Source organism: Paenibacillus flagellatus (assembly GCF_003217775.1).
In the GTDB taxonomy this organism is placed as follows: domain Bacteria; phylum Bacillota; class Bacilli; order Paenibacillales; family NBRC-103111; genus Paenibacillus_AB; species Paenibacillus_AB flagellatus.
Map to the genome: position 1 here is coordinate 1 of NZ_QJVJ01000023.1, position 45,300 is coordinate 45,300.

Below are 45,300 nucleotides of genomic sequence, written 5' to 3' on the forward strand. Positions count from 1 at the left end.
GGAGTTATCCCCATGTGGATATTGGTTTCAAAATTTCGCTGGTCCCACTCCCACTTATTCACAGTTGTTGATCCGCTCCTGGATGATCGCCACCGCATTCTTATGCGCTTTCGAAATTCAGGATAAATCTTTCCAGGAGGCTCATTATGAAAAAAGTGTCAATGCTCCTGATGTCCATCCTGATGGTACTTGTCTTCGCTTCATCGGCAATGGCGACCCCAGTAAAGAACACCCCAGCCCAAGATAAGCATAACGCCGCAATCGACGCCAAAAAGGAGAAAATCAGGGCTAAGTTTGAGGAGCTCGGTGAGTATCGGGCGAACAAGCTGCTTCAAGCCGCAAAGAACGGTACAGATGTTGATCCGCAGCAACTGGATAGCACCGAGGTTCAACTGGAATCAGATCTTCAGGCATTGGGTGTGAACGCCATTACGCCTGCGCAGGCTCAAGCCATCGCGAATGGAGGCAGCGATGTTAGCATCCAAGTGACGGTTCCTCCGTCTAACTCGAACGTTAAATGGTATGATATCCGTTATACTTATTACACTGGCGGTACGACGTATGCCGTTCAGGAATTGTATGCCCAAGGGCTTGCAGGAGGCACAAACCTCGCTGCAGGGCAAAACGGTGTGACCCTATACACCAACAAGCAAATTCTCGTTAAAAATGTGACTTATATCGCGCAGATGTATGCTCAAAAGGCGATTGGTACAATCCCGATCGTACAATGGCTACCGTATGAGATGCTGTTCTCCGATAACAGCCAAGTAACCAATAACAGCCATGTTATTACGCACCGTAGCTTGTCTACTGTCTGCTTCTCATATGTAAAGCTGGACGGCCAATCGGACAACTATCAAAGCCTTTCCTATGTATCGAACATGGTTAGTGTGGCATCTTCACATACCCTTGCAGGATACAACAACGGATCTCCTTATTCGAAAACGACAGACAAATCGAATACGGATTACGCTACTAACTACGCCAGCCCCACGAGCGCGGTAAATGCGTACAAGGATCCGTACGCACCGAGGCAATCGTTTATCAGCTTCTATCGTTTCTACAACAACGACCAAACAGCGAGCCTGACGCAGTACATCATTAACCCGAGCTTCCCGGCACAAATCACGCAGTAATAATTTCGATGCTGGCCAGAAAGAAAGTAATGGATTGGCGAAAAACAGAATAAGAAGGAATCGAGCCGGGTGGGTTAAGCCGGCTCTTTTCTTTTTACAAAATTACCGTGCACAACACGTAACTGAATGATCACTTCTTTGCCCGTCGCCTAATCATGTTTGTTTAGCGGGTCATCGTCAAAGGGCGGCGCTGCCGTCGTCGTCCCAATGCCCCATATACCTGCCGGGAAAAGTCATCGGCTGTTCTCGCGGCTCCGTTCCCGCTTTTTGCGCCATTCCTCCAGCAACTTCAATATGGTCTGTTCCATTTGCTGGGCCGTATAGTCCTTCGGAAAATACTCCTTGATACTTTCCTTTTGCAGCTTGATTTGCTCCCGTTGATTCGGTTTATCCTCGGTCATGATTTTGAAAATCGCGTCCATGTCGAGCAGGCCATCCGCGCTCAGTTTTTTCATGCGCTGGGCTTGGGAAAGAGAAGGGGTGCGGTCCTCGCTGTTCATCGTTTCCAGCAAGGCTTCCTGTTCTTTTTCGGTCAGGTGAGACAGCTCCACAGCAGGGCTGAACGCCACCTTGCCGCTATCCACCATTTCAAGAATCGGCGGAATCAATTCGTTCAACCGGATATAGCGCTGCACCTGTGTGGCGCTCGTCCCGACATCAACGGCAACGCGCTCCCGCGACTTCTGTCCGAGTTGGTCAGATGTTCCCGTTTTGACTAGATCGTTGCGCTGTCCTTGCCGTTTGATGGCATCCAGCTTCAGTTTATAGGCGCGCGCTTTCTCTGACGGCAACACTTGCTCCCGGTGCAGATTGCTGTCAACCAGGGCGATAATAGCAGCGTTTCTATCCATTTCGCGTACAAAGGCAGGGACCGCAGCGATCCCCGCCTTTTTGCAAGCCTCCCTCCGGCGATGTCCTGATATGATTTCGTAGCCGCCCTCGTCTCTTGGACGGACAACCAGCGGCGTAATGACACCATACATTCGGATACTTTCGATGATGCTCTGCAATTCCTCATTATCCGTCACCTGATAGGGATTGTCTGGGAACGGATGAAGCTGGTCTATCGGAATGGTAATAACTGATTCGTTCATTTGGGAATCCGCCTCCTTTTCTCGGCGGGTTCTTTAGGGCAACACGAGACTACTGTCTCGTGTTGTAGCAAGCACTGAATTTGGATATCCAAATTCGCTTGTTAGGGGCTTCGCCCCTAAGACCCCGCCTGCATACAGCCACGATAACTTTCACGGAACTTTGTACGAGCATGGGACCATCTATATAAAAAGCGCCGGAACGGTGTCGACTCGCCGTTCTGACGCTTGGATTTTCTAAGCAAAGAAAAAAGGACGCCATTGAATTGCAGCGACCTTTTCAGAATGTCATTTGGCTGGTTCCGGTTTTCCCTGCGAATTAGCGAGCATCTGCACAGCCAGCATAAAACCACATTGCAAACCAATTTCCATATACACATCTTCGCAGGTGCCCGCATAGTCATAGACCTTGGTAGTTACTTCCTCGAATTCAGCCATGTCAGGAAACTTATCCTCAATAAGCTCGATAACAGACGTATGCACTTCGTCTATCCGTTCCTTATAGCTCTTCGGATTGATGTCGGTGCCTGCCACACCGCGTAGCAAAAATTCACGAATACACTGAATGTGGGCTCTCTAAAAGATTTCTGACATATGGTTCATTTCTCCATCACCCCCTGTTGATTCGTATTGCAATAAAATCAACAACACTTTAATCCCGTGACTTTTTGTAGACAAAGCTATAAGGCTTCGCGACAGCCGCGGTACGTAAGGATGGGGGATTGGGGGGCGCAGCCCACAACAAGCGAATTTGGGAGACCAAATTCAGTGCTTGCTGCAACACGAGACATTCGTCTCGCTTTGCCTTTAAAGCACCTGCCAGGAAAAGGGAGAGAGAAGCATTTACACACGATATCCGCCTTGTCTGCCATGTGGTTGTTCCTGCTATGGAACTTTCCGTTCTCGGTTTATACGATTTTCCTTACCTTCATAAATCAAGAAGAGCACCTCCCAGATTTTTCTTGGGGTGCTCCTCTTGACGCTCTACCTGTTAATCCAACCACGTTATTTTTACGGTTGAATCTCAATCTGTCGGGTGAAAATGTCAAAAACCTTCTTCGTTCTTCCCGTAATTAATTATCCCAATGCGGTTATAACGGTTTGCCGGTTGTTTTATCCACTTATCCCTCTGCTCTTTTCAATAGAATCAACTGCCGTTCCAAATCCAACTTTTGAATGTCGTAACCTGCATTAAAGATGACGCAGCCTAACGGACGGTTTTTTTGCGGATACCAGTACGTCCTGTACTTATATGCGGTTGCCGTTAACTTGCTCCCGATGATTCTCTCTATACCCGAAATGGTCAGGCGAATCGTAGAAGCACTCTGCTGTTCCAGATATTGCTTAAAAGGAGCGTAAGCTTTCATTGCCTTTTTTGAAACAGATTTTTGCAAGGCACTGCTATCAGGGTCGACGTTATTTTTCTCTCCCGGCAACTCCACCAATCCCACAAAGTTAAAATAAATATCCACCTTCTGCGTGGTCGTATAGCGACTGCCTTTTACCCGCTCATGAACAACTACCTTTTCCACAAATTCATTGAGCATGGGCGTAGTAAGTTCCTCAAAATCGGTGTAGCGGTCAACCAAGTCGAGAAATCGATCTGCATTGACCGTCTGCTTCTCCAAGTTGTCAATCTCGCTCTGTATGCGCTCTATAGTCTGCTCCAGTTCTTCCTGCTCCCGCTCATAATCGCCGGACAGCTTCTCAAAGCGCTTGTCCGACAGCTTTCCGCTCAAATTGTCCTCATAGAGCTTGCGGATGATCGTATCAAGTTCATTACTGCGCTTCCGATAAGCGGTCAGCTTCTTCCGCTGCTGTTTTGCCGTTTTGTCCTGCCGCATGGAAGTGCTGTCCGTTACCAGACGAATAAATTCCTGCTTGTTTGCCCGCGCAAAAGCGCTAACTTCCCGTAGCGCATTCAGAATAAGTGTCTCAACAACAGGAACGCGGATAAAGTGCATTGTACAGCTACGGGTTTGTGTGCGGTAGCTGGAACAGTAGTATTCGTTCTTGGCACTTCTGCCCGGCCGCTTGTCAATGGAGCGGTCATGCGTCATTTTCGCGCCGCAATCGGCGCAGTACAGCAGCCCGGTCAGTCTGCTAGGCTTCTCTTGCTTAGCAGGCTTACGCACCGTTCGGCGCAGCCGCTGGGCGTTACGCCACGTTTCAGGGTCTATGATGGGCTCATGCGTGTTTTCAAAGATTACCCGTTCTTCCGGCGCTGTCGCCTTGGAGCGTTTGTCTTTGTAGGATGCGGTATGGGTCTTGAAGGCCACGGTATGGCCCATGTATTCCATGCGTTCAAGGATTTTTGCCACCACGCCGCCGCGCCAGCGGTATGGATCTTGATAATGCTTGTGCCTTTGATTATCTGCCCCGATGCGTTCCCAATGAACGGAAGGAATAAGCACCTTGTCAGCGGTCAATATATCAGAGATTTGGTAGACGCCATACCCTTCGATTACAAGCCGGAAAATGCGCTGCACAACCTCCGCAGCTTCCACGTCCACAATCCATTTTTGCTTGTCCTGCGGATCGCGCAGATAGCCATAAGGCGTTGATGGCGATATGCGCTTGCCCTCCATAGCCCTAGCTCGGAAAACAGCTCGAATTTTACGGCTGGTGTCCCGCGCCGTCCATTCATTCATGATGTTGCGAAAGGGGGTAAAGTCGTTGTCCCCATTGTCGCTGTCCACATTGTCATTGACCGCAATAAAGCGGATACCGGCTTTGAAAAACTCCTCCGTATACATGCCGACGCGCAAGTAATCCCGCCCGACTCTCGACATGTCTTTGACAATAATTGTACTCACCTTGCCCTGTTCCATTTCCGCCATAAGCCGCTTCCAGCCAGGTCTTTCAAAGTTCGTGCCTGAAAAGCCGTCGTCTGTGAAATGAACAAGGTTTTTAAAGCCGTTGTTCCTCGCGTAATCCTCCAGCATCTTCTTCTGATTGACGATACTGTTGCTGTCCCCCTGCAATTCATCATCACGCGAAAGGCGTTCATACAGGGCGGTGATTTTCTCATTTGACTGTCTAAGCATAATGGCTCCTTTCAGACAGTCAACTCATTTGTGGCTGGTGTCATTTTATCATGCTTTCGGCAATTGCCTCCATTGTGCCGTTTACTCCAACTGGCGGCGTTGCAGATCGTTGCGGACAAGACGCAGTATCTTGTCATTCATATTCTCCTTGCTGGTCTTGCTGAAATGAATCGTCACATCGTAGGTCGTTGAGCCAATTTTGCAGGATATTCTGCGCGCGGCGACGGGTAAATCGGGTTGCGGCGGCACGGCATCCGGATTTTGATTTTCGGTCATGTAGCGGCTCCTTTCATTCCTAATACGCTGCATGCGCTTAACACAGCCTACAGCCCCATTTCAGAGCTACAAGGCACACAAAAAGGCTGAACAAGTCAGATCGCCACGCTTGCGCCATTGGCAATCTTCTTTTTCAGCCTGTATGATAAAAGTTATTCTCTTCGCGCAGGGATATCGGTATATCCATACTTGCAAGCTTCCACCAATTTAACTGTGCACTTGCGAATTTTTTTTCGTCAGCCAATCCATTTTGCCACAAATGAGTTGACCATCAGCTAGATTTGGGTTTTACCCTCCATCAAAGCTTACACCTTCCGGCGCAAGCTCTATCGCGGTTACGGTTTCGCCAAATGTCGAAGCCCAAGCGTCAAAATGTTGCAATCCCTGCCGCTTGAGCCGCTCGTATTGCAAGTAACGCTGCATCGTATACATCTCAGTAATGGAATTGGAGATCGGCGTACCCGTCGCAAAGATGATGCCCCGGCCTCCGGTCAGTTCGTCCAAATAGCGGCATTTGGCAAACATATCCGACGACTTTTGCGCTTCGGTTTGCGACAGTCCGGCCACATTGCGCATTTTTGTATAAAGAAACAGGTTTTTGTACGAATCGGCTTCATCCACGAATAGCCGATCTACGCCCAGTTCCTCGAAGGTCACGACATCATCCTTGCGGCTGGTATCGTTCAGCTTCTCCAGCTTGATTTGCAGCGTCTTTTTCGTTTTTTCAAGCTGCTTGATCGCATAGCGTTCGCCTCTGGCTTCCTTGAGTTCCCGGATGCCGCTTGTAATTTCCGAAATCTGCTCGTACAGTTGCTGCCGCTGCCGTTCCATAGAAATCGGAATTTTTTCAAACTGCGAATGGCCGATGATGATCGCATCATAATCACCTGTAGCGATCCGCGCGCAAAACGTTTTGCGGTTTTTCGTTTCAAAGTCCTTTTTGGTCGCCACCAGAATATTCGCCGACGGATATAGCTGCAAAAACTCCGCCGCCCACTGTTCGGTCAGATGGTTCGGAACGACCAGCATACTCTTGTTGCACAGTCCCAAATGCTTGCTCTCCATCGCTGCGGCGGTCATCGCGAACGTTTTTCCTGCGCCGACACAATGAGCGAAAAGGGAGTTGCCGCCGTACAGCGCCCGGGCAACCGCATTGACCTGGTGCTGGCGCAGCCGGATTTCCGGGTTCATCCCGGTGAATCGGATATGACTGCCGTCGTACTCGCGAGGACGGATGGCATTGAACCGATCATTGTACAGCCGTGTCAGCCGTTCGCGCCGCTGCGGGTCTTTCCATATCCAGTCGCGGAACGCTTCTTTCATCATCTCCTGCTTTTGCTGGGCGATGGCCGTTTCCTGTTTGTTCAGCACACGCTTTTCCACGCCGTCCTCATACACGGTGTCAAATACGCGCACGTCCCGCAAATTCAGCGTATCTTCAAGAATTTTATACGCATTAACGCGGTTGGTGCCGTACGTGACGTTCGCCTTGATATTGTTGCTGCGGTCATCGCTTTTGCCTTTGACGTTCCAGGCAGCCGTATATTCGGAATACATGACATTGATGTAGGTCTGGTACATCGGCGGCGTGTCCACCAGCTCAAACAGAAATTGCCGAATGTCTTCCGGCGGCAGCCAGGTTGCGCCCAAACGGACATCAATTTCGGAGGCGTCCAGGTCTTTCGGCTGCACCGCTTCAAGCGCTTTGACGTTTTCGCCGTAACGTTCGGCATCGTATGCGGCAAATTGTCTGGCCACACGCAGCTTCTCCCGCACATGGCCGGACAGGTACGCATCCGCGGTTTCATAGATCGGCTTACCTTCCTCGTTCAGATTTTCGGGATTGGGGAAGATGACGCCGCGCAGCTCTTTTATCAGTTGTTCTTCCGTCCAACCGGTTAGCTGCGCCATATACGGCAGATCGACACGGGCTTTTGCGCCGATGGAAACCGCAAGCGCCTCCGAAGCGGTATCTACTTGTTCAACGTGGATTCTCTGACGGATGGTGCGTTTGGTGAACATATCCGCCTTGCGCAGCAGCCGTCCTTCCTCGTCAATGATTTCCAGCGAGCAAAGAAGAAAGTAAGAACTGTCATCCGAAAAGGCAAGGCTGTTGGCGCGGCTGTTGATCAGGCCGTATTGCGCCGTAAACCGGTCATACTGCGCATTCAGCTTTCGCTGTTGCTGCTCTATCATCTCATCGCTATAGTCTTCGGTTTGGTACTCGATCAGTTCGCGTACGGTGTCCCGCAGCTGAATCATCCCTTTGATGCGGCCTGCCGCCGTCGCCGAGGTGTCCACGCGCCGCATCCGGCTGTTCTCCCGATAGTAGATTTGTCCATCCACCAGCGCAAAGCTGAAATTGCGGACAGACGGATCGGCAGGGAGGGAAGGGTCTTCTTCCTCCGGCTGGTCTTCCCGTTCCAGCTCCACCCATTCGGCATGGATGCCCGACAACGCTTCGCGCAGCAGCTCATCCAGATTGGCGTCCGGGAATGGCTTGCAGGACGTTTCCTGGCGGTTGCCGTACATCCGGTCGTCAAAAACCATGGTGCCCAGCACCATATCGGGATGTTCCGCGAAATAACGATTCACCGGCACACCGTCCGCTGTCTCGGACAGGGATAGCCATGCTTCGGTTTGCTCGCTGACGGCGACCATGCGATCCCGTTTCTGTAAAAAGATGATGTCGGCGGTTACTTCGGTTCCGGCATTGGCCAGAAACGCATTGCTCGGCAGACGCACCGCTCCGAGCAGTTCGGCGCGTTCCGCCATATATTTGCGAACCGCCGGGTTCTGCTTGTCCATCGTTCCTTTGGACGTAATAAAGGCGATGATGCCGCCCGGACGCACTTTGTCCAGTGTCTTGGCGAAAAAGTAATCATGGATGAGAAACTTGTGCTTGTCGTAACGTTTATCCGCCACGCCATAACCGCCGAACGGCACGTTCCCGATGGCGAGATCGAAGAAGCTGTCCGGCAAATTTGTCTGTTCGTAGCCGCTGACCGCAATCGACGCCTGCGGGTATAGCTGCCTGGCAATCCGGCCGGTAATGCTGTCCAGTTCCACGCCAAACAGCCGCGAGCCTTGGAACGACTCCGGCACCAGTCCGAAGAAATTGCCGATGCCGCAGGACGGCTCCAAAATATTGCCGCTGCGAAAGCCCATCGATTCCAGACAGTCGTACATCGCCTTGATGACGGTCACAGACGTATAATGGGCATTCAGCGTCGACGCGCGGGCGGATGCATAATCATCCGGCTCCAGCACATTTTTCAGTTCCGCATATTCGGCTGCCCACTGCGTGTTCGCTTCGTCAAATGCCTGCGGGATGCCGCCCCATCCGACATAGCGGGCCAGCACCGCCTGCTCGTCCGCTGTCGCTTGCCGCTGCTCCTGCTCCAGCTTGTTCAGCAGCCGAATCGCTTCCATGTTCCATTTGAACTTCGTTTTTGCACCGCCATGCCCCAGTTCATCATCCGTAATCCGGTAGTTGACAGCCGGGACAGACGAACGGGCTGGAGCGGTGCGGCCGGCAGCACTCTCAGAGGAAAGGGAAGTGTCCGGCTGCGATACGGTCTCTGGTTCCTCCGTCACCGGCTCTTCCGGTGAAACCGCATCTTCCGTCGTTTCCCATGCCGTTTCGTCAGTCCATTCCGATTCCTGCTCCCCGGTAATCAGATGATCGTTCAGCGGGTTTTCGCGCAGCATTCGCTCAAAATCCCGGCGATTCAACTCTTTGATGAAAAGCGGGAACTGACGGTCTTGCAGCACCACTGTTCGTTGCTCCAATTGCACAATTTCATATTCGTCCGCACCGATCCAGACCGTGCTGCCCGTGTCATAACCGTAGCGCGCCCGTTCCCGATTCACCGGCGTGTGTTCCGGTTCCGCTTGCGCGTCCGGTCGGGAAAGCCCCGACGATGCATCCGGCTGCGGCGCATCGGGCCTGACCATTTCCGCCGCTTGCAGCCGCCGCTTTTCCTCCTGTTCTTCCGCAAAGGCGGGCAATCGCTCGGCTTCCTGCCGGTTCAAGTAACGACCCGCTGCCAGCAGTTCGCCGATACGTTTCTGCACGTTCATCCACGGCAGCACCATCTGCGTATCCGGGTTCATGATCGAGCCGCGGGTCAGCGTGATGCCTTTGCTGTCATAATTCATGTGAATATCCGTGCCGATCAGCGCGGGAAGACGCCCGCCGGTCCCGTATTCCCGTTTCAGGAAATCGGCGTTCTCCTGTGCGGACAGCGACTGCTGGAAATGCAGCGCAATGCGAAACTTGCCGTTCTCAAAACCGCTGCCGTTTTGCAAAATGGCGTCAATGACCGCTTGCGGCATGAAAAAAGCGGAGGCTTTTGCGTCCTCCGCTTGTTCCATCCACAGCGTCTGTTGCTCGATGGATGGTTCTGACTTTCGCGACAAGTCAAATTCGTTTAACAGTATCATGCTGGCGATATGCCCGGCGATGACGCCCCAATCGTAAAAGCCTTGTGCCGTTCTTTGCTCCGCTGTACCTGTCCAAAGATGAAGCACATTGCTGTACGGCTCAAATCCGGCCTGCACCCCTTCATCAAGCGTCAGTTCGGTGATGCCTGCCGGAAACAAACCGCGCACATACAACATGCGCTCGCGCTCATCCTCGTGAGCAAGGAAAAATGCTGTGATGTCCGACTTGCTCTCCCGCAGCGGCGCGGCTCGGAGCAAGTCATTGATGATGGCATGGTCGTGAAAAAACGGAAGACTTCGGTCCTCCGTTTCCCGGTCGTACCATTTTAATGATAAATCAGTTCCGCGAGAATCAGTTCCTCCGCCTGCTGCTTCAGGTTGTTCATATGTCCCGTCCAGCCCAGCGGATCGCTCGCCTTGTCCGGTGCCGGGTGAGACGTGAGCATCTCCTGTATCGTCCGGTCGATCTGCTCCCGCGCCGTCCGGTCGATGTCCGCCAGATGTTGGTTCAACTGCTCCGACAACATCAGATGGGCGTACATGCCCTTCCGCTCGGTTTTCAGAAACGTCTTGCGCATCATCCCGTACTTCCCGATGGTCGTCTCCGCTTCGCTCAGCGTCAGGTTGGGCAGCAGATAATCCCCTTGCGGCGTGTACGTCAGTTCCATGTTCATCCTTCCTTTCTTGCAGGGTAGCTTCATTGTGCGGCAAGGAATCGGGTCTTGCAAGGGTATGAAACGATTGCCCCTCATTTGCACGTTGTGCATCCCGGCGCAGCGCCCGGACGGTCGATTCAATTTCCCGCAGCATCATCTCGGACACATCGCTGATCGCTGCGCCCAAGTGGGACAGCACAGGAAGCGTGTTGAAATACCCGATGCCGGACAAATCCTCGATGCTGATGTAATGTGCGGGATCGAGCCCGCAACGGGTCATCGCCATGTAAGCGACAGCCTTTTCGGCAGCTTGCTTGAACAACAGCTCCACATGCGAAATATCCAGGTCTTCCAGCAAACTGTGTTCCCGCTCTTTCATCAACTCCGCCACATAATCGGCGCTGTTGTCATCCACTGCATTCCGCGCAGCAGTGAGGAGCGCAGCAGGCAGCTCCGCACGTGGTTCAATCTCATCCGGCGCGCCGAACGCATTTTCCAGCGTTTCAATCACATGAGCCGTATCGCTGTCCTGCAATCGCCAAAGCGACACCTGCGGCTGGCGTCTGCTCTGGGTATCCGATACGTCAAACACATGGCGCAGGCCCAGGTGGTTGCCCCGATCCTCGATCAGGACAATCCCTTTCGCGCCGCGCTTTACCCAGCGATCCAGCCGCTTGTTCCATACTTCAATCGGCGCGCAGGCCGTTGCGTCCGGACGTTGTGCGTAGATCAACAGTTGATCCTGAAACGGATATTTATAGTTCCAGGCCGCCGTCCGCAAAAAATCCGCCCAGCGGTCAGGCTGATTCGTCACCGTGCGAGCCGTGCTGGCAGCCAGTTCGACGATGCGCTGCAACTTGGCTGTCATGAGAGCACCTCCCTTACCGAAACGTGATTTGATTGGTCAGGCGAATGCCTTCCTCGGAATAACGAGCCGTAATCCGAATGAGTCCAATAAGTTGCAGGCGATGCAGATTTCGGCGGACAGTGGAAGGAGAGAGACCCACCTCCAAAGCCAGCTTTTTGCCGGACAACAAGACGCAGCCATGCCGTCCGCCCGCGCGGTCCATCAGGTAGCTGTACAATAGCTTTGCTGCAGGAGGGACCTTCGCTCCGGCCAGCAGTTTATACCGTGTGAGATCGTTCATAAACTTCCTCCTCGGCAGACGCTATCGCTCCGGCGACCGTTCCGACAAACGATCCGGCCGGATGTAGCAGTACAGATAGAAATTGTAGTCTCCCGCATGCGGGAAACAACGCAGGTAGTACCGATGGCGCTCTGTTTGAAAACAAAAGCCGTATACGCCGGAATGCCACGCCCCCGATAATCGGGCCTCCGGATGCGACAGGCAAAAACGGTGCATCTGGCTGCGGCTTTGAAGAAGTCCCTGCTCCGTCAATGCCCGCACAACCGCATCCAGTTCCGCCCGGAAAGCCGGCGTTTTTAGCGCTGGCAAATGCTCGAACCAGTTTGCCCAGAATGTCTCGCCGCTGCTGCCAAAATAACCGCGCAGGTGCCCGATGCATCCGCGTTTCGTATCCTTCTCTATGGAAGCGGAATAAAAATAGGCCGCATCTTCCGACACGGCCGTTTGCAGTCTTTCCAGCATATTCTTTTCCTCCCGGCTGGTAGGTGTTCGCTCTAGGTTGCGACACACATAGAAGGGGAAAGTCCGATATCTGCCACAAGCCGACGGGAGGAAAGCCACACGGGGTTGTTTTTTCCGCCCGCCAAATCCGGTAAATAGCAGTACACCAGCTTGGCCGCAAGCGAAAGCGAGGCTCCGTCCAGCAGCCGATAACAAGTGAGATCGTTCATTGCGTCCTCCTATCGTTGCGTTTCCGTTTTTTTCTTCTGTGCGGCAGGCGTGGAAGGCGCTTGCTGTTGCTGCTCCACCAAGCGCTCCGGCCGGGCATAGCAGTACAAGTAAAAGTTGTAATCCCCGGCAAAGGGAAAGCAGCGCAAATAGTAGCGGTGATCCTGCGTTTGCATGCAAAACCCGTATACATCCGTGCTCCAAGCACCGCCGATGCGCGCCTCCGGATGCTCGCTGCAAAATCGTAACATATGCTGGCGGCTTTTCAGCACCTTCTGATCGCCGATAGCTTGAAAGACCTTACCCAATTCTTCTTTAAAAGCAGTCGTTTCAAAGGGAGAGCGCCGGGGAAACCAGGTTACCCAGAACTCCTCGCCCGACCGCCCAAAATCGCCGCGCAGGTGGCCGATGCAGCCACGTTCGATCTCCTCTGCGGCAGAAGCGGAATAAAAATAAGCCGTATCCTCTGGCGCGGCACTTTGCAGCTTTTCCAACATGTTTATCCCTCCCGTCTGGTGAATTTAATGGGTGCCTCCCGACCCAAAGTCGTCGTAGCTGGACAAATTGGCATGATAAAAGACGACGTCGCCGTCCAGCAGGGAGAACGTTGCCCCGTATGGATCGACGAAGCTGGGCTGAAACCCTTCCATCCGCCACTGATTGTCAAGCGGCGCGTTTTTGTATTGCAGATGCGGATGGTTCAAGTCTTGATTGCGGATCGTTTCGATGTTGAAATTGACGATGATGTACCCATCCTTCAGAAATACGGGCGCATGATCGTCCAGCCGGTGCGTGCGGCCGTACTCGGCCAGATTGAAGCCTTTCGGCACCACGTACGGCGCGGCGGGCAAACTGTAGTCCCCCCTCCACCGCTGCACCGAAGCGTTGGCGCGGGCCGCATCGATGCCGGAGGGCACCTGCATACTGCCAACAAACGTCCGAAGCTGAGGCGGCAGCAGCATGATATCGTAGCCGCCCACATAGGTCGGCTTCTGCGCATCCTTTACAAATTGATCGATAAACGTCTGCCTCGCTCCGGGCGAACCGTTCAGCGACCAAAGCGTTGCGGCGGTGTCGGTCAACTCCTGCTTCGACACATTGCGCAGGCGAGCGTCGAGCGTCACATACCGTTTCTCCACATCGTCGCTGGAGCCAATACGAATAAACCGCTGACTGCCTGAATGATAGTAAAGATCGACTTCCTGCCTGTTCTTCCCCTTGCTGTCCACAAAATAAAACGTCGGTGTAATGAGGATGCCGTTTCCCGAGCCGAACATGTTGCCTTTCGTCATGACTTCGAATTTGACATGGTAACCCGTTTTGACCGCTACGTTTTTCTTGCCGCTCTCCGGGTGACTGCCTTGCCGTACCGGCAGCACGTAAGGAGGGGTGTTTCCGCGCGGTGCGCCGTCAATGCCTTTCGTGCCGACCCAATAGGCGTTTCCTGTCGGCGTCGCGCTGCCCTTTTGGGTGCGAAGCACCGATTCCCAGGCAAAATCGGCAATGTCGGTGATGCGGAAATCATAGAGGCGGCCGATCACTTCCACTGGAACCGCCTGCGCAGCCACATGGTTGGACAAGTCCAGATTGGCATTCATCTGGGACGTAAAGGAGGCCGGACTATTCTCGGCAAACGTTCGGAATAACACGTCGTAATGGCCCTCGTCCACCCAAACGGGTAAATAGAAGGTCGTCTGTATCTGGCCGACCGGGATGGATACCCACGTTTCCTTGGGGACGAGCGTTGTGCGATCCGCTTTGTACACATCGAACGGAAAGCGTACCTGCTTGTCCCTCATATACTTGGCATAATCCCGATTGCCGTAGCCCTTGATGTCCTTGTGCGGGCCGCTTGTCGGAATCGTCACGGTAAAGGGCCGGTCCAGAATAAGCGCGGATCTTCCCGCTGTCGGTGTTGTCTTCTGGTTGTGGTCCTGATCGTCCGACACCGAGGCGTAGTTCACCACCGGCGTATGCACGGTCACCGGATTGATGCCGCCGATCGGAAAGCTCTTGTTTTCTCCGCCGCCAATGCCCTTGACCAGCGTATAAAAGATGGTGCCGGTACTCGGCTGATTCGCTTTGTTCGTTTTGGAAGCGTCAATGAGATAACCTTTGCCGTACAGCACATCTTGCCCAATCATCGGCGGTTCCGGTATCGCCCCCGGCGTCGGCGCTTTTTCTTCAACGATTCGATTGTCCATAATCGTATTTCCGTTAAAAACGAACGAGTCGTTTTTCACCTTAATCTTGCCGATGGCGCTTTCTGCAGTTGACTTCCAGTCCTCGTTCGGTACGGAAGGCCGGCTGGAACCGCCGGAAATCGTTTGTCCGGGCAGCGTCACATTCGAATAAACCGGATCGGTAATATGCGCGCTGAGCGACGCATCATGCGCGGCGGAAACGGTTGGCGGCGTATAGCCATTCGGCTCCAGTGTAACCGTCCCCGAAGGAAGCGCATAATTGGAGACCGTCGCCTTTTGAATGCTGTACACTTCGAGATTTTGAATCGTCCAGAAGCTGTACTTGCGTTCAATCAAATAGTTTTTGGTGACCGTCTGTGTATCTGAACGCGGAACGGTAATGGTCGTCGGATTCCCGTCCGCATCGGGCGGGCCGGATCGCGTCTCCGTCCAGGTAAGGGTATATGTTTTACTCACCTGAATCGGGTATTGCTTCGTGCCGGTCGTTTCCGTGAACGTGTTTCGGTACAAGTACGATTTGGCCAAAGCGTTCACATACAGGCTCTCTGAAGTCGGAATGCCTTGCAGCACATCAAATATTTCTGAGCCGCGCGCATCCGCCTGAATGACGGCAGAAACGTTCGGCTCCATCGCTTCGGCCTGCTGGGAATCGCCAGGTTGAGGTTCTCCGCCCCCGTCGCCTTTACGCACCGAATGGTCCGATGTCGAATCCCCCGTATTGCCGTCCACATCCTTCACGACGACGGTGATTTGCACGCTCACTTTGTCTCCGGACGTGAACGGGATTTTGATCGGAATCGTTTTACTCGTTGACGTGCCGGAGAGGGTTCCGGTTTTGTCGCCCGTTTGAACGAGCCTGGCATTTCGAATATCCGTGATCTCGTATGACTTCAAATTCTTTAGCGACTCGACTTCAAAAACAAAATCCCCGTCCACTTCGGTCACGTTTTGGTCGACCGTTTCCGGCGCTTCAATCCGGGACGTGACCGTTACCGAGGAGGGAATTTTGTAAATGCCGATAAAGTTGGAGCCGCCCGATCCCACCAGAATGGAGCGCTCTTTGAGGTTGGGGTCGCCTTTTTCCTGAATGAACAGCTTCTCGTCGGGTTTGGTATTATTTGTAATATAAGATCGGATGATCTCATACGTTTGACCGCCATATGTGACTTGCTCTTCGAACGTATGATTCGCCTCATCCCCGGTAGCGAAAACGCCTTTGTCCACTTCTTTGAGTTTGGTGCCGTCTTCTTTTTGATAGATGGCTTTCACCGGATTGTTCTCCGCATATTCGGCAACCGCGTCCGTTCCGCCCAGATGCACCGTAAAGCTTCGCGTTCGCACCTTCGGATTCGTTTCGGGATTTTCTTGCAGCCAGTCTTTCCGCGCCGGGTCCTGCTTAGGCGATAAATAGGAACGAACGATCGTATATTTTTTCCCGTTGTCCTCAATGGTTTCGGGAAATTCATGATCGATTGTTTCCCCGACTTTGTACTTGCCCTTGAAGAATGTAACTTCAGGTTTTTGAATGATTTTGCCGCCTACTGTTTTCGCAATGACATCGACCGGAAAATCCGCGCTGCGGTAGGGTACATGTATGCCGAAATAATCGTCCAAGTCGTCGGGGTGCGCCCAAGGTTCGGCTCGCTTGATCTCATCCAGCGTATAGAACGGCCCTTTGCGCACGTTGCCGTTCCCGTCGATGGACACCATAATGGCATACAGATAGAGGTCGTCGTTGTCTTTGATGTTGCCCATTCCCGCCTTCCACATGCCTTCCGTGACTAGCGCCTCGCTGACTTCGTAAAAAGTCGTAACGGGCTGGCCGGGAACCGGCGGATTCGGGTATTGATCGACTTGTCGCACCTGTTGGTCCAAAAATGAAACATGCTGGCCGCTTCTTGGATTGCCGCATTGTTTGGGCGTCGAATTCGTGCATAATTGGTCCCGACGGATCGTCCAGCCTACGGTTCTGTATTTGATGGACGACGTTGCGGCCGTGCTGGTGATCTTAAACTTTATGGTGCCATCTTCAATTTTGACATCAGGGGCTCCCGCAAAAACAGAGATTGGAATGGAAAGAAATAAAAATAAGCATGCCAGCAGCATGCTTAATAATCGAATATTCAATTTGTTCATTTCTCTACTCCATCCTTTTAATCGTATGGTTGTAGAACAAACTGGCGCTCGGACTTACTTTCAGCGTAGGACCCCAATCGCCTCCAACATTCGTTGATAAGGGGATATCGGTAAAGCCTTCATACCAAATCCCTTTTTCAAAAATTTGTTTGCTGGGGAACCATTCATCGTATAGTAGATCTTTACTTTCCTTAAACGAAACAAATTTAATCCTGAATTTGGAGCGAATGAAATTGTCGCCAAATCCGTCTTTATAAATCATGGACGGTTCGGGATCGAGGTATCCCTCGATTTGAATCTTGTTTTCTTTGACCCAATCCACATAACGACGTATATATTTCAATTCCGCATTGGAGCTTTGCACTTTCGTGGCAAATACCGCTTGCGCCCATGTATCATCGATCGTTTTGTAATCCACGTTCAGCCACAACGCGCCGAACGTTTTTAACCATTTCATCCACATATCCACATTTTTCTTGTTGAATTCTGGTATGGTCGAGTATAAAACGGATGAAACCTTACTATTCGTAGGGTGAGAATGGGGATAGGCCATTTCATACATCTCGTTCGGCACATCGGCCAGAATATACGGATAGTCTTTCGCGTTCGTCGGCAAATTGGTTGTGCGAATCAGTCGGCCCCATTCATCGTACTTCGTGTTGGCGTCTTCCTTTGTGGAAATAAAAACAGTCGATGTCGGGTTATCCCATTTCACTTCCGCACCCAGCGCTTCGCTGACAAAACGCAGCGGGACAAACGTTCGTCCGCCGCTGGTGATCGCCTTCGTATCGAAAACCATTTCCTGGCCGTTAACGAGCGCCTTGCTTTCACCGATCGTTAGCACAATATGCAAGTCGTCTCGCTCGATCGGTACGGTCATCGTTTCAGGTTCCCAGCCTACTTTCGCGCCCATCTTTTCCGCGATGAATCGAACCGGCACGAGTGTCCGATTGTTCTCATCGACAAACGCCTGCGCATCGGGAAACCAGATTTTTTGTCCGTCCATGACGACGTCGACGTAGGACGGCAGGTTGCTCGACGCGCTTACCGCCGTCCCGAACAAGCTACACATCATCGCTGCAACTAGCCCTGACAATACCCATTTCCTCACGCGTTACACTCCTCTCGAAAAAGATCACAATGTAATTGGAAAGTTTCAACGATTATTTTTATCATAGAGCCGATTTTGCGGCGTGTCCACCTTCCGAAACAGCCTCTCATTACGATCATGGAAAAGAACAGCTCAGCGGCATATATCCTTTTTGCGCAGCCGCTTTTTCGCTGGAAAACGTTTCTTCCACCGGATAGGAAAAGCCGCATGTACTGCGGTAATACACCTTCACATTTCCTTTTCTCGCGCCGACAATCTCTGGTTTCTTGAGTACGCGGCTACCGCCGAGGGCGTAATTGTTATAAAATTTGCCTCCCATCGGAATCCCCTGGATGAAAGCAATCACCCCGACATCATCCACGGTATTGTGCCACTCCTCCTGTGAAATCGTTGGCAACGTGAACGTGTAGGAGAGACCAAACCGGGAAACCCATTCATTGTGTTTGTTGATCCGGTAGGCCAATTCGTCCTCGATTGCATGGACTATGGTGCTTCGGCGCACCTTTTCAAACCGCTCAGCGTCCTTTAACAGTGCGATGTTTGTCTGCTGTCCAACGTCGCCCCGCAAACCCTCGAACCAGCTGCGACTTCCCGCATCGTAAGCGAGGACGAATTCATCCAGCGTAAACGAAAGGCTGTTTCCCGATGAATCGGCGTAGGCATACGGCTTTTTTGCTCCCCAAACCGGTTTCCGTTCCGTGTTTCCGTCGGCTCCTGTCCATTCCTCCTCGGCATAGACGTAAAAACCGTCGTACCCGATGACCACAACGGCCGGGATATACCGGCGTAATACGCCTTGTGCAACGGGATCGTCGACAATGCCGAAGTTGATATATAGCGTCCGATAAAAAGCGGCAATCGCTTCATCTTTGTTCAGCACTACCCGCTTGGCCGATTCATATTGTGTCTCCCGTTGCTGATTGGCATTAACGGTCAACATGCGCGCCGCATCATCTACAGCGGCATCCAGCGAGGTGTTATACCGCAGCTCGGTAAGCATCGCCTTTCGCTGCATGTCGACCTCGATCCGGTTGATCGTCGCAAACGGCAGGAAAATGAGCGCCCCGACAATGGCCCATTCAATCCATTTCATTGCGCACCACCCCGCCGTAAGGAATAAATATTATTTCGTTCGAACTGATGGCCTGGTTTAGAAAATCGAATAGGATGGTGCCGGGAGTCCGGTTCGTATTTTTGACCGTAACCGCAAACGTATCGCCAACGTGCAGCTTATAGCGTCGCGTCGGATCATCTTTGGCGGCCGCGCTGATCGGGAACAGAACAGGCAAAATTTGCGCGTTGTAAAACATGTCGTAGTGCACTTCGTAGCTGCCGCGAAACGTCTCCGGCCTTGTCGGGTCGTCGTAGACCGGAACGTACTTTTTGCTGCCGTGTTCCATCTGCACATCGAAGGAGTTGCCTGTTGCCGCAATCGCCTCCATAAAGTCCGTATACATGCTCGGCGACACAAAGCCCTTGTCCCGCACTGCATCCACAAACGTTGTCGTCGCTTTCAGGACGACCAGTTCCGAAATATCGTCCTGCTGGTCGAAGGCTGCGGAAATGGGGTAGAGGTAGAGCAAAAGAACGGCAATGAGCGCCGCGAAAACTTTCGAGATACTGTTCATGGCATTCTCCTTAGCGTAAAGCGAAAATGAGACGCACCAGTTGTCCGGACGCATCTCGCTGGGCGACTGCCGTATACCGGGCATTCAGGCGAATGCCGGCGGGGACGAACTGGTCCCGATCGAGCGGCGGCACGTATCGAACGCCGTCCACCACAATTTCCGCGTCTCCCGTCTCCAGCCGGGCAATGGATTGCGCTACCTCTGCGCCGGATACGGTGCCGTCGCCGGAAAGCGGTGAAACCGTCATCTGCATGTTGCGATCCAGCGACTTTCCCGACACATAGGCGGTGGCGTTCAGCGCGGCCCCGGTTTGAAAGAGTAGCAGTCCGCTTGTTACGGCCATCAGAAAGAGAAGACAGGCCACGCTCATTTCCAGCATCGTTCTGGGGGCATGTTCCATCGGCTTCCTCCTTGGAAAAACTGGGCGTCCGTCTATACCCGAAAGGACGCCCCATCAGCGTTGTGATGTCTGTAAGGACGCTTACTGCTGCCGAAACACAATGCCGCGAATGACGTTGCTGCTGTCATGCACCAGTTGCGCCCGAAATTTGCCGCTCGGATTGACGTAGTTGATATTCGCTTCATCGAGCGCATGGCTCAGTTGCCCCGGCGCTTCACCAACCACTGAGCCGTAGGTCACGCTGTCGATCGGAACACCCGTGTTGATCACCTTGCCATACCACTGACCCGCCGGATTTTTCCCGGTGACAATCTGGATGCCGAACTGGTCCTGATCGCTGAACTTGCGCAGCGCGTTGACCACCTGACTGCCCGACAACGTCGTGTTGTCGTACACCGTAAACGCCGTTTGCGACAGCTCCGTCTGGATATTGCTGAAATTGCTTTGCGCCGCCTTGGTGGAGTCTTGCGCGGAAATAAACAATACGACGGCAAGGGTAATGAGCGCGATGGCAAGAAAAATGCCTGCCGCCATCACAAGTGCTTTTTGCGCGTTGGACATGAACCGATCTCTCCTTCAAATGAAATTCGAAATAAAAAAGACGCTTCCCGTTTGGAAAGCGCCGCAACATGTCCGCTTACTGAATGCGCTGAAGCTGTTCGTAGTAAACGGACATCTGGTGCAAGCTGACGATGACGAGCGGAATGACCAGATAGCCGAAAATGAGGGCCATCATTGGCGCAAATCCGATCCATTTTCCCCAGCCTGCCTTTTGCTCAATCAATTGCTCGTACTCCTGTTTGCGCTGCTCCTGCGCGTAAGCCTGTTCCGACTCCAGGTCGTCGAACGCTTCCCGAATCGGCAAACTTTGCACCGCCAGTTCCAGCTTTTCGACCGTGCGGACGAACGGCACAAACGGCGCATCCTCTTTCAGCTGCGCCAGCGCCTGATCTGCGCCCTGTTCGAAATGGAGCAAGCACGTTTGCAGCGGTTCCTTGAACACGCGGGCAAACTGTTCCATCCAGATGAGCAGATGCTCGACCGACATCCGGTCCAGATCCGCCAGCATGGCGATGACGGCATGCAGTTGGTCCACTTCATGCTTCATCTCCATCTGCCGCATGCGCCGCTGGAACAACCGAACGCCGACCGGCATGGCGTAGCCGCCCCATCCCGCGAGAGCGGCGAGGAGCGCTTCCCACCACTTCACATACTGATTGTCCAGCTTCGTGAGCTTGCCCATAATGCGCCGAGCCGCGGCGCGAAGCTGATCGTCCTTGTTTGTTGCTGGCGATTCGCTGCGGAGCAGGGCCATCACCGTTTCTTCGGTGCGATGCTTCACCTCCTTTACGCGATCGATGATGCGGCGATCGAGCGCCGCCGCCTCGCGCGCCTTGGCTTCCTCTTCCGGCGAAAGTTGACCGAACAGGATGCCCTGCTTTACCGGCGCATACAAGATTTGATGCCGGCTTGCGGCATGAAGCGCCATAAACATCCCGAGCACAGCCAGAAAAGCCATGCCCCCCGCCACGATGCGCTGCACATAGAGCCATTCCAGCCGAAGCGGCGACGCGGTGTCTTTAAGCAGCTTGACCATGCGGTCAGCTTCACGGGAACCGGGGGCGGGACCGAAACGATGCACAAGCCAGCGCATCCACGGCCATTCGTAAACCCGTTTCTCCCATCTTTTTCGGCCGGTTGGTTTTGGACTCACGTCCAGCTCCTGAATGTTCCGCAGCAGAACGTAGGACAGCCATACGACCGCCATCAGGCCGATTTTCACGATCCAGCCGGTCGTGCTCGCATAAAAGGCGTCCATGGCCGGAAAGTAATGGCTGGCCCAAGCTTCGATCGGCCGGGTAAACAGCAGTGGCAACAGCGCGATGGCGGTCAGTCCTTGCAACAGGAAACTGAGGCGCTCGCGGCGCAGCAGTTCCAGATTCAGTTCGGTCGCAAGCTTCCCAAGCGCCTTCAAGTACACGGAACCGGTTGCGGTTCGTTTGTCGCCGTATTCCTTCACCAGATGCGACAGCCCGGCCAAGCCCTGCAAATAGCGGTTCGGCGCGCTCTCGATATACTGCGCCAGCCGCTGCTCGGCGTCGCTTGCCGTGAGCACTTCGTATATTTCGTGTCCGTGCAGCGCCATCTCATACGACGCGCCGTCCGCCGCTTCATAAACGGCTTCTTCCACCATGCCGTGCCGATGATAATGATGGCGCACATCCGAAAAGAAATGCCGGAGTTGCCGAAGCAGTCGCGTCTCCAGCCGATGCACCAGATTGTCCGAAAGGATTCCGTGGCCAACCCAGAAGCCGATGCCAATCATGCCGAGCGTGGCCGGGTCGCGCACGCCGATCGCCAGCGGAACAGCCGCCGCGAGCAGCACGCCCCAAATGAGGAGCGCCGTCCTCATCGTTTCCAGCCGCAGCTTCCATTCGTCGCCAAGCTGGAGAATGGTCATTCGTTTGCGAAGTTGGTACAAATAAGCGCGTAGAATCGGTACGCGTTCGCATAGTCGATACAACTGCTGCAACACGCTGTGCAGCGCTTGCTTCTTGCGGGCTTTGCCCGGTTTGCGCAGCGCTTCATACTGCCGAACGGCCTCCACGTCCGAACCGTGACGGGATACCCATTGAAACGCCGCCACCATCGCGAGAAACAATAACGTCGAGGCGCCCAGCAACAGGGACAGCCATTCAATTTTCATCGCTATCCCCCCAGTGAACCGCCAAAAACGCCTCGAACGCCGCCTGGTCCGGCCCGGCGAGGCATGCAGCGATTTCCTTGCGGCTTCGCTCGGACAACGGATGAACGGCGACATAGCGTCCGTCCCGGTATTCGATGACGTTCCGCGCGACGTAAAGCGGTCGGTCCGTCGATCGGCGGAAATATTCCAGCATCGTCTCCATGAACGCCGTCATTTTCTCCTCGGTCGTCGTTTTGTGGCGGAACGTCTCCGGGTAGCCCTCTTCCTGCTCCACCGGGACGCATTCGGTAATTCGTTCAATGTAGCGATGTCCGTCCGCGTCCCGCCTGAGGTGAATGTCGAAGTTGATGACGCTGACGACCTGCTGCTCGGCCACTTTTTCGTTCGTAAACACCCCTGTCTTCAGCAGCGAGTTGCGCAGCGAATAGACGAGATCGCGGAATGTTTTGGCATGATGCGTAAACAAGGTGAACAGCGAAGCGACCTGCGCCATCTGCACCATCCAGGCGGCAACCGGGTCGGTCGCCACTTCTCCCAAAATATTGACCGAGCCGTCCGTTTTTTTCTGGATGTCCAGCCCGTCCTGCCCGGAGATCGTTTCCGTTTCCCGCAGGCTTAAAATGTTGCGATCCCGGTATATTTTCCGAAGCTGAAGCTCAAAGCTCATTTCCTGCACCCGAATCGGCAAGATGGCCGGAATGTAGCGCACCATCGCCATCAAGAGCGTCGTTTTGCCGCTGCCCTGCGCACCGGTGATGGCCGTAATGCGCTCGCCCATGACCAGATATCGGATCAGTCCGATGGGCAGCTCGGCGTTGTCGTCCTGAATCAATTGTTCCAGCGCGGCGTTTTGCACATCGAATTTGCGCACAAAAAAAGCCCACGATTCGCTGAACCGGGGGCGCAGCACGACGACGCGGGAGCCGTCGGCCATTTCGTTCACCTTAAAGCCGTTCGCCTCGGACAATTGGCCGGGAAAATTATGTTTGTACACGTTCTGGCACACGCGCCTCAGTTCTTGCTCCGAGCCGAAGGACAGGAAGCTCAAATGAATGGATTTCCCTTTATAAAACAGCCACACGCTGTCATGCGACCTTGGCACCTCGCGCAGCAGCGCTTCTTCCTCCAGGCTCCATTCGCCTTCCCACATCGCCGGGGGGATGCCGGATACGCCGCCCGATACGCCGTCGATTTTCATGTCGCGGATTTCGTCGATGACGCTAAACCCTTTGTAATGCTGGTATATCCGCTGCACGACGATCTGCGTTTTGTCCTCGGCAGACAGCTTGCGCGTTTCCTGCTTGTAGATGTCGCGGATTTCGTCGGCGGTAATCCGATATGACTCGGTTTCTTCGTCTTCCATACTCCGTTTGGGGCGATCCAATTCGTATTTTTGAATCAGTTCGTCCAGTGCTCTCAACCGATGTTGTTTCTTAAACAGATAGAGCAGGATGTCAAACTGATCTTGCGATGTGAGCGCCTGCGGGTCGTCAAACGGCAGGAGGCGATTCAGGTTATTGTCGTCCAGATGGTAGCGCTGCTCGAGCAAATCGGCGATGACCTGCTTCACATACGCCTTGTCCCGCAAATCTCCGGACGTGCAGCCCCGCAGCGCTTTTTTCAGTTCTGCGCGCTTGTTTTTGCGGCGGCGGTATTCTTCTTCCGACAAGCCGAAGTCGATCAGGTTGCTGCTCGTCATCTCGTGCAGCGCCTCTTTCACAAACGCGGTCATCGCTTCCAGTGTATAGACCGGTTTTTCGTCCGGCTGCTCCGGCAAGCGGCGGCTCATGCGCAAATAGAGCAAGACGCCAATCGCGATGAGGATGCCCGCCAGAAGCAAAGCGTTCAGCGCGAACATCATCGGTCATCGTCCTCCTTCCCGCCGAAAAGAGGCTTGCTTAATCCGGCGCGCTGGACGATCGCTTGTGCCAATGCCCGCACCTGTTGCATAAAGGGATCGTTTTCATGATCGCGCGGCACCTGTCGATTGCGAAATAGAAAACGGACGGCTTCTCCTTGTTGGGTCGCATCCAGCCAGCCCGTATTATGGACAATCGGGTACGCAGGCTCCCGCCGATGAAACTGGCGCATGACGTTTTTGACGCTCAACGCCGACCCTTGGTCATATTGTCCGAATACAAGCAAATGCTTCCGGTTGGACTGAAGCTGCGCCTCCACCAGCGGAAAAACCTGCTCCAGCTTGAGCGCGTTTTGCGGCAGACAGACGACCAGCAAATCCGCCTGACGCAGCAGCGCCTTTGTCCACGCCGACAAATTGCCGCTTCCGCCGTCCAGCAATACCAGATCGTAAGCGCGCCTTGTCAGTTCCAAAAGGGGCGCAAGCCATTCCTGTGCGGAGGAAACAAACGATGCATCCGGCTTGTTCGATCCCGGAAGGATATCGAGTCGGTCGGCGAGCAGCGGCAGCGTGTAATCCCGCAACCTGTTCGGTTCGAGCTTGCGGTTTTGCAAAAGCCTGAGCAGCGCGTCGATGCCCGCGTCAGGCGGGGCGTCCGCTTTGCTCATCCAGGTCCGTCTCGGGTAAAAGCTGCGTTCGATGGCCGCGTATTCGCTTTGCAAATGCCCAAGCAGCAAAAGGCGCGAGGAATATTCGAGTCCGAGCAGCGCGGCAGAGGCAATCAGGTTGCTCGTCGTACCGGCCTGTCCCGAAACCGGACTCCAAAACACCACGGTAAAGCCCATTGCTTCATCTCCTTTCGTGCAACATTACCGGATTTATGCGCGCCTTCGGGAGCGCGCCCATGCACGCCGGGCGGTTTTGGCATCGCAATCAAACAACTGTTGCAGTATGTCCAGCACGTTCCGGCGATACGCCCCGGACAGCCGCCTGATGTCGATGCGCCCATGATGCTGGTTGCCCAGTTCGACCGACATATCCCGTTCGTCCAGCGGAAAGCGGAACACGGTGTCCTCCCAGCGTATAAACTGCTGCGGCAGCAGCGAATCGATATAGGTCTCGGGTATGGCGGTCGGCAGGGTAGGGGTTATCAGTTTGTAAAACGATAGCGGCTGCCCTTCTGCTTCGTGAAGGCACAGCCGCTGCATCAGCTCCGCGTTTTTATGCATGCTGAGCCGGCTCCAATTGCTGCACCAAACCCGCTTGTCATAACCCGGCAACTCTCGTCCTTTCACAAATTCGGTGTGATCGGTGTCGAGCAGCATGACATCGTATGCCGCTTCGCCTTCGGCTTGAAGCAGGGAACGTTCCAATTGCGCTGGCGTGATGAGCCCGGTCGCCACATCGATGCCTTCAAATTCCCGCAGCGAATAGCCGAAATCCGCTTGCGGCAAATAGCCTTGCATGGACTGGGCAAGGGTGGAATCCACGATCAGCACCTTTCGCTCCATCGCCGTGAGCAGCTTGCCTAGCACGAGAAGCAGATGGCTTTTGTCCGGCGCGCCGAAAAACACGACTTTTTTCATGACAGCCTCCTTCACTGATTAAAAATTTGCTTCAATTTATCCGTGCTGGCAGGCGCTTCCGACGGCGATGCTGGCGTTGATGGCGCTGGCTCCGCGGACGCTTCCGGTTGATCTTCATTCGTCGTTGTCGGAGCGGAAGGGGAAGGCAGCGGTTGCGCGGCTGGCGGTTCGTGATCGACCTTAGCCGTTGCGCCTGCCGGTTGCGGCGATGGAACCGCTTCTTGCATGGCATTGCCTTGCCGCGTGACGATCCGCTCGTTTTGCAGTTGCTGCTGAACCGTCACGCTGCCGCTCGTTACGCGCAGTTTGTCCGACTCGCTCATCGCCTTGAGATTGTCATCAAGTTTCAGGCGAAGCTGGCGGGCAAGCTCGGTTGTCGCTTTTTCGAGCAGGTTCGGATCATGTTCCATCAAATCAAGCACTTTCGGATTTGCGGGATAATTGACCACAGCTGCTTCCTGCAATCCCGGCTCGATATACGGCAGGGCATACAGCCGTGCGCCTTGCAAGTAGGCATCGATAATCGCGCTTGACGTTTGCAAAATATCCTTCTCGTTCATTTCGAGCCAGATGACCGTTCCTGACAACTCCCGCGCTTTCTTCTTCGCTAACAGGACATAATCTTCTCCTGTCGGGAAGTTGATTCGCACGTCGATGTACTGTCCCTTTTGCAGATTGGAGGGAAGCTGAATGACATGAAACTCCTGCACCCGCACATCCTTCGGGATCGGCGTGCTCTCGTACAGCATGGACGGCATCAGCGGTGTTCCGGGCTGCAATTCGATTTTGGCGCTTTTGCCGATGGCCGCTTCCCGTTCAGTAATCATCCCGGATGGCACCAGACTCGCGGGCATCGGGACGGACTGGAGATCCTCCGCCGTGACGGTGCCTCCGGCCGGAATGGTTCGTGCCACGGTCCAGACGTTCCTGCGCGATTGTTCCTCTATCGTTTTCAGTTCCTTGATCTGCCTTTCGTAGTGTTCCTTCATTTGCTGCTGATTCTGCTCTTGCTCCGATTGCTTTTTCAGAGAATATATGACCGCAGCCACGAGTAAACAAACGCTTATAGCGATCGCGGTGATAATTAGTGCCTTGCGGTGCCGATACGTCCACGACATCGCTCACGTCTCCTCTCAATCAATCTTAAACTGCTATCGAAACTTTTACCGGGCATCGTCACGGAGCTTCTGCTTTTGCTGGGTCGCAGCCTGATGCTGCTCCAGCTTTTCTTGCGCCCATGCGGGCATATGCTCCGGTTTTATCAGACCCATAAAATCCTCTCGATTCCAGCGAGCCTCTTCACCGGTATATAGATTTAACACGTAGACGGCGCGACCTCGGGAATTGGCAGAGGTGCCAAAGCCGCTTAGCGCCAGCACAAGCTGGTTAACAGCGGTGCGATATTCAGGTCGCAACCGTTCCGGCCGGATGACGACAACCTGGTTGTCAATGCGCATGTCTTCGCGAATCGGCTGGCATTGGGCTTGCGTAAGAGGAGATAGGGGAACCTTGACACTGGCCCTTTCTTCTTTGAGATCCTCCAGTTCCCATTGCACGCGGGAAATAAAGTCATGCACGGCTTCAAGATATTCCGCGCCGGCCGCAATCGCGTAAAATTGCTCGACACCCAACGAATTGTTTCGGGTGCAGGTACAAACCATGTACGGACGTTCGGCATTGGATTCGTCTATGCCAAGCAGTACTTCCACCTTCCCGATGGAGATGGCCTGAACGACTTCATAGTTGTCCACCATTCGCTTCATTTTTTCCATTGTCCGTCCTCTTTTCCTGGAAAATTGCGGTCATTCTTCGTTCCCCGGTTTTGCTTTGATTGGCCGACATTACGAGATTTCTTGTCTCGCGTGTGCGGCTGCTCGATCTCATCCTCCAAAACTTCAAAGCGGTTGAAACCCGGCTTTTCTTGCATCAGGCGCTCATATTGACGACGCCTCCCTTTTGTGAAATACATCATGAATCGCCTCCCCAAAAATGGGCATAAAAAAAGCTCTCCGTCTAGGGGAGAGTGCTTGCCGAACTGGATTCAGGTTAACGTTCCAGTTCCCGTTGCCGTTTTTTATACCAGCTTTCCAACAGTTGTACGATCAGGTCTTCCTTTTGCTTTTCGGTAAAGTCCTTCGGGAAGAAACGGTCGATCCGCTCGCGCCGAATGATCATCTTTTCTTTCTGGTTCGGCTTCTCCTCTGTGAGAATCGAGAAGATGACATCCACGTTAAGCCGTCCGTCCTGGCTCAGTTTTTTCATGCGCTGCGCCTGTGCCAGCGAAGGTGTGCAGTCCTCGGATTGCATCGTTTCGTACAGGGCATGCTGTTCTTCTTCGGCCAAGTAAGATATCTCTACGGCGGGATTGAAGGCGATTCGTTTATCATCCACCATTTCGAGAATGGAGGGGGTCAGTTCGGTAAGGCGGATATAGCGCTGGATTTGATTACGGCTTTCGCCTGCCTGATCTGCCAAAATTTCAACTGAATATTTTCCTCGTAAATCCTGCCCAACTTGGGTAGAATTTTCTTTACTCGGTCTGCCCGCCTGTCTCTTCATTGCCTCCAGCTTCATCTTATAGGCAAATGCTTTCTCACTTGGCGAAATGTTTTCCCGTTGCAAGTTGCTGTCAACCATAATAATGATCGCCTGGTCATCGTCCAGTTCTCGAACGATGCAGGGCATCGTTTCTTTGCCTGCCAGTTCGCTCGCTTTTTTTCGTCGATGCCCGGCTACCATTTCGTAGCCGCCATCCGCCTTCGGACGTACCAGGCCGGGAACAAGAACGCCGTATTGCTTCACGCTGTCCGCCATTTCCAGCATCGCTTCATCCGCCTTCACCTTGAACGGATGGCCGGGAAAGTCGCTGATTTCCGACAGGGGAATATCCATCACCTTCTCCCGCTTTTCATCGGCGCGGCTCTCCTCCGTGGAGAATAAATCAGCGACTGTGGTCAGCTTGATGCTGGCGCGCATGTCGTCTTTCTCTGCCAATACTCTGCACCTCCTTCGTAAAGGCGGCATAAGCCTCCGCAGCTTTCCCATCCGGATCATGGTCGTAAATGCTTTTCCCCTTGGCGCTTGTTTCCGCCGCGCGAACGGATAAGGGGATTTCTGTGTTGAACACACGCAGCTTGTCACCGTAGTCGCGTCGAAGAATGAATGAAATATCCTTGGCGAATTTCGTCCGGCTATCGACCATTGTGAGCAGCACGCCGTCCAAAACCAACTTCGGATTGATCTGCCTGCGAACACGGGCAATGGTCTGCAACAGTTGGGTCATTCCTTTGGCGGGCAAATAATGTGCCTGAACGGGAATAATCACGCTGTCCGCCGCGGCAAGCGCATTAATGGTCAACATGCCCAAACTCGGCATGCAGTCGATCAGCACGTAGTCGTAATCGGCTTTAACAGAGTCGATGTACGAATGCAAAATCGTTTCTCTGCTCATCGTGTTGACGAGCGATACCTCAACAGCGGACAATTCAATATTGCCTGGCATCAGGTCAACGCCTTCATGGTGATGCAAAATACCTTCCCGCGCTTCATAGGATTCTTCCAGCATCGTTTTCGTCAGCAATGTGGCCAAAGATACCGACAGATTATCCGGTTCGTGGAACCCTAACGAATCCGTCAGGTTACCTTGCGCGTCCGCATCGACCAGCAAAACCTTTTTCCCATCCCCAGCCAAACCGATCCCCAGGTTGACCGCCGTTGTGGTTTTGCCCACGCCGCCTTTCTGATTGGCGAGGGCGATCACCTTGGTCATCCTTACACTTCTCCTTTCACGCAAAAAGCCGGCTGCGCTGAACTTGTCAGAGTAACCGGCTTTTTGAATTGTATCTATATAAAAAGAGAACGCCCCCGATAGTGGAAGACGTACTCTTGAGCATTTCTTAATTTAAGCAATTTGCATATAATAGATCGCGAACCTACGGAAATTTTAATTATCTATTCTCAACCGGATTGTATTGAGTGCTCTATATCTGTTTAAAGCTTCAATTTCGCTGTAGACATCTAACGAACCGCTGACATCCTCAATAGTAACAACAAGGGCATAGGGAACATCATCATTTTTATCCTCCCAACGCGAAAACAGTTCAAGCCAGACCTGCCAGTCGCCAGCATTAAATCTAGAAAAGGTTTTACTGAACTGTTGACAAACATCCCATTTTTGTCGTCCTTCTTTGAAGTCTTGTTGAACAGGCTGCAATGTCACTCCGTCCACATGACTTTTCTTTAATGATGCCCGTATATAAGCCCCTAAATATTCTGTTCCCTTTGTTCTATCCACCGATGGCCTAGACACACATGTTACAGAAACCTTTGCAACATTACGTCCAACCTGGGCTGCCAAAATTTGCGGCATAAATATGGTTACTCTTTCCTTAGTAGTTCTGTTCAAAGTGCCTGTCCTAACAAAAGTTACTTTTGACGGAGAGGAATATTTGCTGTCGACTACATTGGAAATTCCCCTTCCATACAGATTATGCGCTAGAGTCAGTTCCTCTTCCTCCATCCCATCAACGTCCCACAAAGCAACTGCATTATGATAAAGCAACGCTTTCGATAATAGCGTATCTCGATCCGGAATCGTATTTAGTATTTCTGCGTAATCACCTGCTACAATAGGAGCAGAAAAGCTAGTGCCCGCATCAGGTATTAACCTTCCATCTTTTGAAATAACCATTGAAAATGGATCATTAGGTACGGATGCATCACTACCATCCAGAATAATCGTTCCTGCATATGCGCTTAAATCCGGTTTAGAGAATCCTTGAAAACCTGGTCCGCGTCGACTATAAGGTGCAATTTGGTTTCTCTGAGAAAGACTATTTTGGTGGTCTGCACCGATAATTGATCCAACCACTACCGACAGCATCGAATCTGCCGGTGCGGATATTCTTGAATCATCATCATCCAAAATATCTTCCAGACCAAATTCCGTTTGCCAAAGCTTATGATTACCCGCCGATACAAAAAACTGTACGCCTGTTCTTGATTGTAAAGCGTCTAGTTCATACCCAATAATACTCATTTCATCTCCTTCTATAGGGGAGGAAGCGTTGGCAGATAAATTATAGATTTTAACAATATCCGAATGAGCACTTACCGCAGCCTGTATTCGCTGAATAAAGATATTTACCGGCACGTTACCATCGAGTATGTTGCAGTCAAGAATTCTAGTACGAGGGGTAATTATTGATGATGATAGCTGTTGATTAATATATTTAAAGGCCACTCGGCTTGCAACCTTAGTTCCATGATCGCTATCTCCTCCACTAGAGTCTGGAGCAACCCAATTCTTTATGATTAACGATGATAATGACTCAGGGAACATTACACCGGAGTCCAAGACAGCGACAATCGGAAGCTCTTCTAAATTAACGCTAGGATCAAGCTCAAGTTCCCCCATATCAACAGAGGCCTCTTGAGTAGTCTCTACATTAAAAAAATCTGTTTTCTCGATTCTATAAATTGCAGAATCGTTCTCGAAACGAGTCAATGCATTTGATGGGATTATGGCACGGACAACTGGCGTGTTATCCGATAAATAATAGGGTGATTCCTGGACATGCCCTCGCGTTTCATTTATTTTTTCAATTAGATGCGTCAGAGCAGAATGATACAAATGGTTTTCCAAATTTGGTATCAGCATAAGTTGAATATCTAAGGTAACAGGCACCTGTGCAGAAGCGGTTAATTTTCGCAATTCACTTGAATTCTTTTCGGAACCAATGTATGGTTTGAAATCTTCAATAAAATCAAAATAAGTTCTTCCACTGCCATTACGTGTATAAGCGTCAACCCGATTTCTTAACGTTTGGAACTGACTGCTTGTTGAAGTCACGATAGCACTCCGTACATTTTTAACAGCTCTTACCTTCATACCATTAGAATCAAATAAACTCTGCTTGTCTTGAATCTTCTCCCCCTGAGGCAACTCGATATTAAATACAAGCAAATCCGAATCTGCTAAAGAATTGTCTGAAGCTACTGCTTCCAATGTTTGCTTTATTGCCTGCAAGCTGTGACTCAGTTTGGAACCATGCTCTGAAAAGGAAACATTCCTTTTTGTTGGCAACGCTCTTAAGGTTTTATCAACTCGTTGAACTTCCTCATCTGGAATCCAAAAATGACTTTTCTGCTCATCACTCATCGCTCTTTTCCTCCTTATTGAACCGATAACTCAAAGTAGATTTAGAAATCCCTGTGATTTCTTCAAGTGTACGCATCGAAATGCCACTTTTATTTAACTTATATAGGGCACGAGTATAAGCATCACTGTCTTCGCTAATCAAAAGAGAGGACTGCTTAACCCATACATTCGCAATATCTTCTTTTGTGACAATTTTAGTTTTGTGTTGCATAATACAATATTTGGCTAGAGCCTGTAAGAAAGTACCAACTTGAGCTCCGCTCATTCCTTCTGTTAAGGTCGTAAGGATCTTAATGTCCATTTCGTAAAGCTCAAGTGTCTCGTTAATAAATTTAGTGATAATGCTTTCACGTTGCTGTGCATTCGGTAGTTCTAATAAAATTGAAGTATCAAATCTTCTCCAGATTGCTGGATCAAGAAGGTGATGATGATTGGTTGCCGCAACTAAAAACACGTTAACAGGCATCGAGTCCAAATTTTGAAGCAGTGTTGTCACTACCCTCTTTAATTCCCCTAATTCGTGCGCATCATCCCTTTTTTTAGCTATGGCATCGAATTCATCAAGAAACAACACAATTCGTTTGTTCTTAACAAACTCAAAAATTTTTCTTATATTTGTTCCCGTCTGACCAAGATACGACGAGACAAGACCATCTAGCCTTACATAAGCGACTGGAATATCAATTTCTCCTGCAATTGCATTAGCTGTTAATGTCTTGCCGCAACCGGGAGGTCCACAAAGTAATATCCGATTCGTTGGAGAAACACCCTTAGTTAACAATTCCTCCGCTTGCTTTTGCTCCTCAATAATTTGAAGCAAAGCTTCTTTCGTTTTCTCTGGCAATGCTACATCAGACAATTTGACTTTGGGCTGCAATACTTCAATCAATTCTAAAGCGCTATCCTTATCTTTAGGAGTGGGTAATGCGCTTTGCACAGAAAACGACATTTCGGACAGTGGACTCGAGTTAAACGAGACATTGCTTTTTTTATCGTAAGAATAGGCGCTCATAAGAGCATTAGATAATGAAGAATTTCCTTTTCGTTCTTCATCACTTGCCAGATTCTCAAGAGCTTTCTTAAACGCATCCTCATTTCCTGAACAATGCGCCTCAATTAATTTAATTATTAAACCCGACTTCATTTGTTCCCCTCAATTCATAGCTAATTATGTAATACATTATAATTCACAACCACACTTAAGTCAAAATGAATATTGGACACGATTGGACAAGCCAAAATTAAATCAAGTTAAATCGCATGTAATATCAGTATTTGCATTCATTAAACAGAAAATTAAATTGGACATTGTTGAACTTTCTTAGTATATAAAAAGAGAACGCCTTCGATGATGAAGTAACGTTCTCTTGGGTATTCCACGATTATACAGTTCTCGAAACTATTCTCCTGCATTAAACATGTCTACACACCCGACGTCCAAATCCAGATCCAAAACGACCGAAACCTCAATTTTGTCTTTGAGCACCTTATTTTTGAAGTCGTTGCCGTCCGCCGTGAAAGTCATAAAACGCGCAAAGTGTTGAAAATAAAGGATTTCTACGTATCGATTCGTTGCATTCCTATTACGCACTCCACATGCGCCGTCCAAGGGAACATATCGACCGGCTGCGCCTCGACGGTGCGGAACCCGCCGTCCTCGAGCACGCGCAGGTCGCGCGCCAGCGTCGACGGGTTGCACGACACGTACACGACGCGCGCGGGGCGCATCGCGACGATCGTGTCGAGCAGCGCGGCGTCGCAGCCTTTGCGCGGCGGGTCGACGACGATGACGTCGGCGCGGATGCCGCGCTCCTGCCACGCGGGCAGCACCTCCTCGGCGCGGCCCGCCTCGAATACGGCGTTGTCGATGCCGTTCAGCTCCGCGTTCCGCTGCGCGTCGCGGACCGCCTCCGGCACGAGCTCGACGCCGTACACCCGCTTGGCGCGCCGCGCGAGGAAGAGCGAGATCGTGCCGACGCCGCAGTACGCGTCGATCACGGTCTCCTCGCCGGTCAACCCGGCGTACTCGAGCGCGGCGCCGTACAGCGCCTCGGTCTGCACCGGGTTGACCTGGTAAAACGAATGCGCGGAGATCGCGAACCGGACGTCGCCGATGGCGTCGTAAATCCGGTCGCGGCCCCACAGCACCTTCGTCTCCGGCCCCATGACGGCGCCCGGCGACCCGTCGCTCACGTTGTGGCAGACGCTCTCGACGCCGGGGATCGCCTCCGCGATCTTCGCCGCGAAGCGCTCCGCCTGGGGCAGCTCCGGCCCCGCCGTGACGAGCACGACCATCGTCTCGCCCGTGCGGTAGCCGGTCTTCACGACGACGTGCCGCAGCGCCCCGAGCCCGGTGTCCGCATCGTACGCCGGGACGCCCAACTCGCGCGCGATCGCCTTGACGACGCGGACGGCGTCGTCGGCCTCCTCGCTCGCGATCAGGCACCGGTCGGCGTCGACGATGCGCCGGCTGCCCGCGGCGTAGAAGCCGCCGACGAGGCCGCCTTCGCGCTCGCCGATCGGCACCTGGATCTTGTTGCGGTACCGCCACGGATCCTTCATCCCGATCGTCGGGCGGACGATCACCGCTCCCTCGCCAGCGGCGCTATCCGCTCCCTCGCCCGCTACGCGCAGCTTGCCGATCCGCTGCAGGCTGTCGGCGACTATGCGCCGCTTCGCTGCCAGCTGCGCCTCGTAGCCGAGATGCTGGAGCTGGCAGCCTCCGCACTCGTCGTAGACGGGGCACGGCGGCACGAGGCGGTCCGCGCTCGCCTCCAGCACCTCGACCAGCTCGGCGTAGCCGAACTGCTTCTTCAGGCCGGTGACGCGCGCCCGTACCCGCTCGCCCGGCAGCGCCCCGCGAATAAAGAGGGTAAAGCCGTTTGCGCGGCCTACCCCCTCTCCCTCGTGCCCGATGCCGATCACTTCGGCGGTCACCGTCTCGCCTATCGCTACCGGCTTGGGCGCGGACGACGGCGACTCGCCGCGTCCGCCCTGTGCCCCGCCTCGACCGCCGCCCGGCCGTCCGGCAGCCGTTCCGCTCCGTTGGGTACGGCCGCCCCGGCCGTTTCGTTGTGCCACGATGTCGTTCGCTCCGTTCGTTATTTATAGGTGGACGTGCCGGATTCGTCGACGAATATCGGCAAATGCTCCGGAAGCACGGAAAACGTGCAGGGCAGCGTCCCGCCGAATTCCCCGTCGAGATTGATCTGCACGTAGTCCGGGGACGTAATCTGCAAGCTTTGCGTCTTGAAATGAATAATGTGCGGATCGTTCAAATGCTCGCCGCGAAGCGCCGCCGATACGATGCGGATGAATTCCGCCAAGTTGCATTTCCTAAGAATGAAGACGTCGAGGAGCCCATCGTTCAAGCTCGCGTCCGGCGCCAGCTTCTCGAAGCCGCCGACCGAATTGCTGTTGCAGATCAGGAACATCATCACTTCCTCGTGGATGTCCTGCTCCTTCGACCGGATGTTCAGCTCGATCGGCCGAAGCCGCGGCAGCTTCTCGAGCCCCTTCATGTAATACGCGAGCTGGCCGATCACCGTCTTCAGCTTGCTCGGCACCTCGTACGTCAGCTCCGTCAGCGAGCCGCCGCCGGCGATATTGATGAAATACCGCTGGTTCACCTTGCCGACGTCGATCGTCCGCGTATGCTGCTGCAAAATAAGATCGACCGCGAATTCCCAATGCTTCGGAATGCCGAGCGCCCGGGCGAAGTCGTTCGTTGTGCCGAGCGGCAATATGCCGAGCGGAGGCCGGTGGCTCTTCTCCGCCATGCCGTTGATCACTTCATACAGCGTCCCGTCGCCGCCGGCGGCGATGACGACGTCGAACCCCCGCTCCACCGCCTCGGCCGCCGCCAGCGTAGCGTCGCCTTCGCCGGACGTCGCGTGCGTCGACGTCTCCAGCCCGCCCCGCTCCAACCGCTGCAGGATCTCGGGCAGCCTCCGCTTCATCTCTTCCCGACCGGACGTCGGATTGTAGATCAATCTGGCCCGTTTCGCCATCGACCCATTCCCCCATCTATCTGAACTGTCGATCCGGACAGCCGGCGAAGCGCTTCGCCCGCCGTCCGTTCCATCCACCGGGACACGGACGGGTGCGGCAGCAGCGCGGCGCCGTCGTACCGGTAGCGGAATCCTTCCAACCGCTGCGGGATCACTTGTTCCGTAAAATAACCCGTACTCAAAAACAGCGGAGCGACCAAAATGTCGCCGTCCGGGTCGTCCGCCAGCCAGTCGCGCATCGCGTCCCGCGTCTCGTCCGGCAGCAGCAGCGCCGTCCGAACGTCCGCGAAGCCGCCCGCCTCGCGCAATCTGTCCGCGACGCCGCCCATACCGCGCTTCCAGCGCGCGTAAAATTCCGGCAGCTCGCTGCCGTGGCCGACGAGCAGCACCCTCTCCCGATCGGGCCGCGAAGACAAGCCGCGCAGACGCTCCAGCACCATGTCCGCCACGATCGGGTCGTCGTCGAGCGGCTCGCACATGTGGACCCGCGCCATCACGCGAAACGGCTCCAAATCCGTCTCCGTCGACGGCGCCGGCAAGTCGCCGAGCGCATACCGGATTTCGTCCACGTGCGTGCTCCCCTTCGAGACGAACAGCGGGACGACGATCAGATCGGTCACGCCCTCCGCTTCGAGCGCGTCGATGCCGTCCTGTATGAGCCGGCCTTCGACGATTTCGAGGAACGAGGAGACGACCGGCACCGGCTCGTCCAGCCGAACGTCCGCCACCGCCCCGTCGACGAGCTTGACCCATTCCGTGCTTCGGGATCCGTGGCTGATGACGAGAACGCCTGCTTTGCCCATGCGCGACACCCTTTCCGCCTGCAATCATTACCATGCTATCGAAACCGGTTGCGAAAGTCAATTCGCCTCCCCCGTCCCGCTCGCGAACGCAAAAAATCCCGCTCCCGGAGGAGAAGGATTCGAGCGAATCGGTTATGGGACGCGGAAAGCGCCCGACCGTCTCGAGTATGGAGGATGGTTAGCGGCCGAGCCGCTCCAGCGCCATCTTGTAGCCGTCGTTGCCGTAATTCAAGCAGCGCTTTACGCGCGAGATGGTCGCCGTGCTCGCTCCCGTCTCGGCTTCGATCTGATTGTACGTGCTCCCTTTGCCAAGCATGCGAGCCACTTCAAGCCGCTGCGACAGCGATTGGATCTCGTTCACCGTGCACAGGTCGTCGAAAAAAATGTAGCACTCTTCGACCGATTTCAACGTCAACACCGCTTCGAACAATTGGTCGATCGATTTATCGTTCAGTTTTTTCAACTGCATTTTTCCCTCAACCCCTATTTCCTGTCTTGCTTTACCTGTTTCGACATGCGGAGCCGGTTTCCTTCCTTTACGTTGGCAAAACGTTAAAATTTCTATGCGTTACCCGGCTAAATCAACTCCCGCCATCTCCCGCCGAACGGCCTCCCGCGCCGTTTTTGACCGCTATTCGGGGAGAGAAAAAAAGGGCGCAGCGCTCGCCCATTTCCCCTCGAAACCGGGCCGATTCCCGAACTCGGCGCGGCAAACCGGGCATTCGTCCAATCCAAACATTCGCCTACCACATAAAGTAACATATCACTATACTCCCATAAAAGGAATGTGAACCGAGTGAATCGACAACAATGGCCAGTTTGGCAGGACCATCGGGATTCCCGGAACATGGGCGCCTACCCGGGGGCCGGACCGGGCGCCTATCCGACGGAATCGTTCGGCTACTCCCCTCAGCCGTACGGGCAGCAGCTCCCCGCCGTTCAAGAAACCTTGCCGACCGCGGGGGGCGGCGGTGGCGGCGGTGGTGGCGGCGGTGGCGGTCTGCTCTCCAACTTCAACTTCAAAGACATCAAGTCGGTCATCGACCGGATGGGCGGCATCGACGGCGTCATAGCGACCGTAGGCAAGGTGCAAAAAATCGTCAGCAGCATCCAGCAAATGCAGCCGATGCTCAAGCTGCTCATGACGATGCTGCCGGGCAAATCGAAGGCAAGCGACACCGCCGACGACGGCGAATGGAAACGCCCGCGACGGCGCAAACGCCGCAAGCGGAAAGGGAGGAAAAAAGCGCACACCCGCTCTTTGGTCTACAAGCAGAGAAGGCGAACGGCTCGCCGATACCGGTAATCGCTCGAACAACCGGCCGTCCCGGCGGCCGGACGAATAGCCCGTTCCGATCGTAGACGACGATCGGGACGGGCTATTCTCGGCGTTATGCGCCTTGCGTTCGTTATACCCAGCCGCGAAGACGGCTCGCTTCGGCGTACTTTTGCACGCCGACCATATAGGCGGCGAGGCGAGGCGTGATCGAGCGGCTTTTGGCCATATTCAGCACTTTGTGCACCGCTTCGACCATCTTGTCTTCGAGCTTCCGGTTCACTTCTTCTTCCGTCCAATAATAGCCCTGGTTGTTCTGAACCCATTCGAAGTACGATACGGTGACGCCGCCCGCATTGGCCAGCACGTCCGGCACGACGAGCACGCCGCGTTCGTGCAGCTTCTCGGACGCCTCCAGGGAGGTCGGGCCGTTCGCCGCTTCGACGATCATCTTCGCCCGAATGTCGCCGACGTTTTCGTTCGTGATCTGGTTTTCGAGCGCCGCCGGGACAAGCACGTCGCACGGCTGCATCAGAAACTCGGCGTTCGACAGACGCTTGCTGAACAGGTTCGTCACGCTGCCGAACGAATCGCGGCGGTCCAGCAAATACGGGACGTCGAGCCCTTTCTCGTCGAAAATGCCGCCGTGGACATCGCTGATGCCGACGATGGTCGCTCCCCATTGATCGAGAATTTCGGCCAAATGACTGCCGACGTTGCCGAAGCCTTGGATGCAAACCTTCAAGCCTTGAATGTTCAGCCCTTGAAGCTTGGCCGCCTCCCGGATCGATATCGCCACGCCGAACGACGTCGCTTTCTCGCGTCCTTGCGACCCGCCGAGCACGAGCGGCTTGCCGGTGATGAATCCGGGCGAATCGTACTCGCGGATGCGGCTGTATTCGTCAAGCATCCAGGCCATGATTTGCGCGTTCGTATACACGTCGGGAGCCGGAATGTCTTTGTTCGGGCCGACGATTTGGCTGATCGCCCGCACGTACCCGCGTGCGAGCCTCTCCACTTCGCCGAGCGACATCGTGCGCGGATCGCAAATAATGCCGCCTTTGCCGCCGCCGTACGGCAGGTCGAAAATACCGCACTTGAGCGTCATCCATAACGAAAGCGCCGACACTTCCTCCGCCGTCACGCTCGGATGGAAGCGGATGCCGCCCTTCGTCGGGCCGACGGCGTCCGTATGCTGCGCCCGGTAGCCGGTAAATACTTTGACCTGACCGTCGTCCATCCGTACCGGAATGCGGACGGTCAACAGCCGAAGCGGTTCCTTGAGCAGCTCGAAGTAGCCTTCGCCGTAGCCGAGACGCTCCAGCGCCTCGTGCACCACCTTCTGCGTCGATTCCAATACCCCTTCGCTGAGAGGCGGTTGATTGGCCCCCATCAAAATGCGTTTGTTTGCGCTCATCGTTTCACCTTGTTTCACTAGTGATGGTATGAAGCCTCTATCCTATGTTCAGTTAACGATACTTAACACGACATGTCAAGTACCAAACGCCATCTTCTCAGGCCGTTCCGGGCCGAAAAATGGCCTTGAGCGCCTCGTCCGCGGTTTCGTACCGAAAACGGAAGCCGTGCTCGAGCGCAGCCTTCGGCAGCACGCGCTGTCCGGTAAGCAGTAGGTCCGCCATCTCCCCGAACGCAAGCCGGAAGGCGAAGCCGGGCACCGGCAGCCAGTGCGGCCGGTGCAAGGCGGCGGCGAGCGCCCGCCCGAACGCGTCGTTCGTGACCGGGTTCGGTGCCGTCGCGTTGACGGGGCCCGCGATATCGTCCCGCTCGATGCAATGACGGATCAACCGGACGATGTCGTCGATATGAATCCAGCTTACCCACTGCCGCCCGGTGCCGACGCGTCCGCCGACGCCGAGCTTGTAGGGCAGCGCCATTAGCGGCAGCGCGCCTCCGTCGTCGCCCAGTACGAGACCGACGCGAAGCTTCACGAGCCGTGGGGCCGGGATCGCGTCCGCCGCCCGTTCCCATTCGACGACGACGCCGGACAAAAAATCGACGACGCGGGGAGGGCTCGTCTCGTCATAAACGTCCGTCTCCGACGTCCCGTATACGGACATGCCCGAGCCGTTCACGACGACCTTCGGCTTGTTCTCGAGCGCGCCGACAAGCTCCGCCAGCTTCGCGGCCGTTTCAAGCCGGGATTGCAGTACGCGGCGCTTCGCCTTGTCCGTCCATCGCTGATTAATCGATTCTCCCGACAAATTGACGATCGCGTCCAACCCTTCGAGATGGTCCCGGTTGGCGGTCAGCTCGTCCCATGCGATCGTGCGCCGCTCGCCGCGGATGCCCCCCGACGTCTTGCGGGAGATCAGGATCGTCTCGTCCCCGCACGATTCCAAATAACGGACGAGCCGCCGGCCGATAAACCCGGTCCCCCCGCCTATGGCGATTTTCATGTACCGCACCGTCCTTTGCCCGTGATACCTTATTTTACCATAGGTTTCGGACGACAACACGTTCTATAAAACAAAGAAGGCCCCGTAAGGAGCCTTCGGCGGCACACAACGACAGCGGCGTGTTTTCGGTCGGTTTCCGGCGAGTCCGTCTCTTCAACGCACGGTTAGCGAATGCCCGAATCGCGGATTACAGCAGCCATTGCAGGAGATCGATCAAAGCCGACAAGCCTCCGCCGATCGCGACGCCGATTACGTGCTGCATAAATCGAACAGCCTCCTCTCGTTGCAACGGTTTGTCGCTAGTATGCCCGATTAAAGCTAAACATACACGGCCGCTTATATGAGATCATCGCCTTCATAAGGGTACGCGTACATAATATAACGTTCGGGAGCATCCCCCACGTAGCGAAACGGATAGCAAGTCGTCACAACTAACACTTCCGTTCCCATGGGGCCAATTACCGTCGTATCGTCTTTATCCACGATGTCCGTGCTTTTGATTTCGTACTCGAACGTACCGTATGGCAGCTTGACGATAAATCGGTCTCCGACCGCCAGCTTGTCGAAGTTTCGAAAAACGATATCCCGATGCCCGGACAGCACGATTTGTTCGCCATCCGAAGGAAATACGCTTGCGCTGTAGTGGCCGACTCCTTTGTCAAGCATCTCCTCGTCCGTACCTTCAATGATCGGAAGATCGGCTTTCAGCTTGGGGATTTGCAGGATCCCGATCACATCGTTCGGCTTAGGGTCGAACGCCTTTCGGTCGGCAAGCGGCGCTGATTCGGGTGCGGATTCAGCCTTACCTGCTAGAGACACTTGCTCTTCCTCTACGTAAAGGTCCCCTTCGCGCGACATATCAATCAAAACGTTCGCTTGCGCCATCGCTTTGTTGATGCTCGTTCGATGCTCCGCATATTGGAATATGGCTAGAGACAGGATAATCGTACCCGATATCGCCAGAATGGCGCCAAGAATCTTTCGCATATGATCCCTTCCGTTTCCATAAAGGAAAAGCAAACACATCGCTCCGAGGAGAACGTGCTTGCTTTTCCGTTAGCAATCAAGCTTTGCGATTTCTTCTCAGAAGAACCAAGCCCGTGAACAAAGCGGTCAATCCTGCAATGCCCAAGTTGTAAACGTTGGAGGCCGTGTTCGGCAATCGATTCAGCGGCTTTTCCTGATCCGGGGTCTTGGTTGATGTTTCAACGCCGCGCCAAGCGGAAGGCGTATCCGTCTCCGTATTTGTCCGCGTCGTACCGCTTCCGACATCCGTCGAAGGCGTTCCGTCTTCTACGCCTGTCGAAGGCGCTCCGGTTCCTCCGCCTGCCGATGGCGCTCCGGTTCCTCCGCCTGTCGAAGGCGTTCCGGTTCCTCCCCCTGTCGAAGGCGTTCCGGTTCCTCCCCCTGTCGAAGGCGTTCCGGTTCCTCCCCCTGTCGAAGGCGTTCCGGTTCCTCCGCCTGTCGATGGCGTTCCGGTTCCTCCCCCTGTCGAAGGCGTTCCGGTTCCTCCCCCTGTCGATGGTTGATTTGGCGTTACGGGGTCAGGGTTCGTACCCGGATCGGGATCATTTCCCGGATCAGTTCCCGAGTCCGTACCTGGGTCCGTCACATTGATCGTGACTTTCGTCGTGATCGTACCGCCCTTCCCGTCACTCACCGTTACCGTAAAGCTGTCCGGGCCGACATAGCCCGAATTCGGCACATACGTCCAAGTACCGTCCGGGCTCACCGTCACGGTGCCGTGTTGCGGATTGCTTCCTTTCGTGTACGTCAGCGGATCACCGTCCGGATCCGTGCCGTACACGCTTCCCGTTACCGACGTATCTTTCGGTGTCGTTATGTTCTCATCCCGCGCGGTAGGCGGTTTGTTCGGCTTCTCCGTAACGTTTACCGTCACTGTCGATGTCACCGTACCGCCTCTTCCATCGCTTACGGTTACCGTAAAGCTATCCGGACCGACATAGCCTGAATTCGGCGCGTACGTCCACGTGCCGTCCGGATATACCGTCACCGTTCCATGCTGCGGGTCGCTTCCTTTCACGTATGTCAGCGTATCCCCATCCGGGTCGGCTCCAAGCACACTGCCGCTTACAGGTATGTCATTCGGCGTCGTGACATTGTAATTCGGTACCGTCGGCGACTCGTTCGGCTTGTCCGTCATATGAACCGTCACTGCCGATGTCGCGATTCCGCCCTTCTCATCGTTAACCGTCACTGTGAATATATCCGGACCGACATAGCCCGGATTCGGCACGTACGTCCACGAGCCGTCCGGATTCAGAACGACAATCCCATTTTGGGGATTGCTTTCGATCGCATACGTTAACGGGTTACCGTCCGGATCGGTTCCATATACGCTGCCGGTTACCGATGTGTCTCGCTGCGTCGTTACGTTATAATTCGGCACGGTCGGCGGCTGGTTCGGCGGTTCCGTAACATTGACCGTCACCGTCGACGTCGTCGTTCCGCCCTTCCCGTCGCTTACCGTTATCATGAAGCTGTCCGGGCCCGTATAATCGGGATTCGGTACATACGTCCATGTGCCGTCCGAGTTCACCGTCACCGTCCCATACTGCGGATCGCTTCCTTTCGAAAAGGTTAGCTGATCACCATCCGAATCGACACCATAAACACTTCCGGTCACCGCGGTATTCTTCCATGTCGATTCCTCGAAGTCCGGTGCGATCGGCGTTTGATTAGTCGGATATACCTTCACTACTTCTTCCGGCTTGTCCGGGGTGACGATATTGCCGCCATTCACCGTGGCTACGTTTCGAATGTCGTTGCCGGCTTGACCGGCATCGATTGTCGCTAGAAATTGAACCGTATGCCATATGGTATCTGTAATATCGCCGATCTGTCCGACAACTTGACCTGCGGAAAAATACCCTTTATCGTCCCCTTCCGCATCGGTGGCGGATACGCCGTCGACTTTCAAACTGCCGGTCACATAAATAAGCCCTCCCGGAAGGGTGTCGGAGATGACTAAGTTTTTCACCAGGCTGCCTTCTACCGTATTTCTAGTCTTGATGGTATAAAGGAGCGTGTCGCCGACTTCCGGATGCCCCGCATCCGTGTTACCGATTGCTTTTTGTTGAATGATTGCCATTTTATTTGATTCAAGTGACGGGGAATTAAGTTCGACGCGAACCGTGATGGTCGATTCTGTCTTCCCGCCATACCCATCATCTACGATGACTGTAAATGTGTCGTCGCCAACATACCCTGCATTAGGCGTATACGTCCACGTGCCGTCCGGATTCACCGTTACCGTACCGTTGCCGGGAGGATTACCGGCCTGGTAGGTTAAGCCGTCACCATCCGGATCCGTGCCGTTTACTTGTCCCGAGACCGGCGTATTTATCTTCGTAGTCTTTGAATCATCTGATGCGGATGGCAACTGGTTATGGGCTGGAATCGTTACAGAGTCATTGGCGCAACCGATAATGGCTGAAAGCGTAATGTCCTTGGAATGATCGGCATTTTTCAATACTGCATGAATTTTTCCGTCCGTACCCGAGATTAAACTTGTTACAGGTTCTCCATTAGGTCCGGTTAACTCTCCTACAGTTGAAGTAAACGTATCCAGCGGCGCACCGGAAACCGGATTACCTAGTGGATCTAGTAGGGTTACCGTAACACGATAGACCTCCGGCTCATCGGTTGGCTCTGTCATTAATTTTGCATTGCTCGGTAATTGCCTGTAATCGTTTTGCGGGTCAAGCGTATCGATAGGCTTGTAGTCATTTACAAAATACCAGCTATAGATATTGTGATTCTCGTAATTTGGATACCCTGTCGATGCGGTAAAACCGGCAAAAAAAGGGGTTCCATTAAAGATAGTACCAAGATCTATGTTGTTTACATTCAATACTTGTTTAGCACTAGCCCTATCCGGAGAAGTACCTAGACGAACCTGAACGTTCCGGCTTATACCGTCATAGTCGATCCACGTATAATATTGACTTCCGTTAGATAAAACAAAATTGGTGCCATTAGCCGTATTATACTGGTTTAAATCCGTATACCAACCCGTCTGGTTCAATACCGTCCCATTTGCCGCGAGTCCTATGTAGTTTGAAGTAGGATCATTATACACCGTGTTTAGGAAGGTATCATATTTAACAGCAAGACTGGGTTTAATACCGTAATACCCCAACCCTCCTCCAACTGCATTCAAACTTGCCGTACTGCTCTGAATCGTAAAAGTCAGTCCGTCACTTGGACCTGCAGCACTTGAATTGCTCATTTTAAATGAAAAGGCGGTACTGAAGGAATAATTGTTTTTTGGACAAATCGCGCTGTTGTTAAAAACGGCTCCGCTTTGTTCTGTAGCGGCCGGCGTCAATCGTATGAAACTTTTCCCGACGGGTACTTCGGCAGCGCCATGTACTGAAAACAATTGATCCTGAATTTCGAAAGTACTGCGCATTAAAAACATAAAAAGGGCTCCAAATCTTTGGTAGAATGGTGTTTGTCCAGGACAACATCACCCAAAGAGAGGAGCACCTTTTAGGTGAAGTCTACCACAC

The 45,300-nt window shown here is 53.7% G+C and carries 38 protein-coding genes; 4 read left to right on the plus strand and 34 right to left on the minus strand.

Annotated features, from left to right (window positions below; all coding sequences use genetic code 11):
• Positions 1-146 precede the first annotated feature (146 nt).
• Positions 147-1,136 carry a hypothetical protein gene (locus DLM86_RS30860; protein ID WP_110843967.1) on the plus strand — a complete coding sequence of 330 codons (990 nt, stop codon included), beginning with the start codon at positions 147-149 and terminating at the stop codon, positions 1,134-1,136.
• Positions 1,137-1,369: 233 nt separating this feature from the next.
• Here the strand turns inward: DLM86_RS30860 and DLM86_RS30865 are convergent, their stop codons facing one another.
• Both DLM86_RS30865 and DLM86_RS32280 read right to left on the minus strand, forming a co-directional pair.
• Entirely contained in the window at positions 1,370-2,230 is an 861-nt protein-coding gene (locus tag DLM86_RS30865) for a ParB/RepB/Spo0J family partition protein (protein ID WP_110843969.1), read from the minus strand.
• A 285-nt stretch (positions 2,231-2,515) separates the two neighbouring features.
• Complete coding sequence (locus DLM86_RS32280; protein ID WP_158289725.1) at positions 2,516-2,665, minus strand: hypothetical protein; 150 nt, start codon at positions 2,663-2,665, stop codon at positions 2,516-2,518.
• 330 nt (positions 2,666-2,995) lie between these two features.
• Here DLM86_RS32280 and DLM86_RS31880 point away from each other — a divergent pair, with 330 nt between their 5' ends.
• Positions 2,996-3,304, plus strand: coding sequence for a hypothetical protein (locus tag DLM86_RS31880; protein WP_146250333.1), 309 nt, complete (start codon positions 2,996-2,998; stop codon positions 3,302-3,304).
• 44 nt (positions 3,305-3,348) lie between these two features.
• Here the strand turns inward: DLM86_RS31880 and DLM86_RS30875 are convergent, their stop codons facing one another.
• The 4 genes from DLM86_RS30875 to DLM86_RS32920 all read right to left on the minus strand — a co-directional run bounded on the left by DLM86_RS30875 (position 3,349) and on the right by DLM86_RS32920 (position 10,763).
• The gene (locus DLM86_RS30875) at positions 3,349-5,274 is read right to left on the minus strand and encodes a DUF4368 domain-containing protein (protein WP_110843973.1); all 1,926 of its coding nucleotides are present in this window, start codon (positions 5,272-5,274) and stop codon (positions 3,349-3,351) included.
• An 81-nt stretch (positions 5,275-5,355) separates the two neighbouring features.
• Positions 5,356-5,550, minus strand: coding sequence for a transposon-encoded TnpW family protein (locus DLM86_RS30880; RefSeq protein WP_110843982.1), 195 nt, complete (start codon positions 5,548-5,550; stop codon positions 5,356-5,358).
• A gap of 288 nt (positions 5,551-5,838) precedes the next feature.
• Positions 5,839-10,173, minus strand: coding sequence for a DEAD/DEAH box helicase family protein (locus DLM86_RS33140; protein WP_425454007.1), 4,335 nt, complete (start codon positions 10,171-10,173; stop codon positions 5,839-5,841).
• Positions 10,174-10,322: 149 nt separating this feature from the next.
• The gene (locus DLM86_RS32920) at positions 10,323-10,763 is read right to left on the minus strand and encodes a TnpV protein (protein ID WP_342773133.1); all 441 of its coding nucleotides are present in this window, start codon (positions 10,761-10,763) and stop codon (positions 10,323-10,325) included.
• On the opposite strand from DLM86_RS32920, the gene DLM86_RS32925 reads away from it, so the two are divergent.
• Positions 10,729-11,547 carry a hypothetical protein gene (locus tag DLM86_RS32925; protein ID WP_245955045.1) on the plus strand — a complete coding sequence of 273 codons (819 nt, stop codon included), beginning with the start codon at positions 10,729-10,731 and terminating at the stop codon, positions 11,545-11,547. The genes DLM86_RS32920 and DLM86_RS32925 overlap by 35 nt on opposite strands.
• On the opposite strand, the gene DLM86_RS30890 is transcribed toward DLM86_RS32925, so the two are convergent.
• The 24 genes from DLM86_RS30890 to DLM86_RS31005 all read right to left on the minus strand — a co-directional run bounded on the left by DLM86_RS30890 (position 11,534) and on the right by DLM86_RS31005 (position 37,541).
• Positions 11,534-11,800: a helix-turn-helix domain-containing protein gene (locus tag DLM86_RS30890; RefSeq protein ID WP_110843986.1), complete on the minus strand. Its 267-nt coding sequence runs from the start codon at positions 11,798-11,800 to the stop codon at positions 11,534-11,536. The two genes, DLM86_RS32925 and DLM86_RS30890, sit on opposite strands and share 14 nt — an antisense overlap.
• 21 nt (positions 11,801-11,821) lie before the next feature.
• Positions 11,822-12,262 carry a hypothetical protein gene (locus DLM86_RS30895; protein ID WP_110843988.1) on the minus strand — a complete coding sequence of 147 codons (441 nt, stop codon included), beginning with the start codon at positions 12,260-12,262 and terminating at the stop codon, positions 11,822-11,824.
• A gap of 218 nt (positions 12,263-12,480) precedes the next feature.
• Positions 12,481-12,966, minus strand: coding sequence for a hypothetical protein (locus DLM86_RS30900; RefSeq protein ID WP_062410483.1), 486 nt, complete (start codon positions 12,964-12,966; stop codon positions 12,481-12,483).
• Between the two features lie 24 nt (positions 12,967-12,990).
• The gene (locus DLM86_RS30905; RefSeq protein WP_245955046.1) at positions 12,991-16,809 is read right to left on the minus strand and encodes a DUF5704 domain-containing protein; all 3,819 of its coding nucleotides are present in this window, start codon (positions 16,807-16,809) and stop codon (positions 12,991-12,993) included.
• A 4-nt stretch (positions 16,810-16,813) separates the two neighbouring features.
• Positions 16,814-17,920, minus strand: coding sequence for a copper amine oxidase N-terminal domain-containing protein (locus tag DLM86_RS30910; RefSeq protein WP_245955047.1), 1,107 nt, complete (start codon positions 17,918-17,920; stop codon positions 16,814-16,816).
• Positions 17,921-18,035: 115 nt separating this feature from the next.
• The gene (locus tag DLM86_RS30915; protein ID WP_110843990.1) at positions 18,036-19,013 is read right to left on the minus strand and encodes a hypothetical protein; all 978 of its coding nucleotides are present in this window, start codon (positions 19,011-19,013) and stop codon (positions 18,036-18,038) included.
• Positions 19,000-19,548, minus strand: coding sequence for a hypothetical protein (locus DLM86_RS30920; RefSeq protein WP_110843992.1), 549 nt, complete (start codon positions 19,546-19,548; stop codon positions 19,000-19,002). Before DLM86_RS30920 ends, DLM86_RS30915 begins: the two co-directional genes overlap by 14 nt.
• Before the next feature lie 10 nt (positions 19,549-19,558).
• On the minus strand, positions 19,559-19,948 hold the full coding sequence (locus tag DLM86_RS30925; RefSeq protein ID WP_110843994.1) for a hypothetical protein: 390 nt from the start codon (positions 19,946-19,948) through the stop codon (positions 19,559-19,561).
• A gap of 81 nt (positions 19,949-20,029) precedes the next feature.
• Positions 20,030-20,509 carry a hypothetical protein gene (locus tag DLM86_RS30930; protein WP_027093301.1) on the minus strand — a complete coding sequence of 160 codons (480 nt, stop codon included), beginning with the start codon at positions 20,507-20,509 and terminating at the stop codon, positions 20,030-20,032.
• Positions 20,510-20,585: 76 nt separating this feature from the next.
• Positions 20,586-22,655: a hypothetical protein gene (locus tag DLM86_RS30935; protein WP_110843996.1), complete on the minus strand. Its 2,070-nt coding sequence runs from the start codon at positions 22,653-22,655 to the stop codon at positions 20,586-20,588.
• Positions 22,645-24,516, minus strand: a complete 1,872-nt coding sequence (locus tag DLM86_RS30940) for an ATPase, T2SS/T4P/T4SS family (protein WP_110843998.1) — start codon at positions 24,514-24,516, stop codon at positions 22,645-22,647. Before DLM86_RS30940 ends, DLM86_RS30935 begins: the two co-directional genes overlap by 11 nt.
• The gene (locus DLM86_RS30945; RefSeq protein ID WP_110844000.1) at positions 24,513-25,358 is read right to left on the minus strand and encodes a CpaE/TadZ family protein; all 846 of its coding nucleotides are present in this window, start codon (positions 25,356-25,358) and stop codon (positions 24,513-24,515) included. Before DLM86_RS30945 ends, DLM86_RS30940 begins: the two co-directional genes overlap by 4 nt.
• 33 nt (positions 25,359-25,391) lie before the next feature.
• A complete protein-coding gene (locus tag DLM86_RS30950) occupies positions 25,392-26,099 on the minus strand; it encodes a hypothetical protein (protein WP_110844002.1) in 708 nt (235 codons plus the stop codon).
• An 11-nt stretch (positions 26,100-26,110) separates the two neighbouring features.
• On the minus strand, positions 26,111-27,217 hold the full coding sequence (locus tag DLM86_RS30955) for an SAF domain-containing protein (RefSeq protein ID WP_110844004.1): 1,107 nt from the start codon (positions 27,215-27,217) through the stop codon (positions 26,111-26,113).
• 45 nt (positions 27,218-27,262) lie between these two features.
• Complete coding sequence (locus tag DLM86_RS30960) at positions 27,263-27,871, minus strand: hypothetical protein (protein ID WP_110844006.1); 609 nt, start codon at positions 27,869-27,871, stop codon at positions 27,263-27,265.
• Positions 27,859-28,071, minus strand: a complete 213-nt coding sequence (locus DLM86_RS30965; RefSeq protein WP_110844008.1) for a hypothetical protein — start codon at positions 28,069-28,071, stop codon at positions 27,859-27,861. The genes DLM86_RS30960 and DLM86_RS30965 overlap by 13 nt, the downstream gene beginning before the upstream one ends.
• A 74-nt stretch (positions 28,072-28,145) precedes the next feature.
• A complete protein-coding gene (locus DLM86_RS30970; protein WP_425454008.1) occupies positions 28,146-29,093 on the minus strand; it encodes a ParB/RepB/Spo0J family partition protein in 948 nt (315 codons plus the stop codon).
• Entirely contained in the window at positions 29,041-29,868 is an 828-nt protein-coding gene (locus tag DLM86_RS30975) for a ParA family protein (protein WP_110844012.1), read from the minus strand. Before DLM86_RS30975 ends, DLM86_RS30970 begins: the two co-directional genes overlap by 53 nt.
• Positions 29,869-30,042: 174 nt before the next feature.
• On the minus strand, positions 30,043-32,259 hold the full coding sequence (locus tag DLM86_RS30980) for a S8 family peptidase (protein WP_110844014.1): 2,217 nt from the start codon (positions 32,257-32,259) through the stop codon (positions 30,043-30,045).
• The gene (locus DLM86_RS30985) at positions 32,252-33,403 is read right to left on the minus strand and encodes an ATP-binding protein (protein ID WP_110844016.1); all 1,152 of its coding nucleotides are present in this window, start codon (positions 33,401-33,403) and stop codon (positions 32,252-32,254) included. The genes DLM86_RS30980 and DLM86_RS30985 overlap by 8 nt, the downstream gene beginning before the upstream one ends.
• A gap of 413 nt (positions 33,404-33,816) precedes the next feature.
• Positions 33,817-35,340, minus strand: a complete 1,524-nt coding sequence (gene rlmD / locus DLM86_RS30990) for a 23S rRNA (uracil(1939)-C(5))-methyltransferase RlmD (RefSeq protein ID WP_110844018.1) — start codon at positions 35,338-35,340, stop codon at positions 33,817-33,819.
• 20 nt (positions 35,341-35,360) lie between these two features.
• A complete protein-coding gene (locus tag DLM86_RS30995) occupies positions 35,361-36,269 on the minus strand; it encodes a diacylglycerol kinase (protein ID WP_110844020.1) in 909 nt (302 codons plus the stop codon).
• Entirely contained in the window at positions 36,248-37,072 is an 825-nt protein-coding gene (locus DLM86_RS31000) for a sirohydrochlorin chelatase (protein ID WP_110844022.1), read from the minus strand. The genes DLM86_RS30995 and DLM86_RS31000 overlap by 22 nt, the downstream gene beginning before the upstream one ends.
• 178 nt (positions 37,073-37,250) lie before the next feature.
• Complete coding sequence (locus tag DLM86_RS31005; protein ID WP_110844024.1) at positions 37,251-37,541, minus strand: YerC/YecD family TrpR-related protein; 291 nt, start codon at positions 37,539-37,541, stop codon at positions 37,251-37,253.
• Positions 37,542-37,919: 378 nt separating this feature from the next.
• On the opposite strand from DLM86_RS31005, the gene DLM86_RS31010 reads away from it, so the two are divergent.
• Positions 37,920-38,378 carry an aminotransferase gene (locus tag DLM86_RS31010; RefSeq protein WP_110844026.1) on the plus strand — a complete coding sequence of 153 codons (459 nt, stop codon included), beginning with the start codon at positions 37,920-37,922 and terminating at the stop codon, positions 38,376-38,378.
• 103 nt (positions 38,379-38,481) lie between these two features.
• On the opposite strand, the gene DLM86_RS31015 is transcribed toward DLM86_RS31010, so the two are convergent.
• The 4 genes from DLM86_RS31015 to DLM86_RS31030 all read right to left on the minus strand — a co-directional run bounded on the left by DLM86_RS31015 (position 38,482) and on the right by DLM86_RS31030 (position 45,209).
• Positions 38,482-39,765 (minus strand): Glu/Leu/Phe/Val family dehydrogenase, encoded by a 1,284-nt coding sequence (locus tag DLM86_RS31015; protein ID WP_170143741.1) that lies wholly within the window; start codon positions 39,763-39,765, stop codon positions 38,482-38,484.
• Between the two features lie 97 nt (positions 39,766-39,862).
• Positions 39,863-40,765, minus strand: coding sequence for a TIGR01777 family oxidoreductase (locus tag DLM86_RS31020; protein ID WP_110844028.1), 903 nt, complete (start codon positions 40,763-40,765; stop codon positions 39,863-39,865).
• A 336-nt stretch (positions 40,766-41,101) separates the two neighbouring features.
• On the minus strand, positions 41,102-41,752 hold the full coding sequence (locus DLM86_RS31025; protein ID WP_110844030.1) for a class D sortase: 651 nt from the start codon (positions 41,750-41,752) through the stop codon (positions 41,102-41,104).
• A gap of 76 nt (positions 41,753-41,828) precedes the next feature.
• The gene (locus tag DLM86_RS31030; RefSeq protein WP_110844032.1) at positions 41,829-45,209 is read right to left on the minus strand and encodes an Ig-like domain-containing protein; all 3,381 of its coding nucleotides are present in this window, start codon (positions 45,207-45,209) and stop codon (positions 41,829-41,831) included.
• Between the last annotated feature and the right edge of the window lie 91 nt (positions 45,210-45,300).

Excerpts from the sequence above, each read along its gene's own strand:
- DLM86_RS30860 (WP_110843967.1), top strand. The coding sequence starts at position 147 with ATGAAAAAAGTGTCAATGCTCCTGATGTCCATCCTGATGGTACTTGTC.
- DLM86_RS30865 (WP_110843969.1), bottom strand. The coding sequence starts at position 2,230 with ATGAACGAATCAGTTATTACCATTCCGATAGACCAGCTTCATCCGTTC.
- DLM86_RS32280 (WP_158289725.1), bottom strand. The coding sequence starts at position 2,665 with ATGGCTGAATTCGAGGAAGTAACTACCAAGGTCTATGACTATGCGGGC.
- DLM86_RS30875 (WP_110843973.1), bottom strand. The coding sequence starts at position 5,274 with ATGCTTAGACAGTCAAATGAGAAAATCACCGCCCTGTATGAACGCCTT.
- DLM86_RS30880 (WP_110843982.1), bottom strand. The coding sequence starts at position 5,550 with ATGACCGAAAATCAAAATCCGGATGCCGTGCCGCCGCAACCCGATTTA.
- DLM86_RS33140 (WP_425454007.1), bottom strand. The coding sequence starts at position 10,173 with ATGTTGTATGTGCGCGGTTTGTTTCCGGCAGGCATCACCGAACTGACG.
- DLM86_RS32925 (WP_245955045.1), top strand. The coding sequence starts at position 10,729 with ATGAAACGATTGCCCCTCATTTGCACGTTGTGCATCCCGGCGCAGCGC.
- DLM86_RS32920 (WP_342773133.1), bottom strand. The coding sequence starts at position 10,763 with ATGCACAACGTGCAAATGAGGGGCAATCGTTTCATACCCTTGCAAGAC.
- DLM86_RS30890 (WP_110843986.1), bottom strand. The coding sequence starts at position 11,800 with ATGAACGATCTCACACGGTATAAACTGCTGGCCGGAGCGAAGGTCCCT.
- DLM86_RS30895 (WP_110843988.1), bottom strand. The coding sequence starts at position 12,262 with ATGCTGGAAAGACTGCAAACGGCCGTGTCGGAAGATGCGGCCTATTTT.
- DLM86_RS30900 (WP_062410483.1), bottom strand. The coding sequence starts at position 12,966 with ATGTTGGAAAAGCTGCAAAGTGCCGCGCCAGAGGATACGGCTTATTTT.
- DLM86_RS30905 (WP_245955046.1), bottom strand. The coding sequence starts at position 16,809 with ATGAACAAATTGAATATTCGATTATTAAGCATGCTGCTGGCATGCTTA.
- DLM86_RS30915 (WP_110843990.1), bottom strand. The coding sequence starts at position 19,013 with ATGAAATGGATTGAATGGGCCATTGTCGGGGCGCTCATTTTCCTGCCG.
- DLM86_RS30920 (WP_110843992.1), bottom strand. The coding sequence starts at position 19,548 with ATGAACAGTATCTCGAAAGTTTTCGCGGCGCTCATTGCCGTTCTTTTG.
- DLM86_RS30925 (WP_110843994.1), bottom strand. The coding sequence starts at position 19,948 with ATGGAACATGCCCCCAGAACGATGCTGGAAATGAGCGTGGCCTGTCTT.
- DLM86_RS30930 (WP_027093301.1), bottom strand. The coding sequence starts at position 20,509 with ATGTCCAACGCGCAAAAAGCACTTGTGATGGCGGCAGGCATTTTTCTT.
- DLM86_RS30935 (WP_110843996.1), bottom strand. The coding sequence starts at position 22,655 with ATGAAAATTGAATGGCTGTCCCTGTTGCTGGGCGCCTCGACGTTATTG.
- DLM86_RS30940 (WP_110843998.1), bottom strand. The coding sequence starts at position 24,516 with ATGATGTTCGCGCTGAACGCTTTGCTTCTGGCGGGCATCCTCATCGCG.
- DLM86_RS30945 (WP_110844000.1), bottom strand. The coding sequence starts at position 25,358 with ATGGGCTTTACCGTGGTGTTTTGGAGTCCGGTTTCGGGACAGGCCGGT.
- DLM86_RS30950 (WP_110844002.1), bottom strand. The coding sequence starts at position 26,099 with ATGAAAAAAGTCGTGTTTTTCGGCGCGCCGGACAAAAGCCATCTGCTT.
- DLM86_RS30955 (WP_110844004.1), bottom strand. The coding sequence starts at position 27,217 with ATGTCGTGGACGTATCGGCACCGCAAGGCACTAATTATCACCGCGATC.
- DLM86_RS30960 (WP_110844006.1), bottom strand. The coding sequence starts at position 27,871 with ATGGAAAAAATGAAGCGAATGGTGGACAACTATGAAGTCGTTCAGGCC.
- DLM86_RS30965 (WP_110844008.1), bottom strand. The coding sequence starts at position 28,071 with ATGATGTATTTCACAAAAGGGAGGCGTCGTCAATATGAGCGCCTGATG.
- DLM86_RS30975 (WP_110844012.1), bottom strand. The coding sequence starts at position 29,868 with ATGACCAAGGTGATCGCCCTCGCCAATCAGAAAGGCGGCGTGGGCAAA.
- DLM86_RS30980 (WP_110844014.1), bottom strand. The coding sequence starts at position 32,259 with ATGAGTGATGAGCAGAAAAGTCATTTTTGGATTCCAGATGAGGAAGTT.
- DLM86_RS30985 (WP_110844016.1), bottom strand. The coding sequence starts at position 33,403 with ATGAAGTCGGGTTTAATAATTAAATTAATTGAGGCGCATTGTTCAGGA.
- DLM86_RS30995 (WP_110844020.1), bottom strand. The coding sequence starts at position 36,269 with ATGGCGAAACGGGCCAGATTGATCTACAATCCGACGTCCGGTCGGGAA.
- DLM86_RS31000 (WP_110844022.1), bottom strand. The coding sequence starts at position 37,072 with ATGGGCAAAGCAGGCGTTCTCGTCATCAGCCACGGATCCCGAAGCACG.
- DLM86_RS31005 (WP_110844024.1), bottom strand. The coding sequence starts at position 37,541 with ATGCAGTTGAAAAAACTGAACGATAAATCGATCGACCAATTGTTCGAA.
- DLM86_RS31010 (WP_110844026.1), top strand. The coding sequence starts at position 37,920 with ATGGGCGCCTACCCGGGGGCCGGACCGGGCGCCTATCCGACGGAATCG.
- DLM86_RS31015 (WP_170143741.1), bottom strand. The coding sequence starts at position 39,765 with ATGAGCGCAAACAAACGCATTTTGATGGGGGCCAATCAACCGCCTCTC.
- DLM86_RS31020 (WP_110844028.1), bottom strand. The coding sequence starts at position 40,765 with ATGAAAATCGCCATAGGCGGGGGGACCGGGTTTATCGGCCGGCGGCTC.
- DLM86_RS31025 (WP_110844030.1), bottom strand. The coding sequence starts at position 41,752 with ATGCGAAAGATTCTTGGCGCCATTCTGGCGATATCGGGTACGATTATC.
- DLM86_RS31030 (WP_110844032.1), bottom strand. The coding sequence starts at position 45,209 with ATGTTTTTAATGCGCAGTACTTTCGAAATTCAGGATCAATTGTTTTCA.